Raw genomic sequence first — 52,616 nt, 5'->3', positions numbered from 1 at the left:
CTTCTTCTTGGCCTTCATGATGTTGGGCAGGCTGGCGTAGCGCGGCTCGTTGAGGCGCAGGTCGGCGGTGATCACCGCCGGCAGGTCGACCTCGATGGTCTGCAGGCCGCCATCCACCTCGCGGGTGACCTTGGCCTTCTGGCCGGCGACCTCAATCGCCGAAGCGAAGGTCGCCTGCGGCCAGCCGAGCAAGGCCGCCAGCATCTGGCCGGTGGCGTTGTTGTCGCCGTCGATGGCCTGCTTGCCCATGACCACCAGGTCGGGGCTTTCCTTGCCGATCACCGCCTGCAGCACCTTGGCGACCGCCAGCGGCTCCAGGTCCTCGGCCGTCTGCACCAGGATGGCGCGGTCGGCGCCCATGGCCAGCGCCGTGCGCAGGGTTTCCTGCGCCTGGGCCGGGCCGATGGAGACCGCGACGACTTCCGTGGCCACGCCCTTTTCCTTGAGACGCACGGCCTCTTCGACCGCGATCTCGCAGAACGGGTTCATGGACATCTTGACGTTGGCGAGGTCGACGCCCGTCTGATCGGGCTTCACCCGCGCCTTGACGTTGTAGTCGATCACCCGCTTGACCGGGACCAACACCTTCATGGGTTGCTAGCGCCTCAAATTGCTCAGGGAAAAAGGGATCGTGCGGGGCAATACAGGGTCCGGCGCGGTTTGCAAACCACTGCGAACCGGCGGATCGGGGCCTGACGCCGCGGCCGCCATCGCTTATGGAGGGATCATGAACAGAGCCTTCACCCGCCTGAAGTGGATCTTCATCGGCATCTTCGCCGTGGCGAACCTTGGAATCCTGGTCTGGACCGTGGGCTGGGCGCTGCCGGAACAGCACTGCGTCGAGGCGCACAAGTGGTGGGATCCCTATTCGCGGGTCTGCGCCCAGCCGATCCTGACGTCGGACATCACCGGGCGGATGATCACCGACAAGAAGGCCCGCGACGCGGCGCTGCACGCCATCGGCCGCGATCCGCCGCTGACCGGCGCGGTCCCGCCGCCGGCCGCCGCTGCGCCGAAGCCCTAGCGCGTCGCGCCCGAGACCCAGAAGACCTCGGCCGCGCCGCGGTCATTGGCGTGGCGGGCGGCCACGAACAACAGGTCCGACAGCCGGTTCAGGTAACGCAGGGCCGGCCCGCTCACCGGCTCGCCGGCCTCGGCCAGCCGCACGGCCTCGCGCTCGGCCCGGCGGCTGACCGTGCGCGCCAGGTGCAGGGCCGCCGCCGCCGGGGTCCCGCCCGGCAGGATGAAGGACTTGAGCTCCGGCAGGCCGGCGTTCAGCGCGTCGATCTCCGCCTCCAGCCGCGCGACCTGGCTGTCCAGGATGCGCAGGCGCGAGCCTGGCGCCTCGTCCGCCGCGGGCGGGGTGGCGAGGTCGGCGCCCAGGTCGAAGAGCTCGTTCTGCAGCCGCGCCAGCAGGGCGTCGAACGCCGCGTCGCCGGCGGTGTGGGTGCGCGCCAGGCCCAGGCATGCGTTGGTCTCGTCCACCGCGCCGTAGGCCTCCACGCGGGCGCTGGCCTTGCTGACCTCAGCGCCACTGGCCAGGCGCGTGGTCCCGGCGTCGCCAGTGCGGGTGTAGATGCGGTTCAGGGTCACCATGGCGGCGCGCGGCCTAGTGTTTCGATCGCCACCAGAACACGCCCACGATCACCGTGATGGCGATGGCCTGGGTGACGACCCGCAGGCGCATCAGCTTGTTGGAATAGGACCGGCCGAACTCGCCGCCGCGGAACAGGGCGTAGATTCCCATCGCGAGCACCGAGGCGACGACAGCGAGGGCGACGTAAACAACTGTGTTTAGGCTGAGCATTTTTCGATCTTAAGACAGAGCGGGCTTGCGAACCACAGCCAAGCAGGCTATGCGCCGCTTCCCCAGCCGTTGGTGAGCATGTTCAGCGAGCCCAATTCGTTGAAGGGGTCGAATTTTTGCCCCACTCCGGGTGCAGTCGGGAAGCGTACGTCCCCCCGCAGCCCCAGCCAACCTTTCCGTTGCCTCGATTCCGCAAATCAGCGATCAATCGGGTAACGAAGTATGTGAACGTGTTCACCGAACCGCGTCTGGACGCGCGGGGCGGCTAGAACAAACTGGAAAGGACGGCGTCGCCGTCATATCACCGCATGATGCATATCGCTCAAATCCAAGCTTCCGATGAAACCGGCGTGAAAGCGCCGACCCGGCGCGCGCTAGCCAAGCAACAGACCCGCGCCAAGGTGCTCGCCGCCGCCCGCCGACTGTTCAGCGAGCAAGGCTATGAAGGCGCCACCATCCGCGACATCGCCGCCGCCGCCGGCATGTCGACGGGCGCGGTGTTCGCCAACTTCGCCGACAAGTCCGACCTGTTCCGAGAGATCATGACCACGGACATGTTGGCGCTCGCCGAGGCGATGACCGAGGCCGCCGCCCAAGGCAACGGCGTGGAGGACTCCTTGCAGAAGGTGTTCGCCGCCGGCTACCGCTTCTACCAGACCCAGCTGCCGCTCGCCCGCGCCGCCTTCAGCGTGGGCTGGTCGCCGGAAGACGGCCCGGCGCTGCGCAACGCCCCGCCCGTGCAGACCATGCTGAACCTGATCTCGAGCCAGCTCGAGCGCGGCGTGCAGGGCGGCGAACTGGCCGACGGCGCGGCCTCGCCCCTGCGGACCCAGATGCTGTTCGACGCCTATCTGTCGAACTACGACCACGCCATCTTCCAGGGCTGGGCGCCGGAGGCGCTGCAAGAGCGCTCCCGCGACCAGATCCGCATCCTGCTGGCGGGCGTCCGGAGGAGCTAGGCCGTCGGCGCCGTCTGACGAGTGATGACTTCACCGCCCGATCTGACGCAAGCCGACGACCTGTTGACCGACAAGCTGTTGGCGAGCGGCGAACCTGCCGCCATCGCGCCCGTCCCCGTGACGGGCGTGATCGCCGGCGTGCGCCAGGCGCAGAAGGAAAACACCCGCAACCGGGTGATCGAGGCGGCCCGCGAGCTCTTCGACACCCAGGGCTACCAGGGCACGACGATCCGTGAGATCGCCCGCCACGCCCAGGTCTCCGTCGGCAGCGTCTTCACCACCTTCGCCTCGAAGTACGAGATCCTCAGCCAGGTGATGCGCGACCGCCTGGACGGGCTGTACGCCGAGCTCGACCGGGTGATGCCGCACCTGCGGGGCGCGACGGTCGACCGTTTGCGGACCATGTTCGCGGTGCATTTCGCCTTCGAGGTGCGCCACAAGAAGCTGTTCCTGGCCTACATCTCGGCGACCTACGACTGGACCCTGCCGTCCACCGCCACGCCCATGGGACGCAACCTTCGGCTGCAGGACATCATGCGCGAGAGCCTGTGCAAGGGCGTGGCCGAAGGCGACGTCGATCCCTCCGTTGACCAGCAGGAGATCATCGACCTGCTGATGGCGGCCTATGTCTGGGTCTATCGCCTGGCCGCCTGGCACGACGCCGACGCCGAGGAGATGACCCGGGTCATGGACCGCCAGATCGGCCTGATCGCGGCGGGGTTCTCGCCGAAGTGCTGACAATCCTCCTCTCCCCCGCGAAGCGAGAGGGAGAGGAACTCAATTGGCGCCGTCCAGCAGCCGGCGCGCGATCACCTGCGCCTGGATCTCGCCGGCGCCTTCGAAGATGTTGAGGATGCGGGCGTCGGCCAGCACGCGGCTGACCGGCTGCTCCACGGCAAAGCCCGTCCCGCCGTGGATCTGCACGGCGTTGTCCGCCGCGGCCCAGGCGATGCGCGCGGCGACCAGCTTGGCCATGCCGGCCTCCAGGTCGCAGCGGCGGCCCGCGTCCTTGGCCTCCGCCGCGAACCAGGTCAGCCGCCGCGCGCCCAGCAGTTCGGCGGCCATCATGGCGAGCTTGTTGGCCACGCGGGGGAAGGCGCTGAGCGGTTCGCCGAACTGCCGGCGTTGCAGGGCGTAGTCGAGGGCCAGGTCGAGGGCGTTCTGACCGACGCCGATGGCCCGCGCGGCGGTCTGGATGCGGGCGCTCTCGAAGGTGGCCATCAGCTGGGGGAACCCCTGGCCTTCCTGGCCGCCCAGCAGGTTGGCGTGGGCGACCTCGAAGCCGTCGAAGGCGATCTCGTACTCCTTCATGCCGCGGTAGCCGATCACCGCGATCTCGCCGCCGCCCATGCCGGGCGCGGGGAAGGGATCGGCGCCCGCGCCGCGAGGCTTCTCCGCCAGGAACATGGAAAGGCCCCGGTGGTCCTTCGACGCCGGGTCGGTGCGCACCAGCAGCGTCATCAGGTCGGCGCGGGCGGCGTGGGTGATCCAGGTCTTGGCGCCGGTGACCCGCCAGACCTCGCCGTCGCGCACCGCCCGGGTGCGCAAGGATCCCAGGTCCGAACCCGCCTCCGGCTCGGTGAAGACGGCGGTGGGGATGATCGCGCCGGAGACGATGCCCGGCAGGAAGCGGGCCTTCTGATCGTCCGTGCCGTGGGCGATCAACAGTTCTGCGGCGATCTCCGAGCGGGTGCCGAGCGAGCCCGTCCCGATGAAGCCGCGCGACAGGGCCTCGGTCACCACGCACATGGCGACCTTGCCCAGGCCCGAGCCGCCCCAGGCCTCCGGCGCGGTCAGGCCGAAGACGCCGAGCGCGCCCATCTCCTCGATCAGCGTCAGCGGGATCAGCTCATCGCGCAGGTGCCAGCCGTGGGCGAAGGGCGCGATCTTCTCGGCGGCGAAGGCCGCGAACTGGTCGCGGATCGCCTCCAAGGTCTCATCGAGGCCGCTGGTTTCCAGGGCGGACCGCCCGCGCGCCTGGTCCAGCAGCTCGACGATCCGCGCCTTCACCGCCGGCGAGGCCCCCGGCGCGAGCCGCTCCGCCAGCGGCGCCAGGCGCTGCGCCGAGACGCCCGCTTCCCGGGCGCGGAAGGTCTCGGCCTGGTTCATCGGCAGGCCGCCCAGGAGCTGGCTGACGTACTCGTAGGCGAGCAGCTGCGCGGGCAGGGCCTCGGCCTCGCCGAGCCGCCCCTCGGCGTCCAGCGCGCGGGCCCAAGCGGCGGTCTGGCGCAGGGTCTCGGCGTAGGCCGCCGTCCAGGCGAGGCCGTGGGCTGCGTGCTGCTCGGCGTCCAGGGCGGCGCGGTCGACCCGCCCGTCCGGCGCGACCCGCGCGGCCACCGCGCTCCGCAGCTCGGCGACCAGGGCGGAGGCTTCGCCGGCGGCCTGGTCGAGAAGGTCGGTGAGGTCGGGCAGGATCATGGCCCCAGACTATAGGGGAAGCTTGCCTTGCGCCGCACGGCCCTGCTTACGTCGAGGGAAACATAGGGAAGCCCGCCATGCTCGTCGTCCACCACCTCAACAACTCCCGCTCGCAGCGCATCCTGTGGCTGCTGGAGGAGCTGGGCGCGCCCTACGAGATCAAGTTCTACCAGCGCGACGCGACGACCAACCTGGCGCCGCCGGAGCTGGAGGCGGTGCATCCGCTCGGCAAGTCGCCGGTGATCACCGACCAGACAAGTGGCGGCGACGACATCACCATCGCCGAGTCCGGCGCCATCGTGGACTACATCCAGCGCACCTATGGCGGGGGCAAGCTGCCCGTCCCGGCCGCCGGCCCCGATTTCGAGAAATACAACGAATGGCTGCATTACGCCGAGGGCTCGGCCATGCTGCCGCTGATGGTCAACCTCTACGTCATGCGCCTGGGCGAGGCCGGCGCCCCGCTGCACCCGCGCATCCAGAGCGAGATGGCCAACCACCTTGGCTATGTGGAGGCGTCCCTCGCCGGCCGCGACTGGCTGATGGGCGAGTTCACCGCCGCCGACGCGCAGATGAGCTTCGTGGGCGAGGTCGCCCGCGCCTTCGGCCAGGCGCCGACCTATCCCAACATCGCCAACTGGGTGGCACGCTTCCAGGCGCGGCCGGCCTATGTCCGGGCTCTGGAAAAGGGCGGGGCGTATAATCTGGGGCCGCAGAAGTAGGGGCGCCCACCCCTTCACCTCACTCGAACGGCGGGAACTCGTCCTCGTCCATCAGGCCGTAGAGGAAGTCGAAGACGGCGGCCTTGGTGAGTGCGTGCGGGATGGCCGAGAAGTGGTCGCAGCCCGGGATGATCTTGGCCTGCCCGTGCGGGAAGATCCGCGCCAGCGCCTCCGGGTCGCCGGCGGTCTCGTCGCCGGAGCCCGCCACCACCAGCGTCGGGACGGGCATGTCCCGCAGCGCGGCGGGGTTGAACGGCATGTTCTTCACGCGGGTGACCGCGGCTAGCGCCTTGCGGTCCTCACCCTGCTCGTCGGCGAACTGGCGGAAGGATCGCAGCATCGGCTGGGTGATGGCCGACGGGTCCTCGGCCAGCAGCGCGTCGGCCATGGGCTCGCCCGCCACGTCCGGGGCCTTTTCCAGGAGCTTGCCGCCGACCCCGCCCAGGATCAGGTGCGTGAGGCGGCCGGGCTGGGCGATGGCCAGTTCGAGGGCGGTGCGCGTGCCCATGGAGTAGCCGAACATGTCGGCCCGCTCGATCCCAAGCTCGTCCATCAGGTTGAGCACGTCGGCGGCCAGCCGCTCGCGCTCATAGGCCTGCGGCTCGTAGAGCTTGGCGCTCTCGCCGTGGCCGCGCTGATCGAGCGCGACCACCCGGGTGCGGCGCCGCTCGAACGCGGCGTACCAGCCGGTGCGTTTCCAGCCTTCGATGCGGTTGGAGGCGAAGCCGTGGATCAGGACGATCGTACGGTCCGCGCCGCCCGGCGGGGTGATGTCGTCATAGGCGATCTGGACGCCGTCGGAGAGGAAGCTGGCCATGGGACGCGAGCCTAGGGTCGGTTCACGCGGGCCTCAAGGCGCTTCGCCGGTCCACTCCCAGTGCCAGGGCTCGAAGGGATAGGGGACGAAGCCGAAGCGGTCGGCGTTGGCGACCAGCCAACGGTAGGCCGCCGTGCGGCTCATGAAGAGGCGGTTGGCGTCGGCGCTGGAGTCCGGCGGGAAGCCGGGCGCCTGGCCCACGTAGACGTCCATCGTCAGGCCGGTGCGGTGCGCCGAGCAGGTCGCCCGCTGCACGTTGTTGCAGTTGCCCTCGTGGGCGCAGCGGGCGGCGTCGGCCGCGGGCGCGCGGAAGCCGGAGAACAGGGTCAGGTTGCGTGGGTCGGCGGCGATGGCCGGGTCCTCGCGCCGGGCCGCAGCGGCCATCTGGCGATAGGCGGCCAGCGCTGCGGGCCGCAGCTGGACGAGCTTGCCGCCATAGCCCTCCGCCGCGGTCGCCCAGGCAAGCGCCGAGGCCGGGGGCGGGTTCGGACAGACGCCCTGGGCGCTCAAGCGCACGAACGGCCGCCGCATCTGCATGACCGACTTCAGCCGGGCGAAGACGGCGGGTGTCATGACGCCGTCGGCCGGCAGGCCCTGGCCGCCTTCCCAGGCGGCGAGGGCGGCGGCGAAGGCGGGCGTGTCCGGGGCGCAGGCGGCGCGGATTTCGCGGCCGATCAACGGCGCATAGGTCGCCCAGCCGATCTCGGCGCGGCCGAAGGGCGTCCAGGCCAGGGCGGCGAGGGAGGCCGCGTTGGCCCGGGCGGCGTCCGCCGGTCCGGCGTCGCAGGCCGGGCGCGCGGGATAGGGGATGGACGCGGGCAGCGGCGGCGGCGCAGGCTGCTGCGAAGGCGTCACCGCTTTCGGGCCGGGGGCGGCGTGCGGCGCGGAAATCGGCGCGGGCGGCTTGGGAATCGGCGCGCAACTGGTGACGCGCAGCACCACGGCCCCCAGGATCAGCGCCGCCAGGACCAGGCCGCCCAGGAACCGTAGCGGTGTTGAGGACTTGAAGTTCACGCGCCTGACAACGCGCGGCGCGACGCGAGGTCCCCGATGACGTCTTTCAAGGCCGCGCTCTGCGCCGGCCTCCCCTTGCTGTTGCTGGCCGCGGCCTGCTCCGATTCCAAGTCCACGGCCCAGACCACCCCGCCGCCGGCCGCCCCGGCGTCCGCCGGCACGCCCATGGCGACGGCGACGGTCGCCGACGCGCCGCCCCAGGTGCAGACCGCGCCGACGCAGGACCTGAACGTGGCGCTGATCGACATGTCGCCGATCGCGGGTTCCGCCGCCCAGGCCGCGCAGCCGATCCTCACCGCCGACTGGAGCACCGTCGGCGCGACGCCGCAGGCCCGGCGCAACGCCCTGATCCGCGCCGAGGTCCTGCTTTCCCGCGCCCACTTCTCGCCCGGCGTCATCGACGGCCAGGACGGCGGCAACCTGAAGAACGCCATCGCCGCCTACGAGACCGCCAACCAGCTGCCGGCCGACGGCAAGATGAACGCGGAGGTCTGGAGCGCGCTCGGCAAGGACCCACGGCCGGCGCTCACCGACTACGTCATCACCGCCGACGACGTGAAGGGGCCTTTCCTGCCGACCGTCCCCAAGGACATGGCCGAGATGGCCAAGCTGCCGGCGCTCAGCTTCACCGGCCCCGTCCAGGAGCTGGCTCAGCGGTTCCACATGGACGAGGGCCTTCTGAAGGCCCTGAACCCCGGCGCCGATTTCAGCGCGGCGGGGACGAGCATCGTGGTGGCCGCCGTCGGGCCGGAGAAGCTGGCCATGCCGGTGACCCGGATCGAGGTGGACAAGACCCAGCATCAGGTCCGGGCCTATGGCGCCGCCGACCTCCTGCTGGCGGTCTATCCGGCGACGGTGGGTTCGGCCGAGCGGCCGGCGCCGAGCGGCGACTGGGCGGTGCGCACCGTGGCCTCCAACCCGACCTACACCTTCGACCCGTCGCGGCTGACCTTCGGCAAGGCGTCGGAGGGCAAGCTCACCATCCAGCCCGGCCCGAACAATCCGGTCGGCTCGACCTGGATTGACCTGACCAAGGACACCTATGGCATCCACGGCACCCCGGACCCCCGAATGGTCGGCAAGGCCGCCAGCCACGGCTGCGTGCGCCTGACCAACTGGGACGTCCGCCAGCTCAGCCTGGCGGTGAAGAAGGGGACCACGGTGGACTTTGTCGGCGGCGAGACGGGCAAGGCGCCGAAGGCGGCCTGAGGCCGCCGCGGGCCAAGCCTAGGGGCCTCGCTCGCGGGCCTCCGCCTGCAACTCTTCCGGGGAACGATGCCGGAAGCCGGGGAAGTCCTCTGGCGTCGCCACACCGCTATGCCCGTAGGCCTGCTGATAGCCCTTCATCACGCCCTTGTGCTGCGCCTGGTCGGCGATATCGCCGCGTAGGGGCAACTTGGCCTGCGCCTCGGCGTGGGTGATGGGCCCGCCCCAGAGCGGGCACGGCGGGGCGATGCGGTTGGAGTGCTCGCTGGCCGGTTTGCAGTCGTCGCCGGCGGGCGGGCGGTTGCGGCTGAACAGCGGTCGCTTGGCGAGGTCGGCGAACACCTTGCCCATGTCCGGCCGCGGCCCGGCGCGGTTCAGGAGCTCCGTGTCGGCCATATGCTGGGTGTCGAGGACCTTGGGCGCGGCGGGAGCGGCCGGCGGCTGCGCAGCGGGCGGGGGCTGGGCGGGCGCCTCCGTCAGGACGGTCGCGGTTTGCGGCTTGCGGGGCGGCGGACTTATTTTTGGGCGCGGCGGGCGCTCTGGCCGCAACAGCTCGACGGCCATGGCCGGCGGTTCGACGAAGACCGGCGGCGCCCGGGTGGTCATCCAGGCGACGACCAGCGCCAGGTGCGCGAGCACCGACACGGCGATCACCGCAGCGCGATGGCGTCTCCGCAAGCCTCAAACCCCCGTTTGAGGCCCCCCCTTTGAGCCCGTAGGCTCTACAGCCAAGGTGGTCGATTTAAGGCCTAGCTTCGCCAGCGCAGGGTGGTGGGCTCGACGGGATTGGCGAAAGCGCGGCCCTCGCGGCGGCTGGCGGTCCATTCGCGCTTCAGCTGCTGGTACCACTTCGCCTGGCGGTCGGCGTCGTCGATCCACAGGAGCGACGGGTCGTACTTCAGCCCCTCGTTCTGCAGGTTCACCATGTCGCCGTCCTGGCGCAGGAACGCTCGCGCGCCGGCGGCGATGAAGGGCTTCAGGAACAGGAAGGCCGGGTGGTCGGACCAGACGATCTGGGTGATCCGGGTGGCCTTGTCGTTCACCGGCGTCAGGCAGGTCAGCGACAGCACCTGGCGCTTTCCGACCGTGACGTGCTCCCAGCGCAGGCCGGGGATGCGGAAGGTGATCTCGGTCAAGGGCTCGCCGCCCAGGACGGCGTAGGCGCGGGAGTTCTTCGACGGCTCGTGGCGCACCATGGCGAAGCCCTGCTCGCGGGGCTCGAAGCGCTTGGCCTTCTCGTGCTGGCTGGATTTCGAACGCCACCACCATTGCTGGTGGACGTAAGGGCCGTGCGCCGGGTCCATCAGGCCCACGACGGCGTGGTCGATGTGGGCGGCGAAGTCCATGCGGTCGACCAACTTGGGCCCGCCGCCGACCACGCCGGGGAAGACCGGCGGCGGCTCGGCGGGCTCGCCCGCGCCGCGCGGGTCGGATCCGGCCCAGACGAAGACCAGCCCCTGGCTCTCGGCCACCGGATAGCGGCGCACGCGGATGCGGCTGACGTCCATCGCCTGGTCGGCCACCAGCGAGGGGATGGCCGCGCAGCCGCCATCGGCCCCGAAGCGCCAGCCGTGATAGGGGCATTCGACGGTGGTTGCGCCCGAGGCCTCCTGGTGGAACCGTCCCGCCGACAGCGGCGCGGCGCGGTGCGGGCAGATGTCGCGAAGGGCGAAGAGCTCGCCCTTCGGCGAGCGGCCGAGCAGCACCGGTTCGCCCAGCAACTCGTAGCGGACAAGCTTGCCGCGCGGCAGGTCCGAGGCGAGCGCGGCGAAGTACCAGATGTCGGTCAGGAAGCCCTGACCGAACTTCGGGTCCGTACGTGCGGTCTTGGCGGCGTCATCGGCCATGAGCCGCTTCTACGGCGGGTCGCGGCATCGTGAAAGTGCGGGGCTCCCACGGCTTCAGCCTTGTTGAACTCACGGGCGCCGCGATTTCACTGAATCGGCGTCGAAGCCTACACTAGTCTTCTCGAGCGATCGGGAGGACCGTGCGTGTTCAAAACTGTCGCCGGCGTTTTCATCCTCGGCCTGCTGGCGCCGCCGGCCCTGGCCCAATCCGTTCCCGCCGCGGACGACGCCACCCTGATGCGCGAGTTCTTCGGCGCCACCCTGGAGATCGACCTGCCCGCCGTCGGGTGGAGCACCAAGCGCTACTTCGCGCCCGACCACACCTATCGCGAGACGGGTAACGACGGCGACGTCCGCGGAACCTGGCTGATCGACGACGGCAAGCTCTGCGTCGTGCCGGACAAGCAGCTGGCCGACCGCGCGGCGCGGTATTGCAGCCTGGGCCCCGGCAAGAAGGTCGGCGACAAGTGGTCCGGCGCCGACCCGGTCACCGGCAACCTCGTCCTGTTCTCCCTGGAGCCCGGGCGCTAGGCTGCGTCAGAGCCGCAGGAAGACCGCGGCGTATTCCGACAGGCCGATGGAGCCGCCGCGCAGTTCGGCGTCGCCGGCGCGCACCTCGAGCAGGCTCGCGCCCTCCAGGTCCGGCGCGTCGACGAACCGCGGCTCGGCGCTCATGTTGAACAGGCAGGCGATGGCCTCGGCGCCGTCGCGGCGCACGAAGCCCAGGACCGGATCGGGCAGGTCGAGGAAGGAGAGCTCGCCCATTGTCATGGCCGCGGATTCCCGGCGGAATTCGATCATCGCACGGGCGAAGTTCAGCGTGGAGTCGGGGTCCGCGTCCTGCGCCTCGACGGTCAGGCCGGCGTGCTCGGCGGCGGCGGGCAGCCAGGGCGTCCCGGCGGTGAAACCGAGGGCGTGGCCTGGCGACCACGGCATCGGCGTTCGGCAACCGTCGCGCCCGCCGGTGTAGGGCCAGTAGAGGTCGCCCACCGGGTCGCGCAGCTGGTCGCGGCGCAAGCTCGCCTGCGGCAGGCCCAGCTCCTCGCCCTGGTAGATCAGGGTCGTGCCCTTCAGGCTGAGCAGCAGGGCGAACAGCAGCCGGGCCAGCTCCGGTGAGGCGTCCTCGCCGCCGAACCGGCTGACGGTGCGCGGCGCGTCGTGATTGGAGAAGCTGATGGTCGGCCAGTGCGCCGGATGGGCGGCCAGCGTCGCGTAGTGGTCCTTGACGAACTGCGGCGAGAGCGTCCGGGCCAGCAGCAGGACGAAGGTGTAGGCCGAGTGCAGGCCTTCGCCGGGCGAGAGATAGGCGCCGCAGCGTTCCTCCTCCTCCGAGAACTCGCCGAACACGAAGCGCTCGCCCCCGTTCCGGCCATCGTGCGCCTCGACACGCCGGCGGATCACCTCCAGGGTCTCGACATTCTCCGGCAGGTTGGAATCGTGGAGGTGCCGCTGCAGGTTGCCGGCGTGGGACCAGTCGTACTTGGTGCGCTCGGCCATCGGCACGGGCGGGTTGGGCGTCAGGGCCGCGTCGTGCAGGAAGGTGCCGGCCACGTCGAGCCGGAAGCCGTCGACCCCCTTGGCCAGCCAATGATCGAGGACGCTGAGCGCGGCCTCCCGCGCCGCCTCGCTGCGCCAGTTCAGCTTCGGCTGCTGGCGCAGGAACTTGTGGTGGTAGTGCCGCCGCCGCGCCGGTTGGTAGGCCCAGGCCGGGCCGCCGAACACCGAGAGCCAGTTGTTGGGCGCGGTCCCGTCGGCCTGTGGGTCGGCCCAGACGTACCAGTCGGCCTTGGGCCCGTCGGCGCCGCCGGTCAGGCTTTCCACGAACCAGGGATGGACGTCGGAGGTATGGCTCAGCACCTCGTCGAGGACGACCTTCAGCCCGTGGGCGTGAGCGGCGTCCAGCAGGCGCTGGAAGTCCTCCGCCGTCCCATAGTCGGCCTGGACGCCCTCGTAGTCGGCGACGTCATAGCCCCAGTCGCGGTTCGGCGAGGGATGGATCGGCGACAACCAGATCCCGTCGACGCCCAGGCTGCGGATGTAGTCCAGCTTGGCCTCGACACCCGGCAGGTCGCCATGCCCATCGCCGTCCGAGTCGAAGAAGCTGCGGACGTAGACATGATAGAGGACCGCGCCCTTCCACCAGGGTCTGCCCATCGGATCAGCCTCCCAGATGCTCCCCCTCAGGGGGAGCTGTCAGCGAAGCTGACTGAGGGGGTTCACGCCCGCCGGCTCTGCGGCGGAAACCCCCTCCGTCTCGTCGCTTCGCGCCGATCCACCTCCCCCAAATTGGCCTTCGGCCAGGGGAGGATCTATTCGCTCAGACTTCCGACGTGTTGTTGATGATGCGCGAGACGATGCCGTAGTCGACGGCTTCCTCGGCGCTCATCCAAAAGTTCCGCTGGGTGTCCTTGACGATCCGCTCGACGGGCTGGCCGGTTTCCTTGGCGATCATCCGGTTCACGCGGTCGCGCATCTTGATGATCTGCTCGGCCTCGATCTGGATGTCGCTGGCCTGGCCGCGCATGCCGCCGGCCGGCTGGTGCAGCAGGAAGCGGGTGTTGGGCAGGCAGAGGCGGTTTTCCTTCTTGGCCCCCAGGAAGATGTGCGCGCCGGCGCTGGCGACCCAGCCGGTGCCGATCACCTTCACCTCGACGCCGCAGAAGCGGATCATGTCGTGGATGGTGTCGCCGCTTTCGACGTGGCCGCCGGGCGAGTTGATGATCATCCGGATCGGCTTGTCGTTCTCGGCGGCGAAGGCGGTGATCTGGGCGGTGACCCGCTCGGCCAGGCGCATGTCGATCTCGCCGAACACGAGGACGGTCCGCGACTTGAAGAGCGCGTTCTGCACCGGCCCGGAGGTCATCGGCATGTCGGGCTGGCGGCCCTTGTCCTCGTCGTCCTCGTCTTCGTCGTCGAGGTAGTCCCGGTAGATCTCGCGCATGTAGTCCTCGTGAATTCCAAGTGAGCGGAACGTGCGTCGCCGGAGCGGCCACCGCAAGGGGGCGTCTGCCGATTCCGACGCGCCGGGCCTGACGGGCCGAAGGGCGGCGTGGCAGTATCGGCGCCGAAACTCCCGGAGGATCTTCGATGGCGGCCTCACTCTACGCCCTCAGCGTGGGCAGCTTCCTGCAGACGGCGGAGGCGGTGGCCGGCTTCCTCGACCGCGCGGCCAGGCATTGCGCGGAGGCGGGCGGCGACCCGGACGACTTCGTGGACGCCCGGCTGATCGACGACATGGCGCCTTTCCATTTCCAGATCGAAGCCCTGTGCCACCACGCCGTATGCGGTGTGGAAGCGGTAACGACCGGAGTGTTCGACCCGCCGGGGCTGATCGGCTCGCAGCCCTTCGCCGACCTGCAGGCGATGGTGGCCCGCTCGGTCGCGGCGCTGAACGCGTTCGACCCCGAAGAGGTCAACGGCTGCGCCGGCAAGGACCTGGACCTGCAGATCGGCCCGCGGCGGTTGGCCTTCACGGCGGAGGACTTCTTCCTGTCCTTCTCGCTGCCCAACTTCCATTTCCACGCGGTGACCGCCTACGACATCCTGCGGTCGCGGGGCGCGCCGATCGGCAAGCGGGATTACGAGGGCCGGCTGCGGACGAAGACGCCCTAGCCCGCCGCCGTGGCGATGAGGCGCGCGTAGAACTGCACGCACTGCTGCAGGTTGGCCAGCGTCAGGTGCTCGTTGGTGCCGTGGATCATCTCCACGTCCGCGAGGCCGAACGCCATGGGCTGGAAGCGGTAGACGTCGCTCGCCACGCCCTGCAGGTAGCGGCTGTCGGTGCCGGCGGTGACCAGGCTGGGGGCCACGGCCGCGCCGGTCACCTGGCTGGCGACGGCGGAGATCACCTTCCAGCCGCCGGAGGCGGTGGACGAGACCGGCGAGGGCTCGGAAGGCGCATCGACCCAGGCGAGCGCCACCGGCAGGCCGCGCACCGCCGCCTTGGCCCGCGCCATGACGCTGGCCGAGGTGTCGCCGGGCGCGATGCGGTAGTTGATCCAGGCCGCGGCATCCTGCGGCAGGACGTTCTCCTTGGGGCTGCCCCGCAGCATGGTGGGCGCGATGGTGGTGTGCAGCAGGGCCGCGCCGGAGGCTGTGGCGCCGATCTGGCGGATCAGCATCGGCTTGAACAGCCACGGATTGGCCACCGCCATCCGCACGACGAACGGCGCCCTGGGGGCCACGCTCTGCAGCATGGCCGCGCCGGGTCCGCGGAAGTCCATGGGGAAGCCATGGTCGGCGATGGCCGCCACCGCCTTCGACAGCTCCACCACCCCGCCGCCGTCGCGCGGCGGCGCCGAGGAGTGGCCGCCCTCGGCCCTGGCGGTGACCTTCAGCGTCGCATAGCCCTTCTCCGCCGTACCGATCAGCGAGAGCTTGCCGCCGGTGACCGGGTTGTCGGTCAGTTCGACCAGGCCCTCGTCGAGCACGAACTGCGCCTTGATCCCCCGCGATTTCAAGAGCGCCGCAGCGGCGCGGGCGCCGGTCCCGTGGGTCTCCTCGTCCTCGCCGGAGACGATGATCACCGTGCGGCGCGGCTTGAAGCCGGTCCTGGCCAAGGCCTCGGCGCCCTCGAACAGGGTGATCAGCGAGCCCTTGTCGTCGATGGAGCCGCGGCCCCAGACCGCGCCGTCGGCGATGGCGCCGGAGAAGGGCGGGTGCTTCCAGTCGCCCTCGGTCCCCGCCGTCACCGGCACCACGTCCTGGTGGGCCATCAGCACGATGGGGGCGAGCGCGGGGTTCGAGCCCTTCCAGGTGTAGACCAGGGTGTTCTTGCCGACGATCTCGCGGGTCATGGCCGCGTGCGCCGCCGGATAGGTCGCGCTGAGGAAGTCGTGCAGCTTGCGCCATTCGTCGGGCTGGTCGTCGGCCAGGTCCTGATGGCTGACGGTCTGGATCTGCACGGCCTGCGACAGGTGTTGGGCGGCCTGGGCGACGTCGAAGGGGGCGGCGGGGACGACCCGCACATCGGCGGTCGAGACCTCGCCGGGCGGCCGGTAGGTCAGCGTACGCACCAACGCCACGGCGATCACGGCGAGCACCGCCAGGAAGACCGCCAGCGCGATCCGGCTCAACAGACGCATGCGGCCTCGACTCCCCGTTCGGCGGCGACCATAGGGCAATCGGCGCGGCGGCTGAACCGCCGTGGCTCGGCGTCCGTTCCGGGAGAGTGCGGGTCTCCAGTTTCTCCATCCCTCCGGCGTCCCCGGCGGCGCGCCTCCTGGCGGGGTTGGCCGCGGCTGGCCTGGACCTGATCCTGGCCGCCTGCGCGCTGGGGCTGATGGCCAACGCCTGGGCGCCGCCGCAGGACCTGCCCTGGACGCCGCTGCGCCTCGACCAGCCGGTGGGCCTGGCGACGGTGTGGAAGTACCGGCACATGCGGAACGATCCCGTCCTCTGCCGCCAGGTGCTGGCGGAAGGCGGCGTGGCCCTCCGCGACGAGCCCGACCGGCGGGCCGGCCGCTGCATGCCGTTCAACAGCGTGCGCCTGGAGGGCCCGGGCCTCACCCCGCTGAAGCCCGCCGCGCCCCAGATGTCCTGCCGCCTGGCGCTGGGCTACGCCCTCTGGGACCGCCACGTGCTGCAGCCCGCCGCCATCGGCCTCCTGGGCGGGCCGGTCAGCGAGGTGGCGCACCTGGGGACCTTCGCCTGCCGCAACCTCTACAACGAGGTCGATGGACGCCTCAGCGAGCACGCCTACGCCAACGCCATCGACGTGGCGGGCTTCCGCACGGCCTCGGGCGAGACGGTCACCGTGGCGAAGGACTTCCACGCCGACGACCCGGCCGGCCGGTTCCTGCGCGCGGTCCGCGACGGCGGCTGCCACTGGTTCGGGGCGGTGCTCAGCCCCGACTACAACCTCGAGCACCACGACCACCTGCACTTCGACGAGGGCCGCAACCACATCTGCCGCTAGGGCCCGGCGTCCGGCCTGGCCGCCTTGACGGGAAAGGCGCCCGCACCGCAAATGGCCGCCAATCAAACGGACGTTTTAGAGGAGCGCGCCATGAGCGATGTGATGGACAAGCCTGAGACCCTCACCGGCAAGCTGTTCGACCTGACCGGCAAGGTCGCGGTGATCACCGGCTCCTCGCGCGGCATCGGCAAGGCCATCGCCGAGCAGATGGCGGCCCATGGCGCCAAGGTGGTGATCTCCTCGCGCAAGGCCGGTCCCTGCGAGGAGGTGGCCGCCGCCATCAACGCCCGCAGCGCGGGCCACGCCATCGCCGTCCCGGCCAACATCTCCTCGAAGGACGACCTCCAGCGGCTGATGGACGAGACCCGAAAGGCGTTCGGCAAGATCGACATCCTGGTCTGCAACGCCGCCTCCAACCCCTACTACGGCAGCCAGCTCGACATCTCGGACGACGCTTTCAACAAGATCCTGTCGAACAACATCGTGGCCAACAACTGGATGATCCAGATGGTCGCGCCGGAGATGAAGGCGCGGAAGGACGGGGCGATCATCATCGTCTCCTCCATCGGCGGCCTGCGCGGCTCGGAGGTGATCGGCGCCTACTGCATTTCCAAGGCCGCCGACATGCAGTTGGCCCGCAACCTCGCCAAGGAGCTGGGGCCGCACAACATCCGGGTGAACTGCGTGGCCCCCGGCCTGGTGAAGACCGACTTCGCCAAGGCCCTGTGGGACACCCCGGCCGGCGAGGAGCGCGCCAGCTCCGGCACGCCGCTGCGCCGCCTGGGCGAGCCCGACGACCTGGCCGGGGCGGCCGTCTACCTGGCCAGCCGCGCGGGGGCCTGGACCACGGGTCAGACGATCGTGGTGGACGGCGGGAGCACCTGCTGAGGCGCGCGCCCTACTCCGCCATCGTCTCGCCGGAGCCGCCGAAGTCGTTGGGGAAGTCGCGCAGCTTGGGCAGGCCGTCCCTCATCGGCAGGACGGTCTCCTGGTAGTTCACGTGCAGGCCCGGCGCGAAGGCCAGCGTCGGGATGGTGGCGGCGAAGACGTCCACCAGGCCGAGCGGCGGGTGGTCGGTCATCAGGTGGCCGCCGCATTCGGTGCAGAACTTGCGGTAGCTGACCTCGGTGGCGTTGAAGGTCGCCACCTTGTCCGCGCCCTTGGTGACCGTCACGGCCTCCGGCTTCCACAGGCTGAAGGCGTTGACCGGCCCGCCCGACCAGGACCGGCACGAGGCGCAGTGGCAATAGCCCATGCCCTCCGGCTCGCCGCTGACCTCCACCTCCACCGCGCCGCAGAAACAGCGTCCGATGTAAGCCATGATCGCCCTCCATTGAGATCAACGTTCGATGAACCCTATGGAGGGACAGCCGGAAAGGGAACCAGGGCGGGCCGGCGATGTCCCAGCATTGGCGCGTTTCCGGCATAGATCGGCGTAATAACGCAAGCGCGCCACACCGGCCCGCGCGATGCTGCGAACCTCGTCAAAACCCCGGAGGTTCCGATGCCCGCCACCTTCCGCCATTTCGCGATCAACGCCGACGACATGCCGCGCGCCAAGCGGTTCTATGAGGAGGTCTTCGGCTGGCGGTTCACACCCTGGGGCCCGCCTGGCTTCTACCAGACCCGCGACGCGGGCGCGGGGATGTTGGGCGCCTTGCAGGGCCGCCGCGCGATCACGCCCGACCTGAAGCTGAACGCCCTGGAGACCAGCTTCGGCGTCGAGGATCTGGCCGCGACCATCGCCGCCGTCGAAGCCGGCGGCGGCCAGATCCTGATGCCGCGGGTGCGGATCGAGGGCGTCGGCGACCTGATCTACTTCCGGGACCCCGAAGGCAACGTCCTGGGCGCCATGCAGTACGACAAGGGTGTGTGGGACGCATGAGCGCGGCCGAGCTGGACGCCGGCGACGGCTTCCTCGTCCGCTCCCTGGCCTCGACCTATCCGGACGGGTTCCAGCTCGGCGACCACGACCACCCTTGGGGACAGCTGGTCTATGGCCGCACCGGCGCCATGCTGGTGACCGCGCAGGGCCGGCGCTGGCTGGCGCCGCCGACCCGGGCGATCTGGTTGCCGCCGATGCGGCCCCACGCGATCCGGATGCGCGGCCAGGTGGCCCTGCGGACCCTCTACATCTCGCCGCGGATCGCCGCGCCGCTGGGCGAGGCGCCCTGGGTGCTCGAGGTGGGACCGCTTCTGCGCGAGCTGATCCTGCACATCCTGGCGGCCGGCATGCTGGGGCCGCAGGAACCGCAGCAGGCGCGGATGGCCGCGGTGCTGGTCGACCTGATCGCCGCGGCCCCGCGGCAGGACATGGCCCTGCCGCTGCCGCTCGACCCGCGCGCCCTGGCGCTGGCGGAACGGCTGCAGGCCGCGCCGGACGACCGCGCCGGCCTGCCGGCGCTGGCCCGGGCCGCGGGCGCCTCGCTGCGCACCTTGCAGCGGATCTTCCCCCGCGAGACCGGCCTGTCCCTGGAAGCCTGGCGGCAGAAGGCGCGGATGATCCACGCGGCGGCGCGCCTGTCGTCCGGCGAGGCGGTGACCGCTGTGGCGCTGGATTGCGGCTACGACAGCGTCAGCGCCTTCATCAGCGCCTTCCATCGGCAGTTCGGCCAGACGCCGGGCCGCTACCGCGCCCGCTGAGCTTCGCCTATCCCGCGCGGAGCAGGTCGCGCGCCTTGGCCAGCCGTTCGATCCCGGCGTCCAGGGTTTCGTCGCGCTTGGCCAGGCACAGGCGCACGATGTGGGTGACCGGATCCTCCTCGTAGAGGGCCGAGACCGGGATGGCCGCGACGCCCGCCTCCTTCACCGCCCGCAGACAGAACTCGCGGTCGCTCAAGGGAATGCCGGACGCCGTGAGGTCGACGTTCAGGAAATAAGTCCCCTGGGTCGGCAGGGTCGCGAAGCCCTCGCGGCGCAGGCCCGCGGCCAGACGGTCGCGGGACCGCTCCAGGGCGCGCGGCATGGCGTGGAACCAGTCGCCGGCGTTGTCGAGCCCGAAGGCTACGGCGGCCTGCAGGTTGGGGGCGGTGGTGAAGGTCAGGAACTGGTGGGCGCGGGCCAGGGTGTGGGTCAGCCCCGGCGCGGCGCAGAGGAAGCCCACCTTCCAGCCCGTCAGGCCGAACATCTTGCCGGCCGAGCCGATCTTGACCGTCCGCTCGCGCATGCCAGGCAGGGCGATCAGCGGCCGGTGGCGGGCGTTTCCGAACACCACCTGCTCCCAGACCTCGTCGCAGATGGCGATTACGTCGTGGGCGACGCAGAGCTCGGCCAGCAGGGCGAGGTCCTCGTCCGGCAGGACGGTCCCCGCCGGATTGTTCGGATTGTTCAGCACCACGAAGCGGGTGCGTTCGCTGAAGGCGGCCTCCAGCATCGCCCGGTCGAACCGCCAGTGCGGCGGCTGCAGGCTGACGAGCTTGGGGACGCCTCCCGCCAGGCGGATCATCGGCAGATAGGAATCGTAGAGCGGCTGGAAGACGATCACCTCGTCGCCGGGCTCGATCAGGCCCAGGAAGGCCGCCGCCAGCGCCTCGGTGGCGCCGGAGGTGATCGTGACCTCGCTCATCGGGTCGAGGTCGAGGCCCTGGGCGCGGGCATAGTGGGCGGCGACCGCCGTGCGCAGCTCCGGCAGGCCGGCCATGGGCGGATATTGGTTGTAGCCGTTCAGCACCGCGTCGGCGGCCTTCTCGCGGATCGCCTGTGGCCCCGGATCGTCGGGGAAGCCCTGGCCGAGGTTGATGGCGCTTAAGGATCGGGCGAGGCCAGACATCTCCTCGAAGACGGTCATCGGCAGGCTTGAGAAGATCGGGTTGGGCATTAGATCATCGGTCATGAAGGCGGCGGTTCGCCTTCATGACCGCAGCGAGGGGCGTCCGTCCATGGAGATCGTCGCGTTCGAGCCCGGCCACGCCCAGGCCTTCAAGGTGCTGAACGAGGCCTGGATCTCGAAACACTTCGTGCTGGAGCCCAAGGACCGCGAGGTGCTGGAGGACCCGCAGGGCAAGATCCTCGCCAAGGGCGGGCGGATCTTCATGGCCTTGCAGGATGGCGAAGCGGTGGGTTGCGTGGCCCTCCTGAAGATGGCTGACGGCGGCTATGAGGTGGCCAAGATGACCGTGTCCGAGGCCGTGCGGGGATCCGGCCTTGGCCGGCTCTTGATGCAGCGTTGCATCGACGCGGGCGCCGAGGACGGCGTCCCGCGGCTCTATCTGGAGACCAATTCCAGCCTGGCGCCGGCGCTGGGCCTCTATCGCGCCATGGGGTTCGAGCACTTGGCGCCGGCTGAGACGGAGTACGCCCGGGCCGACGTCTTCATGGAGCGGCGGTACTAGGCTGTGGAAACGCCGCCGCGCATGGGCGGTCAGCCAGCCGGGTGTCGCAGACCTTGACGTTGCCCAGGTAGGTCATCGTCGGCAGGATCATCTCCTTGGTCAGCGGCAAGCGATAGGCGTACTGGACGGAGTAGAGCGCGTCGGTTCCGCTGATGAGCTTGGTGTACATATTCTCCGGCTTGCTCGTCTGCGGATTGTTCGGGCAGGTGAATTGCCAGACGGCGAACGGATAGCCGTTCTCCACGCCGTCCTTGATCTTGATGACCTCCGATCCTGGACAGGCGGACAGCCACCCTTTCTTGACGCCCTCCGCAAACCCGTTCGGATCGCCGTTCTTGATGTTCCGGAAGACCTGCACCGTGATCATCCGCGTCCACGACAGCACCGTCTCGCCCTGAGGGATGTATTCGGCGCCGATCATCGGGCCGTTCTCGCCCTGCTTTCCGACGATGAAGCCCTTGGGGATCTCGATGATCAGATTTTCGTCCTGAAGCCCGGCGGCGGATGCGGCCGACGGGGCGCCGAAGGCGACGAGCGCGACGAGGCCCGCGGCGGCCATGACGGGAAACGGCTTCTGCATCGCGCTCTTCCTCGGAGTGAAGGCCAAGGCCCGCACGGGCGCCGCCAGGACTAGGGCCCGCGAATGTCCGTGAGACTACAGGCGCGAAATGTCGGCTATGCGGCCATCCGCCGTTTCAGGCTGGGTTCGCCAGTCGGGTCGGAGCGCGCGCGCCTAGCGCGTCGCCAACACCACGCCCAGCAGGACGGCGGCCCAGTGGGTCGCGGCGGCGGCCACCACATGGCCGTGCCAGATGGCGCGGGCGAACTTCAGGCGCTTGTTCACATAGAAGACCACGCCGGTCGAATAGAGTACGCCGCCGGCCAGCAGCAGCAGCAGGGCGTACCAGGCGACGTGGTCGATCATCGGCTTCAGGGCCACGACCACCAGCCAGCCCAGAGCCAGGTAGACGGCGACCCACAGCCGGCGGTCGACCCGGGTCAGGAACAGCTTGCCGAGCGCGCCCACCGCGGCCAGCGACCAGACCGCGATGGTCATGCCCCACGCCCAGCCGCCGGTCAGGTTGTGGATGGTGAAGGGCGTGTAGGAGCCGGCGATCATCAGGAAGATGCCGGCGTGGTCCAGCCGGCGCAGCACCGGCCGGTAGCGCGCCTTGGCGAAGTTGTAGGCGGTGGAGAAGGCCAGCATGGCGAGCAGGCCCGCCGCGTAGATCGAGACGCCCACCACCGCGGTGATCGAGCGCGCCTTGACCGCCAGCAGCAGGAGGACGATCCCGCCCACCAGCGCCAGGGTCAGCCCCACCACATGGACCACCAGGTCGGCGCACTTGGCGGCCGGCGTCGGATAGTGCCGCGGCGGCTTGGCCGGCAGGCTGGTCAGGGCAGGCAGGGACGGCGGGCTCATGGGACGATCTCCCTTGCCTAAAGCCCTCTCACGGCTGGCGGTCCGCGGCTAGTCTTCCTTGACGCGCTTCTTGCGGAAGCTGGGATTCAGCACCTTCTTGCGCAGGCGGATCGACTTGGGCGTCACCTCCACCAGCTCGTCCTCCTCGATGTAGGCGATGGCCTGTTCGAGGGTCGGTCGGCGCGGCGGGGTCAGGCGCACAGCCTCGTCCTTGCCGGAGGCGCGCACGTTGGTCAGCTGCTTGGCCTTCATCGGATTGACGTCCAGGTCGTCGGACCGGGAGTTCTCGCCGATGATCATGCCCTGGTAGGTCTTCTCGCCGGCGCCCACGAACATGGTCCCGCGCTCTTCCAGGTTCCACAGGGCGTAGGCCGCCGTCTCGCCGTCGGAGTTGGAGACCAGCACGCCCTTGCGGCCGGCATCGATGGCGCCCTTGTAAGGCTCATAGTGGCTGAACACCCGGTTCAGCACGCCCGAGCCGCGGGTGTCGGTCAGGAACTCGCCCTGGTAGCCGATCAGCGAGCGCGAGGGGCTCATCAGGCTGATGCGGGTCTTGCCCGCGCCCGACGGGCCCATGTCCTTCAGCTCGGCCTTCCGGGCGGACAGCTTCTCGATGACGATGCCGGTGAACTCCTCGTCCACGTCGATCATCACGTCCTCGATGGGCTCCATCCGCTCGCCGGTCTCGGCGTCGGTCTGGAACACCACCCGCGGACGGGAGATGGAGAGCTCGAAGCCCTCGCGGCGCATGCTTTCGATCAGCACGCCGAGTTGGAGTTCGCCGCGGCCGGCGACCTCATAGGCGTCCTTCTCCGAGGTCTCGGTGACCCGGATGGCGACGTTGGACTCGGCTTCCTTCAAGAGGCGCGCGGCGATGACCCGGCTTTGCACCTTGTCGCCCTCGCGGCCGGCCAGCGGGCTGTCGTTGACGCTGACGGTCATGGAGATGGTCGGCGGGTCGATGGGCTGGGCCGGCAGCGCCTCCGCGACCTCCATGGCGCAGAGGGTGTCGGCCACGGTCGCCTTGGAGAGGCCCGCGATGGCCACGATGTCGCCGGCCTCGGCGTCCTCGATCGGCTGGCGCTTCAGGCCGCGGAAGGCCAGCACCTTGGTGATCCGGCCGCGCTCGACCTCCCGGCCGTCAATGCCCAGGGCATGGATGGCCAGGCCCGGCGTCGCCTTGCCGCTCTCGATCCGCCCGGTCAGCAGGCGGCCCAGGAACGGGTCGTTCTCGATCAGCACCGAGAGGATCTGGAAGGGTTCGTCCTTGCGCGCCACGGCCTTGGGCTCCGGCACGTGGCTGACGATCAGGTCGAACAGCGGGGCCAGGGTCTCCGACGGCTTGTTCATGTCCAGCGTCGCCCAGCCCTGCTTGCCGGAGGCGTAGAGGTGCGGGAAGTCGAGCTGGTCGTCGGTGGCGCCCATGGCCGCGAAGAGATCGAAGGCGTCGTTCAGCACCCGGTCCGGGTCGGCGTGCGGCCGGTCCACCTTGTTCAGGCAGACGATGGGCCGCAGGCCCATCTTCAGCGCCTTGCCCAGCACGAACTTGGTCTGCGGCATGACGCCTTCCTCGGCGTCGACCAGCAGGACGCAGCCGTCCACCATGCCGAGAATCCGCTCCACCTCGCCGCCGAAGTCGGCGTGGCCGGGGGTGTCGATGATGTTGATGCGCGTGTCGCCGGCCTCGCCGTGCCACAGCACCGAGGTGCATTTGGCCAGGATGGTGATGCCGCGCTCGCGCTCCTGGTCGTTGGAGTCCATGGCGCGTTCGGCATGGGCCTCGTTGGCGCGGAAGATGCCCGACTGAGCGAGCAATTGGTCGACGAGCGTGGTCTTGCCGTGGTCGACGTGGGCGATAATGGCGATGTTGCGGAGCGACATGGGGATTTCGGAAAGTCCGGGATTCGGGAGGGCGCGCAGGCGGCGACGACGGCGGGCTTGTAGGGGAGGACAGCGACAACCGCCAGCTTGGAGTTCGCCGCCGCGACCCTGCGTCCCCGCCCGTGTGGTAACGCTGTTGTGCGCTGCAACCTAAATGGGGATGACGCAGCGTCGCACAAGGCCTGGAAAAGGCTGGGTTTTCCTGTGCAACCGTCATGAAAATGCAGGTTTTTTGTCGCACCTGCTTGCGCCGTTGTGCATCGCACCGTACATTGCAGTTGTGAGGCGTCCCTGACGCCTCTGCCCTTCCTGGGCGTTTCCTCCCTATGAACTGCCGCGCCTTCGGGCGCGGCTTTTTTTTGGGCCTTAGCCCAGCGGCTAGGGCAGATGGTCCGGCGGCAGGCCGCGCAGACGGCGCTCGTGCATCCGGCGATATAGGCCTTCCAGGTCCCGGACATAGGCCGGGGTGTCGAACAGGGCCGAGGTCCTGGCGGCCGCCACCCGCGCGCGCACCTCGCCCAGACGTTCCGCATCGCGCGCCAAACCCAGGGCGAGCGCGCGGTAGTCCGCCAGGCTCTCGACGATCAGGTCCGGCAGGCCGGCCGCGGTCAGCAGGCTGGCGGCCACCCGGCCCGCGAAGGTCGCGCCCCGGCAGGTGATCAGCGGCAGGCCCGCCCAGAGCGCGTCGCTCGCGGTGGTGTGGGCGCCGCAGGGCAGGCTGTCGAGGAAGAGGTCGGCGCGGGCGATCCGCGCGCGATGCCGCGGCGCCGGCTGCGTGGGCGCGAAGACCAGCCGGGCGGGGTCGAGGCCCGCCTCGCCCGCCGCGCGCCGCAGATTGCCGGCCGCCGCGTCGCGCAACAGCCACAGCACGCTGCCCGGCGCCGCCTTCAGGAGGTCCATCCAGAGGGCGAACACCGTGGGCGTGATCTTGTAGGACCCGTTGAAGCTGGCGAACACGAAGGCGTCGGCCGACAGGCCGTGGTCGGCCCGGGTCGTCGGCTCGGCGGCCACGAGGCGCTTGCGGTCGTTCGGCTGATAGCTGTTGGGCAGCCACGCCACCTTTTCCGAATAGTCGCCTACGTCCTCAGGTCCGATCAGGACACGGTCGGCGATCAGATAGTCCCAGCACGCGGCGCCGGTGGTCATCGGATAGCCCAGGAAGCTCACCTGGACCGGCGCCGCGCCGACCGCGAAGATCTTGGCGCGGGAGTTCCCGGTGAGGCCCTTCAGGTCCACGGCGATGTCGAGGCCGCGCAGCGCCGCCAATCGGGCGATCGCCGCGGGATCGAGGTCGGCCACGTCGAGGAAATGCTCGCAGGCCGCCTTCAGCCGGGTGCGCATCGGCGTCTCGTCCGAGGGGCCGAACGAGAAGACGGTGACCTCGAAGGCCGACCGATCGTGCAGCTCCAGGGCCTCGGCGATCAGGAAGGCCGTCGCATGCTCATGGAAGTCGGCGGAGAAGTAGCCGAGGCGGATGCGCGGGCTGGGCGGCGGCGCGGCGGGCCGCGGCAGCACAGGAAGCGTCGCCGCGGCGTAGGTCCGGGCGCAGCGCAGCTGCTGGGCCGCCGTCAGGGGCATGGCCGCGACGGGGAACGGGATGGCTGCGAGCTCGCCGGCGTCGATCCGCGCGCCGAGCTCCGCCGCCAGGCGGTCGAAGTCCCGCCAGTCGCAGATCTTCATACGGGCGTGGAGGCGTTGGCCGGCCAGGTAGGGTTGGCCGGGGTCGAGGTCACAGGCGCGGTCGTAAGCCTCCGCCGCCCCGGCCCAGCGTTCGAGGCGCGCCAGAAGGTGGCCGCGCTCCGCATAGGCGCTGGCGACGTTCCGGCCGCTGGCGATGGCGGCGTCATAGACCGCCAGCGCCTGATCGGCGTCGCCCGCCGCGACCAGGACGGCGGCCAGGTTGAACCGGGCGCTGGCGTTGTCGGGGGACAGGCGAAGGCATTCCCGGAAGTCCGCGACGGCTTCCGGCCGGCGGCCCAGCCCAGCCAGGGCGTTGCCGCGGGCGAGGTGCGCGAGGGCATGGTCGGGGACGATCGCCAGCGCGCGGTCAGCGCTCGCAAACGCCTCGGCGAAGCGCTGCAGCTCGTTCAGCACATTGGCGTGGTTCACCAGGACAAACGCCTCGCCGGGCGCGATGGCCAGGGCTCGGTCCAAGGTCTCCAGGGCCTCCAGCGGCCTGCGCTGGGCGCGCAGGATGGCGCCCAGGTTGGCTAGGGCGGCGGTGTCGCGGGGCTCCAGACGCAGTGATGCGCGGGTCGCCGTCTCGGCCTCCGCCAACCGTCCGGCGCGATAGTGGTCAGCGCCGGCGCCGCGCCACTCGGCGGCGGTCTGCGGTGGGGTTTCTGGCAAGTCGCGGCGGTCCCGTGCGGCGTCAGGAAGCCTTTAGCCCACTCCAGTCGGCGGCCGCCAGCGCGCCGGCCAGCCGTTCCAGGTTGGCCTTCAGCCGCGCGAAGCCCGCCGTGGGCGTCAGCGTCGCCTCGTCGAGGTAGAGGCCGCGGTTGATCTCGATCTGCAAGGCGTGGGTGCGCCGGGCAGGGCGGCCGTAGTGCTCGGTGGTGTAGCCGCCGGCGTAGGGCGTGTTGCGCGCCACGCGGTAGCCCATGGCCTCCAGCTCGCGCTCCACCTTCTGGGTGAGCTGGCCCGAGCAGGCCGCGCCGAAGCGGTCGCCCAGCACCATGTCGCAGGGCCGGTCGCGCCCGCCGGCCTTGGCCGCGGCGGCCGGCATGGAGTGCCAGTCGATCAGGATCGCCACCCCGTGCGTGCGGTGCGCCTCGGCGATCAGCCGCTCCAGGGCCGCGTGATAGGGCCGGTGCGCGCCCTCGATCCGGCCGCGCGCCTCGGAGAAGGTCAGCTTGCGGGCGTAGATCTCCTGGCCCTCGGAGACCACGCGGGCGATGGCGCCCAGGCCCGCGGCCACCCGGGCGGTGCGGGCGCGGGCGAACTCCGGCAGCTCGTCCTCGAACATGCCGGGGTCGAGCTCGAAGGCCTCACGGTTCAGGTCGATGTAGGCGCGGGCGTAGCGGGCGGTGATGGTGGCCGCGCCCAGGCCGGGGGCGGCGGCGATCAGGTCGTCGACGAAGGCGTCCTCCGACCGGCGGATGGTCTGTGCGTCCAGCGCCGCGGCGGACATCATGTCCTCGGGGTAGTCGCGCCCCGAGTGCGGCGAGGCGAAGACCAGCGGAGTCGGCGGCGCCTGGCCCTCTGCGGCCGCGCGCCGCAGCCCAAACGCCCCGCGCGCAGGCGTATCCTCGGCGGCGATCGGCTCCCAAGCATTCATCGCGTGCATAGAACGCCCTGCCTCGGAAAGGGTCAAAGGGTTCATCGCGCCTTTACCGATCCGAAGCTATGTTCGGTGTTTCCTGCTCAACTCCCGATCTGGCTTTCCCTTAGGGACCCCATGCCCCGCATCCTCCTGGCCGAAGACGACGACAGCCTCCGGGGTTTCCTGGCCCGGGCCCTGGAGCGCGCGGGCTATGAGGTGACCGCCTGCGCCGACGGCGACGAGGCCGCCGCGGTGCTCGACCAGGAGTGGGACCTCCTGCTCACCGACATCGTCATGCCGGGCATGGACGGCATCGAGGTGGCCCGCCAGGCCGCCGCCCTGCACCCGGACCTGCGCATCATGTTCATCACCGGCTTCGCCGCCGTGGCCCTGGCCGCCGGCAGCCAGGCGCCGGCCGGCTCCAAGGTGCTCAGCAAGCCCATCCACCTGCGCGAGATCGTCTCCGAGGTGGAGCGGATGATCGCCGCCTAGGCGGTGCTTGCACGGCGGGGGCCTCGCCGGTATATCCCCGCCTTCCCGAGACCACCGGATACGGACGCGTAGCTCAGCGGGAGAGCACCTCGTTGACATCGAGGGGGTCGCTGGTTCGATCCCAGCCGCGTCCACCATCCTTCTCAACGGCTTAGGCGATCTGGTCTGCCGTTGCTTTCCAGCTTCTGTCCGGGCGTCCACGGCCGCGGCGCGCTGAGGCGCAGACGGCCGTAAGCTTGTTGGCTCGCGCCGATTGCTTGTCGCGATGTCCCACGGGCCTGACGGCGCGGCGGCGGGGCTTGTGTCCTGTGCGGCCTGCGGTTCAATCCGGATTCGATGGATCGGTCCCAACTCATCGAGACCCATAGCTTCGAGTCTGGCGTGCTGCCGGAGGATCAGCAGTTCGCCGCCTGGGCCGCCTTCACCGCCCATTCGGAGGTCGGCCGGCCGCATGGAGGGCCGTTTCACGCGAGCGCGCGTTTCTGGCGCCTCGACGGCCTGCTGGTCTCAGCCCAGACGGTCGATCCCTTCTCCATGGACCGCAGCGCCGCCTATCTCAGCGCCACGGCCGCCAGCCACTTCCTGGTGGTGGTCCCGCGCGACGGCCACAGCCGGTTCCGGGCCCCCGGCCTCGACCAGGACTGCCAAGCCGGCGACATCATCCTGGCCAACCTGCGGATGTTGGGGCGCTGCGACAACGCCGAGCGCCAGCAGACCATCGCCATCTCCATCGCCACCTCGTTTCTCGAGGCCGCCACTGGGCGCATCGAGGTCCACGGCCGCCTGCAACGTTCGCCGGAGACCCGGCTCTTCGTCTCGTTCATGGGCGCGCTGGTCCAGCAGTTGCCCTTTAGGCCGCTGACCGCCGCCGCGTCCCTGTCGCGGATCCTGCGGGACCTCCTGGCCAACGCCGTGCTGAGCGGGGCGCCGGAAGACCCCGCGCCGCAAGCCCGCCTGCCCAGCCTCTCGGCCCGGGCCCGCGCCTACATCGACGCCCAGCCGCCGGGCGAGCTGGACATGGCGCGCATGGTGCAGTCGCTGGCCACCACCCGTTCCAGCCTCTACCGGGCGTTCCGCGGCGATGGCGGGGTGGCGGCCTACGACCGCCTGCGGCGGCTGCGCCGCCTGCACCGCACGGTGGCCGATCCGCTGGACCGGCGCTCTCTCACCGAACTCGGCGCGGACCACGGCTTTCCGGACCCGCCGAACCTGGCCCGGCTGTTCCGGCGGACCTTCGGCTATTCGATGAGCGAACTCCGCACGCAGCTCGCCTTCGCCCCGATCCACAACGCCGCCCCGACCGCCAGCGCGGTCGAGCTCTACCGGAAGGCGGTCGGCGACCTGGTCTGAGCGCGCGGCCGCCCTCGCCGCTTGATCCTGGCGCCGGCGGATCTGGGACAATCCGACAAGCGATTGGCACGCCGCGCAAAGCCGCGGGCCGCCGGCGATCCGTATCCTTTGCGGCGGCGGCCTCGGGGTCCAGCGCGCCCTGGGGGGACCACAGCATGAGCGGCGCGGAAGGTGTTCTGGCGGTCAATATCGGCGCGGGAGCGCTGTTCGCCGCGGGCTATGCGGTCTTCGCGCTCACCAACCGGCAGCACCGTGCGGCGCTAGGGTTCAGCGTCAGCTATCTGATCGGCATCATGTCGCCGGCCAGCGACCTGATGGCGCCGATCGTCGGCGCGCCGGCGGTGACGGAGTGGGCGAGCTACGCCAGCTTCCTGCTCGCCACCCTGTCGAGCTCGATCACCTTCAGCCTGTTCCACGGCCGCCGCCCGTCATGGGGCGCGGCGGCCGCGATCTTCGTGCTGGGGCTGACGCTGCGGGCGACGATCGGAACGGATCCGCGCGACACCCTGGCCTATGGAATGGCCTATCAGCTGCCCTTCGCGCTGGCGGCCATCCAGGCCCTCAGCACCGTGCTGGCGGTCGACCGCCGGCCGCTGCACCTGGCGCTGGCCGGGGTGTTCGCGCTGCTGGCCATGAACTTCATGATCAAGCCGTTCCTGGCGGTGACCTTCGGCGCCGGACGGACCCTGGAAAGCTACTCGCGCACGACCTACGCCCTGCTGTCGCAGGCGAGCAGCGGCCTCCTGCTGCTCGCGGCGGGCCTCCTGATGCTCCTGATCGTCGCTCAGAAGGCGATCCTGGAATCGCAGATGGCGTCGGAGACGGATCCGCTGTCCGGCCTGCCCAACCGGCGGGGCTTCGACCGCCAGGCGCAGCAGGCGATCGCGCGCGCCTTGCCGGCGAGGCGGCCCGTCGCGGTGGCGGTGTTCGACCTCGATCACTTCAAGCGCATCAACGACACCTTCGGCCACGCGGTGGGCGACAGCGTCATCGTCGCCTTCGCAGCGCGGCTTCGGGCGCTGGCGCCGGCGGGCGCGGCGGTCGGGCGGCTGGGCGGCGAGGAGTTCGTCCTGCTGCTCGAGAACGCGGGCGCTGAGACCGTGTGGCGGTCCGCCGAAGCCATCCGCCGGCGCAGGCCGGGCGAGGACGACCTGCCGCCCTTTACGGTCAGCGGCGGGGTCGCTCAGCTTCGTCCGGGCGAAAGCCTCGCCGAGCTGATGCGCCGCGCCGACAAGGCGTCCTACCAGGCCAAGGGCGAAGGGCGCGATCGGGTTTGCTGCGCGCCCGGCGACCGCGACCTCGACCTCGACGCCGCGGGCGTTGTGGTGTCCCTGCGGCGGCCGCAACGGCTTGTTGATTCGGCGTCGGACGCCGGCTGATCTCACGCCAGGACCGCCCGCCGACGGCGCAGCGCAGCGCCGGTCGCGCCGAAGCCCGCGATGAGCAGGGCCCAGGACGCGGGTTCCGGCCCAGGGCCGGTGGTGACCACCATGGCCGTGCCGATCTGTTGCGGCGCAAGCGCGGCGGACGGCATCCGGATCGAGGGAACCACATGCGGCGGCGGCGTGAGCACGAAGACCGCGTAGGACCCCCAGGTCGGCGTCTGGACGGTCCCGTCGCTGCCGAGGTCGGCGCCGACAAACTCGAGTTTCGTCTGATCGCCGAACGACAGGGCGAAGCCATCCGGGTCGAACTCGACGGAGTCCAGGGTGACCGCCTGCGACACGCCGCCGAGCGTGTAGGCGCAGTCCGTGATCCCGGTGACGAACAGGTCGGCGCCCTGCTGCGTGGACGGCGTCACCGGACTTTGCAGGTCGAAGGAGAACGTGAAGCTCTCGTTTGGCGCGACGTGGGCGGTGCTCGGGGCTGTGGCCGAGAACAGGCCGAGCCCCTGGACCATCACCGTTCCGGCGCAGGTGGGAAAGGCCAGCAGGGCGCCGGCGGCGGCCGTGGCGAGGAGGGATAAAGCGCGGAACATCTGGAACTCCTAAAAATTCAGGGATCGAGACGATGCCTTCGGCGGCTGGCGCGAAGGTGGGGAGCCGCACTAGCCGCCCCGTTGAAGCGAGGAGGCAAATCGCGAATGCGCCGGTTCTTGCGCCCGCATCTGTAGAGTCCCCCCAAAAGCCGCCCGAAGACCGATGGGAGCTGCGTGTTCGGCGGCGCCCTCGGCAAGGCCGGACGATACCCGGGCGCCGGCGGAGGCGTTTTGGACGGCGTCTCAAACCGTTAGCCGTGGGTCTCAAACGCCCCGCGGGGCCGGCGCGCGGATAGCTCTATGGTCGGGTAGGGGTGACCCTCAATCGCCGCGGAGCGTGTCTCTGCGCGCGCGGCGTGGCATGTCCGCATAGGTTGTGATGTCGATACAATCTACGCAAGATGGCAATATTGCCGGCGATCCACTGAAGATCGGCGCCTCGGGATCAGAAATTCACAACTAATCCGAGCATATCGCCAAATTGCATCAATTCCGGATTATTTTAATACTTTGTGAAGGCTGGCGGAACCTTCGCCGTTCCCAGGGGTATTTGGTGCCCGCTGAGTGTAGAGCTCAGCAAACAGCAAAGATGAAACCGCATGTTCCGCGACGACTCCCGTTCGCGCGCGATTGAGAACCCGTGTCCGCGCCGCGCCGTGTCCAATCCGCCGCACCGCAGGCGCTGGGCGGCCCGCGCGTCGGTGGCGAGCCTCGTGGCGGTGCTGGGCGCGACGCCGGCGATGGCGCGCGAGCTGGACTGCTTCACGTGGGTGCGGCAGGCCGCGGCCCACATCGCGCCGCGCCACTCCCGTCCGCATGCGGCCCACGCGGTCCCGCACCGGGTGCGCCACATCGTCCGCGCGGCGCGGCCCCACCCGATCGCCACCCGTTATGTCCGCATGCCGATCGCCTGCCCGACCCGGGAGGCCATGGCCTCTCCCGTCCCGGGCGCGGTCCCGCCACAGACCGCCCAGGCCTTGCTGGACGATCTCGCAAGCCGTCCGGCGGCGGCCGAAGCCGTTGGGGTTCCCGCCGCGGCGACGACGCCGCGCGAGTTGGACAGCGCGCCATTTTCACCGCCGGGCGGCCTTGCCGACGGCTTGCCGTTGTCCGGCGTCCCCGGCGGCGTCGTCCTGGGCGGCGGCCCCGGTTCGCCGCCCGACACCATCCCGATCGTCGTGGGTGCGCCCGGCGGCCCCGGCGCCGTGCCGGAGCCCTCGGCCTGGCTGTTGATGCTGGTCGGCTTTGGCGCGGCGGGCGGCGCCTTGCGCCGCCGCCGGATCGCGGCCCCCTGAGGCTCCGGCGCGCCGGTCCCGGCTAGGGCTTCGCATGCTTCGGCAGGGCGGCGATCTCTTCCGGGGTCAGCTTGGTGAGCGTCTTCACCGGGCAGCGCTGGCGGCCGAGGCCGGTGGCGTGGCTGATGATCTCGGCGTCGAGCGGACCGCAGATGCTGCCACCGGCGCCGCGGCTCGATTGCAGCGCGACCGCTTGGTTGAACTGCACGTCGGGGCAGGAGATCATCAGGTCCAGGCGATAGACGTCGCGCTGGTTCACCTTGACGTAGACCGTGTGGTCGTCGGGCGCGGCGAAGCTCGTCACGTTGCGCGCCCAGAAGCAGGTGTCCTTGCTCGCCGGCTTGTCGGCGGCGCCCACGGCGGTGGCGCCCAGCGCCAGCAGGGCGGCGGCGAGGCCTGCGAGGCCGCGGGCGAGGCGAGTGTGGCGGATCTGGGCTGTCGGGGTCTTCATCGATCTTATCCTGTTCAGGCCGTCCCCCGAGGGCGAAGCTACATCGGCCAAGCTGGCTTGCCTAGGAACCGCGCCGCGCCGCCCTCCGTGCGAATCGGGCCGGATCCACGGCCTCGGACAAGGGGCGCGGCAGGGGCGAGGGCGCGCCCATGATCTCAGCCGCCAGATGCTCGGCCAGCAGCGGCGCGAGCGTGAAGCCCCGCGCGCCGAGGCCGCTCAGGACATAGAGGCCCGCCGCCGCGCCAGGCGCGGAGCCCGCCACCGGCAGATGGTCCGGCGTGGCGACCCGGATCGAGGCGCGGCCCTCCAGGGGCGCGTCCGCCAAGCGCCCGGCCAGGCGCGGCAGGCCGTCGGCCAGGAAGCCCAGGTTGCGCGTGTGGTCCTCGGCCCGCACGTCGCGCGCGGTGTCGCCACGGTCGTGGGTGGCGCCGAACAGCACGCCGCCGCGGGTCGGGATGGCGTAGCCGCCGAAGGCCGCGGCGGGCGGCGGATCGGCGAGGGGGGTGAAGCTCGCCTGGCCGCGTACGGGATGCAGCGGCAGGCCAGGGGCGAGCTCGGCCGTGGCTAGGCCGGCGGCCAGGATCACGGCGTCGGCGGTGGCCAGCACCGCGCCGGCAGCATCCAGCAACCGCCAGCCCGCGCCGTCCCGCTCGACCCGGGCGACGGCGCCGGCAGTGACCTCCGGCGTCCAGGCGGCCAGCAGGACCCGGGGCTCGATCACCAAGCCGTCGTCCAGGCTGAGCGCCTGGGGCTCGGCCTCGCCGAGGCGTTCGGAGGTCTCCGCCGGCGTCAGGGCCTTCAGCGTTCCCGGCTCGAACAGGCCGGACGCGGCCACCTTGGCGAAGCGGCCAGGATCGCGGTCCTGCGTCGCCACCTGCAGGGCGCCGCTGGCGATGATCAGGCCGGGCTCGGCCTCGTAGAGGGCGACGGCGCGGCGGAAGGCCTGGGCGAACAGCTGGGCGGGCGGTCCGAGGCCGGCGTCCAGGCGCGGCGTCACCAGGGCGGCGGGATTGCCCGAGGCGCCGGCGCCGCGGCCCTCGGCGTCGAACACCAGGGCCTCGCCGCCCAGGGCGCGGACGGCGCGGGCGGCGGAGGCGCCGGCGATCCCCGCGCCGACGATGGCGACCCGCCGCGGACGCTTCGCCGCCGGCGCGGCGCCCGGCCGCCGGGCGGCCAGCCGCTCGCGCTTGCGGCCGAAGCCGGGGGCCTTCTCGACCTCGAACCCGGCGGCGGCCAGGCCCCGGCGCACCTGGCCCGCGACGGTGAAGGTGGCGGCGACCGCGCCGGGCGCCGAGCGCGCGCCGACCAGTCCCAGCACCTCATCGGACCACATGGCGGGGTTGCGGGCCGGGGCGAAGCCGTCAAGGAACCAGGCGTCGGCCTGGCCCAGCCAGTCCCGCAGCGCCTGGGCGGCGTCGGCCGCGGCCACGTCGAGGATCACGCCCAGGTCGGGGAACTCGACCCGATGGCCGCCGCGCGCGCGGCCGGGCCATTGGGCCAGCAGGCGCTCGGCCAGGCCGCCCAGCTCCGGCCAGCGGGCGAGGGCGCGCCGCGCCTCGTCCGCGGCGATCGGATGGGCTTCGATGGAGAAGATGTGCAGCTGGGCGCCGGGCGGACGCGCGCGGCTCCAGAGTTCGATCAGGGCCAGGATGTTGAGGCCGGTCCCGAAGCCCAGCTCGCCCACCGTGAACCGTGACCGCCCGGCCCAGGCGTCCGGCAGGCCGCAGCCCGCCAGGAAGACCGCGCGGGCTTCGGCCAGGCCGTCCTCGGCGGAGAAGTAGACGTCGTCGTAGAGGCGCGAGCGCGGCTGGCCGTCGGCGGTCCAGTCGAGAGGGCTTTCGGAAGCAGCGGAAGGCATCGCCGCCAGCCTATAGCGCGCGGCGGCAAAAAGGGCCGCCCCTGACAGGACGGCCCCTTCAGGCCGCTCGAGAAAGCGACGGCTACTTCGGCGGCGTCGCCGGGGCGGCGGGCGGCGTCGTGGCGGGCGCGGCGGGGGCCGTCGCCGCATCGGCCTTGTTGGCGTCGGCCGCGGCGTCGGCGGCGGTGGCCGCGGCGCTCTGGGCGGCTGCGGCGGCGTCGGCGGCGCTGCCGCTCGAGGGGCTGGCGGCGGCCGGCGTGGCGGCGGCGTCGGCGGCCGGCTTCTTGCTGCAGGCGGCGACGGAGAGGGCGCAGATGGCGGCGGCGGCGATCAGCAGCTTGGCGGTGATGGAGCGGGTCATGAGCGTGTCCTTCGTCTCGGATCCACGCGCCCTAGGGGGCAGGCGCGAGGCGGACTATGCGCCGCTTCGCCGCCAGGGCAAGGTTTGACCTCACGCTTCCGTGATCGCGAATCCAGCGGCGTTCAGGCCGCAATCGGGCGCTAGGCCGCGCCCTCGGCCGGGATGGCGTTCAGCGCTTCTTCCAGCTCCAGGAAGCTCGGCTGGCTGCCGCTCGGCACGCTGCCGCGGCCGATCTCGACGGAGATCTGGGCGGCGTTGCCATGCAGGTGGGCGACCAGGACGGCCTGGATGATCTTGTAGAAGGAGGCGTCCTCGTCGATCACCGCGGCCATGCGGTTGGCCATCGGGCCGACCAGGCCATAGGCCAGGAACACGCCCAGGAACGTCCCCACCAGGGCCGAGCCGATCATCTCGCCCAGCACGGCGGGCGGCTCGGTGATGGCGCCCATGGTCTTGATGACGCCCAGCACGGCGGCGACGATGCCCAGGGCGGGCAGGCCGTCGGCGAGGCTGGTGAGGGCGTGGGCCCCGCCGTGCGCTTCGTGGTGGTGCTTTTCGAGCTGCTTCTCCATCGCATCCTCGACCTGGTGCGGATCCTCCAGGTTCATGGTCATCATCCGCAGGGTGTCGCAGATGAAGTCGATGGCGAAGTGGTCCTTCATGATCTTCGGATAGCGGGAGAAGATCGAGCTCTGCTTGGGCGTCTCGATGTGGCTTTCCAGCGCGATGACGCCCTTGGACTTCATGGTCTTGGTCAGGGTGAAGAGCAGGCTGAGCAGGTCGCGGTAGTCCGCCGCCTTCCAGGATGGGCCCTTGAAGACCTTGCCGAGGCCGGCCCCCAGGTTCTTCAGCACCGGGACGGAGTTGGCGATCAGCAGGCCGGCGACGCCGGCGCCCAGGATACACATCAGCTCGTGCGGAGCCGCCTCAATGACCACGCCGAGGTTGCCCCCGGTCATGATGAAGCTGCCGAAAACCAAGCCGAACAGCAGCACAATGCCAATGATAGGAAACAAGGGATTCTCCCACGACGCCGAGCCGGAACATCGCCGTTATTGCTTAATGGGCCGTGAGTGCTGGGCGAGGTTTGCGCTGCGGCGCACTCGCGCATAAGCCGGACCCATGGCTAACGCCCTGACCAGCGCCGCCAACGGCGCGCCCAAAGGCGCCCCCGGCGGCACGCTGCCCAGACGGGCCTTCGCGATCATCTTCTGGTCGTCGGTGGCGACGGCCATCGGCAACAACGGCCTGATCTCGGTCCTGCCGCTGATCGGACGCTCGCTGGCCATCCCCGACGAGATGGTGGTGGCGATCTTCTCGCTGTCGGCGGTCCTGTGGGCCTGCTCCTCGCCGTTCTGGGCCAAGGCCTCGGACCGCTATGGCCGCAAGCCGATGATGATGGTCGGCCTCTCCGGCTTCCTGGTGTCGATGGTGCTGTGCGGCGGCGTGGTCTCGGCGGGCCTGCGCCAGATGGCCGCGCCGATGATGATCTTCGTCTTCCTGCTGCTCGGCCGCTCGCTGTTCGGCCTGTTCGGGGCGGCCTCCAACCCGGCCTACCAGGCCTATATCGCCGACCACACGCCGCGGGCGGAACGCACCCAGTCGATGGCCATGCTGGCCGGCGCCATCGGCATCGGCACCCTCGTCGGACCCTGGCTCGCGCCCTACTTCATCTATCCGGTGGTGGGCCTGGCCGGGCCGCTGTTCACCTTCGCCGCCATCGCCGCGGCGATGCTGGTGGTGGTCTGGCGCTTCCTGCCGGAGAGCCGCGGGCGGACCGAAACGCCGGAGGAGGAAGCCGAGGACGAAGCTGAGCTGACGCTCGAGAAACAGCGCCCCCTGTGGCGCGACCCGCGGATCATGCCCTTCGCCCTCTACGGCTTCGTGGTCGCCACCTGCCAGACGGCCCAGCAGCAGACCCTGGGCTTCCTGGTGATCGACAAGCTGGGCGTCTCGCCCATGGCGGCCAAGGAGCAGATCGCCACGGCCATGGCCTTCGGCGCCCTGGCGGGTTTGCTGGCCCAGTGGGGCATCATCCGCATGTTCCAGATGACGCCTAAGCAGCTGCTGCGCTGGGGCGTGGTCTGCGGCGCGGCCGGCAACCTGCTGGTGGCGATCGCGCCGGACTACCACACGGTGGTGGCGGGCTATGCCCTGGCCAGCATGGGCTTCGGCTTCGCCCGGCCAGGGTTCACGGCGGGCTCCTCGCTGGCGGTCGGCTGGAAGGACCAGGCGCGGGTGGCCGGGGCCATCGCGGCGGTCAACGGCATCAACGCGGTCTTCGCGCCGGCCTTCATGGCCCTCTACCGGGCCAACCATTCCGCGCCCTTCTACCTGAACATGGTCCTGATGCTGGGCCTCCTGGTCTACGCCTTCGTCTCCAAGGCGCTGCGCAACGCCGACCCGGCGGCGGTGACCCGCGAGGAGGCCACCATGGCCACCATCGAGCGCAGCGACGAGGGCGGCGCCTAGGTCGGCGGGGCCTCGGCGGCGGCCGTCGCCGCGGAGGCTGGCAAGGGCGCGGGCGCGGCCGCCGGCGGTTCAAATGCGGGCGCGGCAGGCGGCGGAAGCGCGGAATCGCCGCCGCCGGCCGCCAGCTTCAACTGCTGCACCATGCCCGGCGACAGATAGCCGTCCGGCGTCAGGCCGTGGGCCTTCTGGAAGGCGCGCAAGGCCGTGCGGGTGCCGACGCCCACGATCCCGTCCGGCGTCCCGGGGCTGAAGCCCAGGGCCAGCAACGCCCGCTGGGCGGTCATCCGGTCGGCCAGGGACAACGGCGTCTCCGCCGGCCAGGGCGTCACCAGCGGCCCGGCGCCGGCGATCCGGTCGGCCAGCAGACCCACGGCCAGCGCATAGGCCACCGAGTTGTTGTACTTGCGGATCACGAAGTGGTTAGGAAACAAGAGGAAGAGCGGCCCCTGCGCGCCTGCCGGGGCGATCAGCTGGGCCTCCACGGCCTTGTCATTGTCGGTCCAGGGCAGGCCGTCGGCGCGCAGGACGCCCAGCGCCGTCCAGGCGTCCGGCGACAGCTTCGGCCCTTCGGTCAGGCTGAAGTCGAAATCGGCCGGCACGGTCACCTCCCGCGCCCAGCTCTCGCCCCTATGCCAGCCGCCCTTGGCCAAGAGGTTGGCCGCCGAGGCCAGCGCATCGGCCGGCGAATTCCAGATGTCGCGCCGCCCGTCGCCGTCGCCGTCCACGGCGGTGGAGAGATAGGCCGACGGGATGAACTGGGTCTGGCCCATGGCGCCGGCCCACGAGCCCCTGAGCTGTTCGCGGGTCGCCTGTCCGGTGGCGATGATCCGCAAGGCCGCGATCAGCTCGCCCTCCGCCCAGTCGCGGCGGCGGCCCTGGGCGGCCAGCGAGGCCATGGAGCGGATGACGTCGAAGTCGCCCTGGATGGCCCCGAACGCGCTCTCCCGCGCCCAGATGGCGATCAGGATCTCGCGCGGAACCCCGAAGCGCTGCTCGATATCCGGCAGCTGGGGCACCTCGACCCGCTCGTGCTCGCCGGTGGACGCCGCCCCCGGCGTCACCGCGCCTTTGACGTAGGTGGAGATCGGCTGGGAGAATTCGGGCTGGCGGCTGTCGCGGGCGGTGACCCGCGGATCGGGGGTCAGGCCGGCCATCTCGCGGTCCAGCACCTCACGCGGGATGCCGGCCTTCAGCGCCTTGCCGTAGAAGGACGAGGCCCAGGCGTCGAAGACCATGTCGCCGGACACCGCCGGCGGGGCGATCGGCCCGACCTGCGACGGCGCCGGCGGGGCGGCCTCGGGCGGCGTGACCGGCTGGCGCGCCGGCGGCGGCGCGGTGGGCAGGCGGGTCGGCAAGGGCGGCTTGGCCGTGGGACTCGCGCAGGCGGCCACGAGGGCCAACAGGATCAGCGAGAGATGACGCAACCGCATCGTCGGGAGTCTAGCGGGCGTCGAGTCATCCCTCAATCGGAACTGGCTGCCTGCGACATTGACTTGGCCGGGGCCTTTCCGTATATCCGCGCGCTCTTGTGAAAACCCCCGGACGCCATCGTCCGCGCCCGAGATAGGTCCCCGAGTAGTCCGATGAAGGTCAGAAGCTCGCTTAAGTCGCTCAAGACGCGTCACCGCGACTGCAAGCTCGTGCGCCGCAAGGGCCGGGTCTACATCATCAACAAGACCAACCCGCGCTTCAAAGCCAAGCAGGGCTGACGCACGCCCGATGTCCCGGCCGTCTCTGGTCGTTTGGCCAAAGATCGTGGTCTGGGACGTCGGCAACGTCATCGTGCGCTGGGATCCGCGCGCGCTCTATTCCAAGATCTTCCCCGATCCGGCCGAGCGCGACCGGTTCCTGGGCGAGGTCTGCACCCTGGCCTGGCATGGGCCCACCGACGGCGGCCTGAGCTTCGACGAAAACTGCGCTGCGCTGGCGGCGAAGCATCCGGAGCATCACGACGCCATCTGGGCGTGGAAACACCGCTTCTACGAGATGCTGTGCGGCGCGATCCCTGAGACCGAAACCGCCATCGCCGCCCTGCACGCGCGCGGCGTGAAGCAGTACGCCCTCACCAACATGAGCCATGAGACGGAGGACCAGACCTTCGCCATGAGCCCGGCGTTCGCCCTGCTGGACGGACGGGTCGTTTCCGGCCGCGAAGGCGTGATGAAGCCGGACCCGGCGATCTACCGCCTCATCTGCGAGCGCTTCGGCTTTAAGCCTGAGGCGGCGCTGTTCGTCGACGACAGCGCGGCGAACATCGACGCGGCCATGAAGCTAGGCTTCCACACGCTCCATTTCACCGATCCCGCGGCGCTGCGGCCGCCGCTCGAGGCGGCGGGATTGCTCTGATCAATGCCTCCCCTTCGGGGGAGGTGGCGCGAAGCGCCGGAGGGGGTCGCCCCCGGATTGTTGAGGACCCCCTCAGTCAGCCTCGCTGACAGCTCCCCCAAGAGGGGAGCAACTAGGACTCTAGTGCTCGCCGCGCACCAGGTCGAAGAACTCCTGGCGGGTGCGCGGGTCGTCGCGGACGCCGCCCAGGAGATGGCTGGTGGTGAGCCGCGCGCCCGGCGTGTTGACGCCGCGCATGGTCATGCAGCTGTGCTCGGAGATGATCACAACGCCCACGCCCTTGGGGCTCAGGATGTCCTGGATGGCCTCGGCGATCTGGGCGGTGAGCTTCTCCTGGATCTGCAGGCGCCGCGCGAAGCCGCGCACCACGCGGGCCAGCTTGGAGATGCCCACCACCCGGCTGGCCGGCAGGTAGCCCACGTGGGCGCGGCCGATGAACGGCAGCATGTGGTGCTCGCAGAAGCTGACCACGGGGATGTCCTTCAGGATCACCAGCTCGTCGTAGCCGGCCACCTCCTCGAAGGTCTTGGCCAGGTAGTCGCGCGGATCGGCCTCGTAGCCCGCGAACAGCTCGCGGTAGGCGCGCGCCACCCGCGCCGGGGTCTCCAAGAGGCCCTCGCGGTCGGGATCGTCGCCGGCCCATTCGATCAGGGTGCGGACGGCGGCCTCGGCGTCGGCCTGGGTCGGGCGGCTCTTCTCGGACATCAAGCTCTCCCGCGTCGCTGCGCCTCACCTCAAGGGCTTATCCACAGGCAAGGGACTTGGCCAGCATGACAGGGGCCGGGCGCGCCGATAGGGTCGCGCGCACTTCCCTTTCCTGCGGTGACGAGACTTCCCATGGCCGACGACGCTTCCGCCCATCCCGACGTCCTGAACCAGGCCGCCCAGGGCCAGCTCAAGAGCATCATCGAGCGCATCGAGCGGCTGGAGGTCGAGAAGGCCGAGGTGGCCGAGCAGATCAAGGAGGTCTTCGCCGAGGCCAAGGGCAACGGCTTCGACGTCAAGATCCTGCGCAAGGTGGTCCGCATCCGCAAACAGGACCGCGCCAAGCGGATGGAAGAGGACGCCATCCTCGACCTCTACCTCTCGGCGATCGGGGAGATTTGAACCGAAAGCCGCCAGACCCGAAGGCGGCGGCCAAGCGCGCGGCCCTCAACGCCCTGAAACGCGCCCAGCGCCAGGCCGACCGGGCTGGCGTCAAGCTCTCCGAGTGGGAGGGTGAATTCATCGGCTCGGTGACCGACCGGCTGAAGACCTACGGCCGCGCCTTCGGCGACCCGGAAAAGGGCGCGCCCGGCCAGGCGCTCTCGGCCCTGCAGACCGTCAAGCTGAAGGAGATCGCGGCCAAGGCGAAGGGCGAGAAGAAGGAGCTGAAGCGGCGGCCCTTCCGGCGGAAGGGGAAGGCTGAGTAGCCAACCCAGATTCCGTCATCCTCCGGTCGCCCGAAGAGGCGATCCGGGGGACCTAGACGGCCTCGCCCAATTCCGCATCTAAGCCTGGGTCCCCCGGATCAGCCTGCGGCTGACCGGAGGATGACGGCCGCGGTTGGCTATTTCCACGCCCCGTAGGGATCGACGAAGGGTTTGCCGAGGGCCTCGGCGACGGCCGGGTGGGTGAGCTGGCCCTTGAGCACGTTCAGGCCCTTGGCCAGGTGCTTGTTGGTCTTCAGCGCGTCCAGCCCCTTGTCGGCCAGCTGCAGGCCGAAGGACAGCGTCGCGTGCACCAGGGCCTCGGAGGAGGTGCGGGGGGCCGCGCCCGGCATGTTGGCCACGCAGTAGTGGACGACGCCGTCGACGGTGTAGGTCGGGTTGGCGTGGGTCGTGGGCCTGGAGGTCTCGAAGCAGCCGCCCTGGTCGATGGAGACGTCCACCAGCACCGAGCCCGGCTTCATCCGCTTCAGGTCGTCCTTGCGGATCATCTTGGGCGCGCTGGCGCCCGCGGTCAGCACCGCGCCCACCACCACGTCGGCCTTGAGGATCTCTTCCTCCACCGCGTCCTGGGTGGAGTAGCGGGTGAGGATGCGGCCCTGGAACATGTTGTCGAGCTCGCGCATGCGCGGGATCGAGCGCTCGACGATCACCACCTCGGCGCCCAGGCCCGCGGCCATGCGCGCGGCGTTCATGCCGACCACGCCGCCGCCCAGCACCACGATGCGCGCCGGCGGCACGCCGGGCACGCCGGAGAGCAGGAGGCCCATGCCGCCATTGTGCTTCAGGAGGGTCTCGCCGGCGGAGAACACCGCGATGCGGCCGGCGACCTCGGACATCGGCGCCAGCAGCGGCAAGCCGCCTTGCGCGTCGGTCACCGTCTCATAGGCGATGGCCGCACAGCCGGAGGCCAGCAGGCCGTCGGCCTGGGCCGGATCGGGCGCCAGGTGCAGGTAGGTGAAGAGGATGTGGTTCTCGGTCAGGCGCGCCCATTCGACGGGCTGCGGCTCCTTCACCTTAACGATCAGCTGGGCGCCGGAGAACACCGCGTCCGCGTCGGGGACAATCTTGGCGCCCGCCCGGGTGTAGGCCTCATCGGGGTAGCCGGCGCCCGCGCCCGCGCCTTTTTCCACGATCACCTCGTGGCCGTGGCTGACGTATTCCCGCACGGCGGTCGGGGTGAGGCCGACGCGGTATTCGTCAGCCTTGATTTCGCGGGGCACGCCAACGCGCATGAAAGCCTCCATCGGGGCGGGTTTTTGCGGGACGGCGGTGGTTTGAGGGGCGGGGCTTGCGGAGTCAACACGAAGCTTCCGGCGCCCGCTTGGGCCAGCCGCCGACGCCCTCTAGGCTTCGTCGGGACTTGGGGGGATTTTACGTGGATCGCGAGACCTTGGCGAATGCGGCGCTCGCCGCGGCGGTGCTGGGCGGGGTGAGCTACATCGCCTCCTGGAGCCTGCCGCTCACGCCGGCGGCGTCGCTGGCCTGGAAGGGAACCGGCGTCGGCTTCCTGGCGGTCTACGCCGCGCTTCGGGCGCGGAGCCTGGACGGCTGGCTGCTGACGGCGGTGATGGCGCTGGGCGCGGCGGGCGACGTCCTCCTGGGGGCGGCCGGGCAGACCGTGGGCGGAGCGGTTTTCCTGGCCGGGCACCTGGTCGCCATCGGCCTCTATCTGAAGAACCGCCAGGCCGGCCTGGGCGCGGCGGGCTGGGGCTTCGCGGCGTTGCTGACGGCGGTGGCCGTCTGGGCGGCCTTCGTCCTGCCGACCGACCGCGCCGCCGCGCCGGGGATCGCGGTCTACGCCTGCGGCGGAGCGCTGGCGGCGGCCTGCGCGGGCCTCAGCCGCTTTCCGCGCCAGGTGGCGCTGGGCGCCTTCATCTTCCTGGTCTCCGACGAGCTGATCTTCGCGCGCATGGGGCCGTTGGCCGGCCAGGCCTGGGTGGGCTTCGCGGTCTGGGGCCTCTATTTCGCCGGTCAGGCGCTGGTCGCCACCGGCGTCGCGCAGGCCTTGTCCGCCGAGGCCTGAGGGCGATTCCCCTATAAGGCGAATTTGTACGCAGATTCCGTCATTTAAGTCCCTAACGGCGGTCGATTAGTGCGGATGCATTATGGACCGGACGGGGATCGTTCACACAAATCACCAACGGCAATTCTAACCCGATTGACCGTTGGAGAACATGTGATGAAGCGCGAATTCTTGGCCGCCAGCGCGGCCGCGGCTTTGCTGGCGGGGGCTGGCATGGCGGGACAGGCGGCGGCGCAAACCGCCTATGACACGGCGGTGGAGAACACCGCTGGCCTGCTCGGATACTATCCCTTCACCCAGGCCAGCCAGGCCAATGACGTGGCCAACGGCCACACTGGGACCCTGCAGGGGTCGGCCTCGATCGGCGGCGCGGGGACCGGCTTCGGAACCGATCCGAACCAATCCTCCCTGGTGCTGCCGAACACGCCGAACACCGGGTCCTACGCCACCGCCGGCGGGGCCAATCCGCTCCAGGGCGGGGTTTCCAGCACCGGCACGGTGGCCGCCTGGATCAACCTCGCCTCGCTGCCCAGCACGGCCGGTCGGATCTTCTCGATCGCGGGGGAATCGCAAGGCGGCGACGACCTCGATCTGCAGATCGACAACAGCGACAACCAGCTCCGCTTCTACACCAATGGCGGCGGCTACGTGGGCGCCGCCACCGACTTCGACTCCAGCAGCCTGAACCAGTGGATCTTCGTGGTCGGCACGTTCAGCGACACCGGGACGACCGACCTCTACGTCGACGGCGTGCTCGCCGGCACGGGCGGTCCGGGGGGCCATGGTGCGGAGAACGAACCCTTCTACGTCGGCCAGAGCAATGCGTTCGGCAACCGGGAATTCGACGGCAGCCTGGGCGGGGTCGCGCTCTTCGACACCCAACTGACCGGGGACCAGGTCGAGGGGCTCTACAAGGCGGCCGAGGGAACCAACACGGGCGGCGGCGTTCCTGAACCCGCGGCCTGGGCCCTGATGCTGGTCGGCTTCGGCGGCCTGGGGGCGCAACTGCGCTGGGCCCGCCAGCACCGGACCGTGGCCATCGCCTGAAGCCGTTGGGCGCCGCCCGCCGGGATCCTCGCGGGGTTGCGGCGGGGCGCAGCCTGGAAACGAAAAACGCCGCCGGGCGGGGCCCCGGCGGCGTTTCACTGTGCGGGGCTGGAGAAAGTCCCCGCGGGCAAACTCGAGAGATCAGGCCGCGGCGAGGACTCCGCGCCGGCGGCGGCTGCGCAGCAGGGCGCCCAGGCCGCCGAAGCCGACCAGCATCAGGGCCCAGCTCGTGGGCTCCGGCACGGCCACGCCCGTCAGGCTCATGTCGTCCAGGGCGAAGTCGTTGCCGCTGGGCTGCAGGTTGAGGTTGCTGAGCGAGATGCTCTGCAGGCCCGTGGAGCCGGTGACGCCGCTGTAGGTGAATTCCTGCCAGTTACCGACGCCGGCCGGGCCGCCCTCGGCCTGGAAGGAAGCGCCGTTCACCACCTGGCCGTTGATCCACAGCTGCAGGTCCGCGGGGCTGTCCGGATAGACCGAGGCGACCCAGAAGGAGAAGGTGTAGGCGGTGTTCGACGCCCCGACGAGGGGCGCGCCGTTGCTGCCTTCCGACCAGACGATGGTGTTGGGCGCCGACGCGCCGTTGACCACCATCATCTCGCCCAGCGACGGGGCCGGGGTGTGGTCGCCGAAGGATGCGAACAGCGGATGGTCGAGGTTCGGGTTGGTGGTGACGTCGTAGGTGCCTTCCGGCCACAGGTTGGCGCCCGTGCCGTTCGGCGGCGAATAGACGTACTGGCTGGTGAAGCCGGTGTTCCCGGCGTCGAAGTTCCCGTTGGCCAGGAGCTGGGTGGCGGACGCCGAACCGGCGGCGATCAGGCCGGCGGCGAGCGCGGCGAAGGCGATTTGGGTCTTCATGGGGCAAGCCTCGGTCACAGGGTGGATGGCCTTGCCGTGCCAATTCTGGACAGCGCCGCCGGTTAACCTGAAGCTTTGCAATAGGGAGGCCAGCGCCCGGCCTGGCCTAGGCGGGGCCGGCGGCTAGCGCAGCACGCAGTCAGCCAGGCCGTCGCGGCGGATGGCGCCGGCGGCGGCGGCGATGTGGCCGCCGCGTTTCTGGATATAGGGGCCGGGCTTGGAGGCCTTCCAGGCCAGCGGCTTGGGGATGATCGCCGCCAGCCGCGCGGCCTGCGCCGGGTTCAGCTGGGCGGCGCTCTCATGGAAGTTGACCTGGGCGGCGGCCTCGGCGCCGTAGACGCCGGGACCCCATTCGATGGAGTTCAGATAGACCTCCAGGATCCTGGGCTTGCCCCAGATCGCCTCGATCAGCACGGTGAACCAGGCTTCCAGGCCCTTGCGGACATAGTCGCGGTGCGGCCAGAGGAAGACGTTCTTGGCGGTCTGCTGGCTGATGGTCGAGCCGCCGCGGATCTTGCCGGGCCGTTCCTCATTGTGCGCCATGGCCTTCTGCATGGCGCCCCAGTCGAAGCCGTGGTGCTCGCAGAAGCGCGCGTCCTCAGCGCCGATCACGCTGCGCACCAGCTGCGGGGAGATGCGGTTGAGCGGGACCCAGCGGCGGTCGAAGCCGTGGCCCTGGACCATCCGCTCGATCATCAGCCAGGTCATCGGCGGCGGCACGAAGCGGTAGACGGCGACGATGGCCACCGGCCCGACCAGGCCGAACACCAGGACGAGGATCATCGCCCAGCGAACGATCCGGCCCCCCAGGCCTCTATGGGGACCGCCGCGCGCGCGGACCGGCCGCTGGGGCTTTGAGCGTCGGGCCAAGCGGGCGTCCTTGCCTTGATCTTGCGCTGTGGCGATAGCTGGCGTGCGCCGCATGAGCGCGTCAAGCCGGAGCGCCCTTCATGGATGTCAGCGAAGCCGTCGCGCGGCGCATTTCGATCCGCGCCTTCCGGCCAGATCCGGTGGCGGGCGAGATTGTGGCGGAGATTCTCGCCCGCGCCGCCCAGGCGCCCAGCGGCGGCAATCTGCAGCCCTGGCGTGTCTACGGCCTGGCCGGCGAGGCGCTGGCGGCGTTCAAGGCGCAGGTCGCCGCCAACCCGTTCGGCGAGGCGCCGGAGTACGAGGTCTATCCGCCCAACCTGTGGGAGCCTTTCCGCAGCCGGCGCTATCAGAACGGCGAAGACCTCTACGCCACCATCGGGATTCCGCGGGACGACAAGCCGGCGCGGCTCCGCCAGCTCGCCAGGAACGGCGACTTTTTCGGGGCGCCGGTCGGCCTGTTCTTCTGCCTGGACCGCAAGCTTGGCCCCCCACAATGGGCAGATCTGGGCATGTTCATGCAGAATGTCATGCTGCTGGCGGTGGAGCGGGGCCTCGACACTTGCCCTCAGGAATACTGGGCGCGTTACCCGAAGACCGTGGCTGAGTTCCTGGGATTACCTGACGATCACATGCTGTTCGCCGGCATGGCCTTGGGGTATCGTGAGGAAGATCACCCGATCAACACCCTTAAGGCCAGCCGTGACGCCTTCGAGGTTTGGGGTGAACTCCGGGGTTTCGGATAACGGCGTATGTGACAACTTTGAATTGCACTTACATAGTTTCGATATAATGGCGGCATAAAAATCAGCTCTGGTCAGCCTGGGTTCTGGCGCTGGGGCTATTCATGCGTGACGCGTACCGTCTGCCGTTGCTCGCCGCCGACGTGCGTGACGATCTCTCGCGCTTCCACCTGCTGCACTACGCCGACCGCGTGGACGGCTTCCTGATCAGCGGCCACAATTCCGGCACCCACTGGCTGCGCTTCATGCTGAGCCATGCGGTCGCCCACCATCTGCAGCTGCCGCCGCCGGCGTATTCCAGCGGGCCGCAGAGCGATGTCTACATCGGCCACGCCCGCCACAAGCGGACCTTCCCGCAGGCGCCGAAGATCGGCAGCTCGCACCACATGCCCTCGCGGCTGGTGGCGCTGCTCGGCGCGATGCGCATCATCCGCCTGCCGCCGGTGGTGCTGCTGGTGCGGCGAATCCCCGATTCGCTGTTGTCCTATTTCTTCAAGTGGCGCGAGGCCAAGGCGCTGGGCCCCTTGAGCGACTATGTGGCCCGCCAGCCCTCGGCCCAGGGCGTCGACCTCTGGTGGTTCATCCGCTTCTTCAACCGCTGGGGCCTCCTGAAGCGGGTCTTCCCGCAGTCGGTGATGGTGGTGCGCTACGAGGACGTGGAGCGCGATCCGGAAATCTGGATCCGGCGCATCTGGGCGCATTGGGGCGTGGAACTGGACGACGCGGACCTGGCGGCGGCCATGGCGGTCGCCTCGCGCGCCGTGGTCCAGGCGAAGCTCGATCCGGCCTACGGCGAGGACATCGCCCCCGACCGCGCCGCGCGGATGGCCTGCCAGTACGGCCCGACCGAGATCGCCGTGCTGGAGCGGCGGCTGGAGCAGAGCCTCCGCCACGCCTTCGGCTACGGGACCGCGGTCGAGGCGCCCGAGACGAGCAGCCGCGGATCTTCGCGCGAACCCGTGCCCATGGTGGCCTGAGGCGCAATCCCCGCTAGGCTCAAGGGCTTCGCAAGCGCCCGGAGCCGCGCATGGCCGCCGATCCAGCCGACGCCTACGCCCACGGCCACGCGGAGCTGGCCCGCGCCTTCCTGCGCATCGGGCTCCTGGGCTTCGGCGGGGTGGCCGCCTCGGCGCGCCGCGTGCTGGTGGAGGAGCGCGGCTGGTTTGGCGACGAGGACTACGCGGCCTTGCTGGGCTTGGCCCAGACCCTGCCGGGCGCCAACACCGTCAACCTGGCGGTGCTGATCGGCGACCGGGCGCGTGGGCTCTCCGGCGCGCTCACCGCCATGGCGGCCCTGATGGCGCCGCCGCTCGTCCTGCTGCTGGCCATCCTGGAGGTCTATGACCGGGTCGAAGGCGCGCCCCTGGTCAAGGCCCTGCTGGCCGGCATGGCGTCGACCGGCGCCGGCCTGGTGTTCGGCACGGGCCTGCGGATGGCTTGGAGCCTGCGCCGGCGCTGGGACGGCCTCGTATTCGGCGCGGCGGCCTTCGCCCTGGTCGCCGTGGCCGGCGCGCCGCTGGTCTGGGTGGCCCTGGGCATTGGCGCGCTCAGCATGGCCTACGCCGCCTGGCGGCTGACGATAGAGACGGCCGTATGAACCGCCTGCCGCTTCTGGCGCTGGCGCTCGACTTCGCCATCCTGTCGCTGGCGGCCTTCGGCGGCGCGGCAACCATCGCGCCGGACCTCCGCAAGCTGGTGGTCTGGCGCCGCCAGTGGATGAGCGATCCGCAGTTCCTGCAGCTCTACGCCGTGGCCCGCGCCGCGCCCGGCCCCAACATCCTGATCGCCAGCGTCGTGGGCTGGAAGGTGGCCGGCGCCCTGGGCCTCCTGGTCTCCACCGCCGCGATCCTCGCGCCCTCCTCGGTGGTCTGCCTGGCGCTGGGGCGGCTCACCGTGAGGTTCGAGCGCACCCGCCTGGTGCAGGCCCTGAAGCTGGGCCTGGCCCCGGTGGCCGTGGGCCTGATCCTGGCCAGCGGCGTCGCCATCGGCCGCGCCGCCGATCCCACCTTGGTCGGCTGGGCGCTCACCGCGGCGGGCGCGGCCTGGGTGCTGTTCGCCAGGCGCAACCCGCTCTGGATTCTGGGTCTCGGCGGCGTCTTCTCGGTGCTGCTGGCGCTGGCGGGGCGTTAGCGGCCCTGGAAGTCGGCGGGGCGCTTTTCCAGGAAGGAGGTCATGCCTTCCCGGAAATCCTGGGTGCGCACCAGCTGCAGGAACTGCAGATAGACGTGGTGGACGTGGTCGTTGAAGGTCTCGTCCATCCCCATGCGCATCAGCCGCTTGGCCGACTGCACCGCCAGCGGGGCGTTGGCGGCGATCTCGGCGGCGACGGCGCGGGCGCGCGGCATCAGTTCGGCGTCGGGGACCACCTCGTTGGCCAGGCCCAGCGCCAGGCACTCGGGCGCCGACAGGGTGCGGCCGGTGAAGATCACCTCCGCGGCCTTCGCCCAGCCCAGCAGGCGCGGCAGGATCCAGGTGCCGCCGCTTTCCGGCACCACGCCGCGCTTGACGAAGGCGGCCGCCAGCTTGGAGCTCTCGCCCATGATGCGGAGGTCGCAGCCGAGCGCGGTGTCCATGCCGTAGCCGGCGGCGGCCCCGTTCAGGGCGCAGATGGTGGGCTTGTCCATGGCGAACAGCACCGTGGGCGGCGCGGTGCGCAGGTCGAGGTTGACGCTTGGCGCGGCGGCCTGGGCGGACGAGCCGATCCCGGAGCCTTGGGTGGCGTCCACCAGGTCGAGGCCGACGCAGAAGGCGCGGCCGGCGCCGGTCAGGATCACCACGCGCACCTTGGGATCGGCGTTGGCCTTCAACAGAAGCTCGCTCAGCCGGGCCAGCATCGGGCCGGAGATGGCGTTCATCCGCTCGGGGCGGTTGAGCGTGATGGTGGCGATTCCGTCCGCCGCCTCGTAGAGCACCTCCGCCGACATCTCCGCCGCGGGCCGTTCCAGGGTCTCGCTCATGGGGTCCTCCGCCCGGTTTTGGCCGAAACTAAGCGCCCCGCCGTCGGGGCAGGCAAGCCGCCAGGGCCGCCGTGTCTGAAAATGAACGAAGGCCTGCCCGGGGCGTTCACCCTGGCGTCGGGGGACAAGGCGCAGAGCTGCGCGCCTCATCCACAGGGAGATTCCATATGAAACGCACCTTCACCGCCGCTGCGGCGGCCGTCATCGCGCTGACCGCCGCCGGCGCCGCCTTCGCCCAGCCGGGCGGCTATGTCCGGCACGACGAATGGAAGAAGGGCTACCACATGAAGCAGGAGGACTGGGGCCGCGGCGAGAAGGTCGACTGGCACGCCCATCACCTGCACAGCCCGCCGCGCGGCTACGAATGGCGCCAGGTCGACGGCAACTACGTCCTGGGCGCCGTGGCCACCGGCGTGATCGCCTCGGTGATCGCCAACAGCCGCTAAGGCTTCAGAGCCGCCCTCTTCCGCTTCGCCGGAAGAGGGCGCGCGCTCTACCCGACCTCCGCCACCCCCGCCGCGCCGTCCTCGCAGCCCCAGGCCACGCGCCGGGCGTCTCGGGCGATGGCCAGGGCCGTGACGCTCGCCCCCTTCTCGGCTTTCAGCGGGACGATCCGCTGGCCGGTCAGGTCGCAGGCCCAGACGCGGCCGTCATCGAGGCCGGCGGCGACCCAGGGCAGGGCCGGCGCGCCCGCCACCGTCACCACCATGGCCGCCTCGTCGTAGCCGACCTCGGCCGCCTGCTTGCCCATCGGTCCGGTGGCGCCGGCGAAGGGCCAGACCACCACGCCGTTGGCGCCGGAGGTGGCCAGCATGCTCCCCTTCGACAGGAAGGTTAGGCTCTTCGGCTTGGCCGGATAGCCGCCCATGCGCATGTTCTTCTCGTCGGCCACGCGCCAGCCGTGCAGCTGGTTCTCCTGCATGGCGCTGACCAGGAACTTGCCGTCCGGGCTCCAGGCGCAGGCCACGTGGCTGCCGGCCCAGGCCAGCTTGCCGGGCTTCTGGGCCTCGATACGGGCGTACCACAGCCAGACTCCGCCGTAGGTCGCCGCGGCCAGCCGGCGGCCCTTGGGCTCGAAGGCGAGGTCGGCGACCGTCTTGTCGTGGGCGAAACTGCGCGAAAAGTCAGCGTCGGCTGCATCTCGCACGTGCGCCTCGCGGCCGGCGGAAAAGGCGATCAGGCCGGACGCAGGGCTCGCGGCCACCGCGTCGATCCACTTGCCGGGCAGGGCGGCGATCTCCCGCGCGCCCGAGGCCTGCGACCAGACGAGGCGCCCGTCGTCGCCGCCGGTCAGGAGCCCCTGGCCCGAGGGGTGCGCCACGGCCGCCAGAATGGCCCCGTCGTGGGCGTCCACGGCCGCGCCGTCCTCGAAGCGGACGCTGCCGTCGCCGAGCGCGAAGACCGCCTTTCCGGCCGTGTCGAAAGAGACCGCCGTTACGTAGGCGTCGAAGGCGTACTGCATGGCTTCCACTAGATCGCGGCTTCGGGCTTTACAACGCCGCGGCGGCTTGCCAATGGTCGCTGGACTCTTAAGGGCCGGGCGGAAAACGCCCCAGGGAAGGAATTTACGCATGGGTGCAAAGCTGGGCGGCGGAGGCGGCGGACGTTTCGACCTCGGCCAGAACAGCGACATCAACGTCACGCCCTTCGTGGACGTGATGCTGGTGCTCCTCATCATCTTCATGGTGGCGATTCCGGCCGCCACGGTGTCGATCAAGCTCGACCTGCCGCCGGCTCAGCCGCCGCCGCCGGGGACGAAGATCAAGGAACCGATCGTCATCAACATCCAGAACGGCGGCGCGGTGTTCATCGACACGGCGGCCACCTCGCTGGCGACGCTCACGGGCGACCTCTCGCGCCGTCTGGCGCAGGACGACCCGGCGACGCCGCCGACCCAGCAGCGCGTCTACATCCGCGCCGACAAGACGGTCCGCTACGGCGACTTCATGGCGGTGATGAACACCCTGCAGGGCAATGGCTTCTACCAGGTCGCCCTGATCAACGAAGAACTCTGATCCGGACGGATCGAGTTCGCGAAGACAAGAGCCCGCCGGCGCAATCCGGCGGGCTTTTTCTTTGGGCCCGTTTCCGCTCCAACGTCCTGAAATTCGATTCAGCATTAAGCGCGGCGTAACCTCGTTCGGCCGAACATGGGCCCAAGACGCGGCCAGAACGGCCGCCGATAACAGCGCGAGGCGCGACATGTGGAATTCGGTGCAGGTGTCCCTAGGCTCGGCGGTCCATCGCGGCCGCTACCGGATGGAAGGCGACCAGCTGGTCCTCGAATGGCGCAACGGCCGGGTGGCCGAACGCTGCGGCCTCTTGAAGCCTGAGTATCTCGCGGCGGCCCGCCTGAAGCAGCTCGTCTCCAGCCAGCCGCTCGCGGCCTAGGTGTCGAAGCTACGAAGGTTGTTCACCCGGGATCGGGTTGAGAGAGTGGGGTTGCGAAGCTCCAACCTCTAACCGGGAGACCCCGGATGAACGTCC

At 70.4% G+C, this 52,616-nt stretch carries 60 protein-coding genes and 1 tRNA gene; 31 read left to right on the top strand and 30 right to left on the bottom strand.

The genetic code is table 11. The features are described 5' to 3' along the window. A partial coding sequence (locus tag E8A49_RS08985; protein ID WP_293379311.1) for an electron transfer flavoprotein subunit beta/FixA family protein occupies positions 1-591 on the bottom strand: 591 nt, incomplete at its 3' end. Positions 592-727: 136 nt separating this feature from the next. Here E8A49_RS08985 and E8A49_RS08980 point away from each other — a divergent pair. Next, positions 728-1,024, top strand: a complete 297-nt coding sequence (locus E8A49_RS08980) for a hypothetical protein (RefSeq protein WP_293379308.1) — start codon at positions 728-730, stop codon at positions 1,022-1,024. Here the strand turns inward: E8A49_RS08980 and E8A49_RS08975 are convergent. Further along, on the bottom strand, positions 1,021-1,596 hold the full coding sequence (locus tag E8A49_RS08975) for a cob(I)yrinic acid a,c-diamide adenosyltransferase (protein ID WP_293379304.1): 576 nt from the start codon (positions 1,594-1,596) through the stop codon (positions 1,021-1,023). The genes E8A49_RS08980 and E8A49_RS08975 overlap by 4 nt on opposite strands. Positions 1,597-1,609: 13 nt before the next feature. Further along, positions 1,610-1,807: a twin transmembrane helix small protein gene (locus tag E8A49_RS08970; RefSeq protein ID WP_293379301.1), complete on the bottom strand. Its 198-nt coding sequence runs from the start codon at positions 1,805-1,807 to the stop codon at positions 1,610-1,612. A gap of 350 nt (positions 1,808-2,157) precedes the next feature. Between E8A49_RS08970 and E8A49_RS08965 the strand changes: the two genes are divergently transcribed. Then, complete coding sequence (locus E8A49_RS08965; RefSeq protein WP_293379298.1) at positions 2,158-2,766, top strand: TetR/AcrR family transcriptional regulator; 609 nt, start codon at positions 2,158-2,160, stop codon at positions 2,764-2,766. A 24-nt stretch (positions 2,767-2,790) separates the two neighbouring features. Further along, the gene (locus tag E8A49_RS08960; protein WP_366928804.1) at positions 2,791-3,504 is read left to right on the top strand and encodes a TetR/AcrR family transcriptional regulator; all 714 of its coding nucleotides are present in this window, start codon (positions 2,791-2,793) and stop codon (positions 3,502-3,504) included. Between the two features lie 39 nt (positions 3,505-3,543). Here E8A49_RS08960 and E8A49_RS08955 read toward each other — a convergent pair whose 3' ends face one another. Beyond that, positions 3,544-5,184 carry an acyl-CoA dehydrogenase family protein gene (locus E8A49_RS08955; RefSeq protein WP_293379295.1) on the bottom strand — a complete coding sequence of 547 codons (1,641 nt, stop codon included), beginning with the start codon at positions 5,182-5,184 and terminating at the stop codon, positions 3,544-3,546. A 77-nt stretch (positions 5,185-5,261) separates the two neighbouring features. Here E8A49_RS08955 and E8A49_RS08950 point away from each other — a divergent pair, with 77 nt between their 5' ends. After that, positions 5,262-5,906 carry a glutathione S-transferase family protein gene (locus E8A49_RS08950; protein WP_293379292.1) on the top strand — a complete coding sequence of 215 codons (645 nt, stop codon included), beginning with the start codon at positions 5,262-5,264 and terminating at the stop codon, positions 5,904-5,906. A gap of 19 nt (positions 5,907-5,925) precedes the next feature. On the opposite strand, the gene E8A49_RS08945 is transcribed toward E8A49_RS08950, so the two are convergent. Beyond that, positions 5,926-6,723 carry an alpha/beta hydrolase gene (locus E8A49_RS08945; protein ID WP_293379289.1) on the bottom strand — a complete coding sequence of 266 codons (798 nt, stop codon included), beginning with the start codon at positions 6,721-6,723 and terminating at the stop codon, positions 5,926-5,928. 33 nt (positions 6,724-6,756) lie between these two features. After that, positions 6,757-7,737 (bottom strand): D-alanyl-D-alanine carboxypeptidase family protein, encoded by a 981-nt coding sequence (locus E8A49_RS08940; RefSeq protein WP_293379286.1) that lies wholly within the window; start codon positions 7,735-7,737, stop codon positions 6,757-6,759. 36 nt (positions 7,738-7,773) lie between these two features. Here E8A49_RS08940 and E8A49_RS08935 point away from each other — a divergent pair, with 36 nt between their 5' ends. Further along, the gene (locus E8A49_RS08935) at positions 7,774-8,946 is read left to right on the top strand and encodes a L,D-transpeptidase (RefSeq protein ID WP_293379283.1); all 1,173 of its coding nucleotides are present in this window, start codon (positions 7,774-7,776) and stop codon (positions 8,944-8,946) included. Between the two features lie 18 nt (positions 8,947-8,964). Here E8A49_RS08935 and E8A49_RS08930 read toward each other — a convergent pair whose 3' ends face one another. Both E8A49_RS08930 and E8A49_RS08925 read right to left on the bottom strand, forming a co-directional pair. Then, complete coding sequence (locus tag E8A49_RS08930; protein WP_293379280.1) at positions 8,965-9,621, bottom strand: hypothetical protein; 657 nt, start codon at positions 9,619-9,621, stop codon at positions 8,965-8,967. A 71-nt stretch (positions 9,622-9,692) separates the two neighbouring features. Next, positions 9,693-10,790 (bottom strand): aromatic ring-hydroxylating dioxygenase subunit alpha, encoded by a 1,098-nt coding sequence (locus E8A49_RS08925; protein ID WP_293379277.1) that lies wholly within the window; start codon positions 10,788-10,790, stop codon positions 9,693-9,695. Positions 10,791-10,934: 144 nt separating this feature from the next. On the opposite strand from E8A49_RS08925, the gene E8A49_RS08920 reads away from it, so the two are divergent. Next, positions 10,935-11,321, top strand: coding sequence for a hypothetical protein (locus tag E8A49_RS08920; protein ID WP_293379274.1), 387 nt, complete (start codon positions 10,935-10,937; stop codon positions 11,319-11,321). 6 nt (positions 11,322-11,327) lie between these two features. Here E8A49_RS08920 and E8A49_RS08915 read toward each other — a convergent pair whose 3' ends face one another. Continuing rightward, entirely contained in the window at positions 11,328-12,944 is a 1,617-nt protein-coding gene (locus E8A49_RS08915) for an alpha-amylase family glycosyl hydrolase (protein WP_293379272.1), read from the bottom strand. A 163-nt stretch (positions 12,945-13,107) separates the two neighbouring features. After that, positions 13,108-13,731: an ATP-dependent Clp protease proteolytic subunit gene (locus tag E8A49_RS08910; protein WP_293379269.1), complete on the bottom strand. Its 624-nt coding sequence runs from the start codon at positions 13,729-13,731 to the stop codon at positions 13,108-13,110. Between the two features lie 146 nt (positions 13,732-13,877). Between E8A49_RS08910 and E8A49_RS08905 the strand changes: the two genes are divergently transcribed. Then, entirely contained in the window at positions 13,878-14,402 is a 525-nt protein-coding gene (locus E8A49_RS08905) for a DUF1993 family protein (protein WP_293379266.1), read from the top strand. Here E8A49_RS08905 and E8A49_RS08900 read toward each other — a convergent pair. Continuing rightward, positions 14,399-15,874, bottom strand: coding sequence for a M20 family peptidase (locus E8A49_RS08900; protein ID WP_293379264.1), 1,476 nt, complete (start codon positions 15,872-15,874; stop codon positions 14,399-14,401). The two genes, E8A49_RS08905 and E8A49_RS08900, sit on opposite strands and share 4 nt — an antisense overlap. Positions 15,875-15,960: 86 nt before the next feature. Between E8A49_RS08900 and E8A49_RS08895 the strand changes: the two genes are divergently transcribed. After that, complete coding sequence (locus tag E8A49_RS08895; RefSeq protein WP_293379260.1) at positions 15,961-16,707, top strand: extensin family protein; 747 nt, start codon at positions 15,961-15,963, stop codon at positions 16,705-16,707. A gap of 102 nt (positions 16,708-16,809) precedes the next feature. Further along, positions 16,810-17,595 (top strand): SDR family oxidoreductase, encoded by a 786-nt coding sequence (locus E8A49_RS08890; RefSeq protein ID WP_293379320.1) that lies wholly within the window; start codon positions 16,810-16,812, stop codon positions 17,593-17,595. A gap of 10 nt (positions 17,596-17,605) precedes the next feature. Here the strand turns inward: E8A49_RS08890 and E8A49_RS08885 are convergent, their stop codons facing one another. Then, a complete protein-coding gene (locus E8A49_RS08885; protein ID WP_293379257.1) occupies positions 17,606-18,028 on the bottom strand; it encodes a GFA family protein in 423 nt (140 codons plus the stop codon). A gap of 183 nt (positions 18,029-18,211) precedes the next feature. On the opposite strand from E8A49_RS08885, the gene E8A49_RS08880 reads away from it, so the two are divergent. After that, entirely contained in the window at positions 18,212-18,592 is a 381-nt protein-coding gene (locus tag E8A49_RS08880) for a VOC family protein (protein ID WP_293379254.1), read from the top strand. Continuing rightward, a complete protein-coding gene (locus E8A49_RS08875) occupies positions 18,589-19,350 on the top strand; it encodes a helix-turn-helix transcriptional regulator (protein WP_293379251.1) in 762 nt (253 codons plus the stop codon). Before E8A49_RS08880 ends, E8A49_RS08875 begins: the two co-directional genes overlap by 4 nt. Before the next feature lie 7 nt (positions 19,351-19,357). On the opposite strand, the gene E8A49_RS08870 is transcribed toward E8A49_RS08875, so the two are convergent. Further along, the gene (locus E8A49_RS08870) at positions 19,358-20,524 is read right to left on the bottom strand and encodes an aminotransferase (RefSeq protein ID WP_293379317.1); all 1,167 of its coding nucleotides are present in this window, start codon (positions 20,522-20,524) and stop codon (positions 19,358-19,360) included. Between the two features lie 61 nt (positions 20,525-20,585). On the opposite strand from E8A49_RS08870, the gene E8A49_RS08865 reads away from it, so the two are divergent. Continuing rightward, a complete protein-coding gene (locus E8A49_RS08865; protein ID WP_293379248.1) occupies positions 20,586-21,038 on the top strand; it encodes a GNAT family N-acetyltransferase in 453 nt (150 codons plus the stop codon). On the opposite strand, the gene E8A49_RS08860 is transcribed toward E8A49_RS08865, so the two are convergent. The 5 genes from E8A49_RS08860 to E8A49_RS08840 all read right to left on the bottom strand — a co-directional run bounded on the left by E8A49_RS08860 (position 21,019) and on the right by E8A49_RS08840 (position 27,619). Further along, a complete protein-coding gene (locus E8A49_RS08860) occupies positions 21,019-21,597 on the bottom strand; it encodes a hypothetical protein (RefSeq protein WP_293379245.1) in 579 nt (192 codons plus the stop codon). The two genes, E8A49_RS08865 and E8A49_RS08860, sit on opposite strands and share 20 nt — an antisense overlap. A 174-nt stretch (positions 21,598-21,771) precedes the next feature. Beyond that, the gene (locus tag E8A49_RS08855) at positions 21,772-22,461 is read right to left on the bottom strand and encodes a hemolysin III family protein (RefSeq protein WP_293379242.1); all 690 of its coding nucleotides are present in this window, start codon (positions 22,459-22,461) and stop codon (positions 21,772-21,774) included. Between the two features lie 48 nt (positions 22,462-22,509). Continuing rightward, positions 22,510-24,342, bottom strand: a complete 1,833-nt coding sequence (gene typA / locus E8A49_RS08850; RefSeq protein ID WP_293379239.1) for a translational GTPase TypA — start codon at positions 24,340-24,342, stop codon at positions 22,510-22,512. Positions 24,343-24,720: 378 nt separating this feature from the next. After that, complete coding sequence (locus E8A49_RS08845; RefSeq protein WP_293379236.1) at positions 24,721-26,691, bottom strand: tetratricopeptide repeat protein; 1,971 nt, start codon at positions 26,689-26,691, stop codon at positions 24,721-24,723. Between the two features lie 22 nt (positions 26,692-26,713). Then, positions 26,714-27,619, bottom strand: coding sequence for an N-formylglutamate amidohydrolase (locus E8A49_RS08840; RefSeq protein WP_293379314.1), 906 nt, complete (start codon positions 27,617-27,619; stop codon positions 26,714-26,716). A gap of 120 nt (positions 27,620-27,739) precedes the next feature. Between E8A49_RS08840 and cpdR the strand changes: the two genes are divergently transcribed. The 4 genes from cpdR to E8A49_RS08820 all read left to right on the top strand — a co-directional run bounded on the left by cpdR (position 27,740) and on the right by E8A49_RS08820 (position 30,825). Next, on the top strand, positions 27,740-28,096 hold the full coding sequence (cpdR, locus tag E8A49_RS08835) for a cell cycle two-component system response regulator CpdR (protein WP_293379233.1): 357 nt from the start codon (positions 27,740-27,742) through the stop codon (positions 28,094-28,096). Positions 28,097-28,158: 62 nt separating this feature from the next. After that, positions 28,159-28,233 (top strand) — tRNA-Val (locus tag E8A49_RS08830). Between the two features lie 199 nt (positions 28,234-28,432). After that, a complete protein-coding gene (locus E8A49_RS08825; protein ID WP_293379230.1) occupies positions 28,433-29,446 on the top strand; it encodes a helix-turn-helix domain-containing protein in 1,014 nt (337 codons plus the stop codon). Positions 29,447-29,601: 155 nt separating this feature from the next. Next, the gene (locus E8A49_RS08820) at positions 29,602-30,825 is read left to right on the top strand and encodes a diguanylate cyclase (RefSeq protein ID WP_293379205.1); all 1,224 of its coding nucleotides are present in this window, start codon (positions 29,602-29,604) and stop codon (positions 30,823-30,825) included. Between the two features lie 2 nt (positions 30,826-30,827). On the opposite strand, the gene E8A49_RS08815 is transcribed toward E8A49_RS08820, so the two are convergent. Continuing rightward, positions 30,828-31,424, bottom strand: coding sequence for a PEPxxWA-CTERM sorting domain-containing protein (locus E8A49_RS08815; protein ID WP_293379203.1), 597 nt, complete (start codon positions 31,422-31,424; stop codon positions 30,828-30,830). A 656-nt stretch (positions 31,425-32,080) separates the two neighbouring features. Between E8A49_RS08815 and E8A49_RS08810 the strand changes: the two genes are divergently transcribed. Then, entirely contained in the window at positions 32,081-32,719 is a 639-nt protein-coding gene (locus tag E8A49_RS08810) for a PEPxxWA-CTERM sorting domain-containing protein (protein WP_293379200.1), read from the top strand. Between the two features lie 22 nt (positions 32,720-32,741). Here E8A49_RS08810 and E8A49_RS08805 read toward each other — a convergent pair whose 3' ends face one another. The 4 genes from E8A49_RS08805 to motA all read right to left on the bottom strand — a co-directional run bounded on the left by E8A49_RS08805 (position 32,742) and on the right by motA (position 36,405). Further along, positions 32,742-33,170, bottom strand: coding sequence for a DUF6491 family protein (locus E8A49_RS08805; protein WP_293379197.1), 429 nt, complete (start codon positions 33,168-33,170; stop codon positions 32,742-32,744). Between the two features lie 61 nt (positions 33,171-33,231). Beyond that, a complete protein-coding gene (gene mnmC, locus E8A49_RS08800; RefSeq protein WP_293379194.1) occupies positions 33,232-35,028 on the bottom strand; it encodes an FAD-dependent 5-carboxymethylaminomethyl-2-thiouridine(34) oxidoreductase MnmC in 1,797 nt (598 codons plus the stop codon). 82 nt (positions 35,029-35,110) lie between these two features. After that, positions 35,111-35,389 (bottom strand): hypothetical protein, encoded by a 279-nt coding sequence (locus tag E8A49_RS08795; protein ID WP_293379191.1) that lies wholly within the window; start codon positions 35,387-35,389, stop codon positions 35,111-35,113. 140 nt (positions 35,390-35,529) lie between these two features. Further along, positions 35,530-36,405, bottom strand: a complete 876-nt coding sequence (gene motA, locus E8A49_RS08790) for a flagellar motor stator protein MotA (RefSeq protein WP_293379188.1) — start codon at positions 36,403-36,405, stop codon at positions 35,530-35,532. Between the two features lie 106 nt (positions 36,406-36,511). Between motA and E8A49_RS08785 the strand changes: the two genes are divergently transcribed. Further along, positions 36,512-37,861, top strand: a complete 1,350-nt coding sequence (locus E8A49_RS08785) for an MFS transporter (RefSeq protein ID WP_293379185.1) — start codon at positions 36,512-36,514, stop codon at positions 37,859-37,861. On the opposite strand, the gene E8A49_RS08780 is transcribed toward E8A49_RS08785, so the two are convergent. After that, positions 37,858-39,291, bottom strand: coding sequence for a lytic murein transglycosylase (locus E8A49_RS08780; RefSeq protein WP_293379182.1), 1,434 nt, complete (start codon positions 39,289-39,291; stop codon positions 37,858-37,860). The two genes, E8A49_RS08785 and E8A49_RS08780, sit on opposite strands and share 4 nt — an antisense overlap. 153 nt (positions 39,292-39,444) lie before the next feature. Here E8A49_RS08780 and ykgO point away from each other — a divergent pair, with 153 nt between their 5' ends. Together ykgO and E8A49_RS08770 are read left to right on the top strand one after the other, a co-directional pair. Continuing rightward, positions 39,445-39,570 carry a type B 50S ribosomal protein L36 gene (gene ykgO / locus E8A49_RS08775; RefSeq protein WP_293379178.1) on the top strand — a complete coding sequence of 42 codons (126 nt, stop codon included), beginning with the start codon at positions 39,445-39,447 and terminating at the stop codon, positions 39,568-39,570. 10 nt (positions 39,571-39,580) lie between these two features. Next, complete coding sequence (locus E8A49_RS08770) at positions 39,581-40,207, top strand: HAD family phosphatase (RefSeq protein WP_293379175.1); 627 nt, start codon at positions 39,581-39,583, stop codon at positions 40,205-40,207. Positions 40,208-40,327: 120 nt separating this feature from the next. On the opposite strand, the gene folE is transcribed toward E8A49_RS08770, so the two are convergent. Further along, positions 40,328-40,912: a GTP cyclohydrolase I FolE gene (gene folE / locus E8A49_RS08765; RefSeq protein ID WP_293379173.1), complete on the bottom strand. Its 585-nt coding sequence runs from the start codon at positions 40,910-40,912 to the stop codon at positions 40,328-40,330. Between the two features lie 132 nt (positions 40,913-41,044). Here folE and E8A49_RS08760 point away from each other — a divergent pair, with 132 nt between their 5' ends. Both E8A49_RS08760 and E8A49_RS08755 read left to right on the top strand, forming a co-directional pair. Beyond that, the gene (locus E8A49_RS08760; protein ID WP_293379170.1) at positions 41,045-41,314 is read left to right on the top strand and encodes a DUF2312 domain-containing protein; all 270 of its coding nucleotides are present in this window, start codon (positions 41,045-41,047) and stop codon (positions 41,312-41,314) included. After that, positions 41,311-41,619, top strand: a complete 309-nt coding sequence (locus E8A49_RS08755) for a hypothetical protein (RefSeq protein WP_293379167.1) — start codon at positions 41,311-41,313, stop codon at positions 41,617-41,619. Before E8A49_RS08760 ends, E8A49_RS08755 begins: the two co-directional genes overlap by 4 nt. 137 nt (positions 41,620-41,756) lie before the next feature. Here E8A49_RS08755 and ald read toward each other — a convergent pair whose 3' ends face one another. Continuing rightward, positions 41,757-42,869 (bottom strand): alanine dehydrogenase, encoded by a 1,113-nt coding sequence (gene ald / locus E8A49_RS08750; protein ID WP_293379164.1) that lies wholly within the window; start codon positions 42,867-42,869, stop codon positions 41,757-41,759. A 143-nt stretch (positions 42,870-43,012) separates the two neighbouring features. Between ald and E8A49_RS08745 the strand changes: the two genes are divergently transcribed. Together E8A49_RS08745 and E8A49_RS08740 are read left to right on the top strand one after the other, a co-directional pair. Next, entirely contained in the window at positions 43,013-43,660 is a 648-nt protein-coding gene (locus E8A49_RS08745; protein WP_293379162.1) for a lysoplasmalogenase family protein, read from the top strand. 156 nt (positions 43,661-43,816) lie between these two features. Next, positions 43,817-44,707: a LamG-like jellyroll fold domain-containing protein gene (locus E8A49_RS08740; protein WP_293379160.1), complete on the top strand. Its 891-nt coding sequence runs from the start codon at positions 43,817-43,819 to the stop codon at positions 44,705-44,707. A 141-nt stretch (positions 44,708-44,848) separates the two neighbouring features. Here the strand turns inward: E8A49_RS08740 and E8A49_RS08735 are convergent, their stop codons facing one another. Both E8A49_RS08735 and mtgA read right to left on the bottom strand, forming a co-directional pair. After that, positions 44,849-45,562, bottom strand: a complete 714-nt coding sequence (locus E8A49_RS08735; protein WP_293379158.1) for a PEPxxWA-CTERM sorting domain-containing protein — start codon at positions 45,560-45,562, stop codon at positions 44,849-44,851. A gap of 123 nt (positions 45,563-45,685) precedes the next feature. Then, positions 45,686-46,345 carry a monofunctional biosynthetic peptidoglycan transglycosylase gene (gene mtgA / locus E8A49_RS08730; protein ID WP_293379155.1) on the bottom strand — a complete coding sequence of 220 codons (660 nt, stop codon included), beginning with the start codon at positions 46,343-46,345 and terminating at the stop codon, positions 45,686-45,688. Between the two features lie 167 nt (positions 46,346-46,512). Here mtgA and E8A49_RS08725 point away from each other — a divergent pair, with 167 nt between their 5' ends. The 4 genes from E8A49_RS08725 to E8A49_RS08710 all read left to right on the top strand — a co-directional run bounded on the left by E8A49_RS08725 (position 46,513) and on the right by E8A49_RS08710 (position 49,302). Beyond that, positions 46,513-47,175 (top strand): nitroreductase, encoded by a 663-nt coding sequence (locus E8A49_RS08725; RefSeq protein WP_293379152.1) that lies wholly within the window; start codon positions 46,513-46,515, stop codon positions 47,173-47,175. Positions 47,176-47,276: 101 nt separating this feature from the next. Then, complete coding sequence (locus tag E8A49_RS08720) at positions 47,277-48,149, top strand: sulfotransferase (RefSeq protein WP_293379149.1); 873 nt, start codon at positions 47,277-47,279, stop codon at positions 48,147-48,149. 50 nt (positions 48,150-48,199) lie between these two features. Beyond that, the gene (locus E8A49_RS08715; RefSeq protein WP_293379146.1) at positions 48,200-48,769 is read left to right on the top strand and encodes a chromate transporter; all 570 of its coding nucleotides are present in this window, start codon (positions 48,200-48,202) and stop codon (positions 48,767-48,769) included. After that, positions 48,766-49,302, top strand: a complete 537-nt coding sequence (locus E8A49_RS08710) for a chromate transporter (RefSeq protein ID WP_293379143.1) — start codon at positions 48,766-48,768, stop codon at positions 49,300-49,302. The genes E8A49_RS08715 and E8A49_RS08710 overlap by 4 nt, the downstream gene beginning before the upstream one ends. Here E8A49_RS08710 and E8A49_RS08705 read toward each other — a convergent pair. Further along, on the bottom strand, positions 49,299-50,129 hold the full coding sequence (locus E8A49_RS08705) for an enoyl-CoA hydratase-related protein (RefSeq protein ID WP_293379140.1): 831 nt from the start codon (positions 50,127-50,129) through the stop codon (positions 49,299-49,301). The two genes, E8A49_RS08710 and E8A49_RS08705, sit on opposite strands and share 4 nt — an antisense overlap. A 167-nt stretch (positions 50,130-50,296) precedes the next feature. On the opposite strand from E8A49_RS08705, the gene E8A49_RS08700 reads away from it, so the two are divergent. Then, the gene (locus tag E8A49_RS08700; RefSeq protein WP_293379137.1) at positions 50,297-50,575 is read left to right on the top strand and encodes an RcnB family protein; all 279 of its coding nucleotides are present in this window, start codon (positions 50,297-50,299) and stop codon (positions 50,573-50,575) included. 47 nt (positions 50,576-50,622) lie between these two features. Here E8A49_RS08700 and E8A49_RS08695 read toward each other — a convergent pair whose 3' ends face one another. After that, positions 50,623-51,591, bottom strand: coding sequence for a WD40 repeat domain-containing protein (locus E8A49_RS08695; RefSeq protein ID WP_293379134.1), 969 nt, complete (start codon positions 51,589-51,591; stop codon positions 50,623-50,625). A 109-nt stretch (positions 51,592-51,700) separates the two neighbouring features. On the opposite strand from E8A49_RS08695, the gene E8A49_RS08690 reads away from it, so the two are divergent. Both E8A49_RS08690 and E8A49_RS08685 read left to right on the top strand, forming a co-directional pair. After that, positions 51,701-52,144, top strand: a complete 444-nt coding sequence (locus tag E8A49_RS08690) for a biopolymer transporter ExbD (RefSeq protein ID WP_293379131.1) — start codon at positions 51,701-51,703, stop codon at positions 52,142-52,144. A gap of 187 nt (positions 52,145-52,331) precedes the next feature. Continuing rightward, the gene (locus E8A49_RS08685; RefSeq protein WP_293379128.1) at positions 52,332-52,520 is read left to right on the top strand and encodes a hypothetical protein; all 189 of its coding nucleotides are present in this window, start codon (positions 52,332-52,334) and stop codon (positions 52,518-52,520) included. The last annotated feature ends 96 nt before the right edge of the window (positions 52,521-52,616 follow it).

Source organism: Phenylobacterium sp. (genome assembly GCF_004799515.1).
Lineage (GTDB): Bacteria > Pseudomonadota > Alphaproteobacteria > Caulobacterales > Caulobacteraceae > Phenylobacterium.
Note: the sequence above shows the minus strand (reverse complement) of the source record. Positions and strands in the feature narration are given on the sequence as shown.

Excerpts from the sequence above, each read along its gene's own strand:
- E8A49_RS08980 (WP_293379308.1), top strand. The coding sequence starts at position 728 with ATGAACAGAGCCTTCACCCGCCTGAAGTGGATCTTCATCGGCATCTTC.
- E8A49_RS08975 (WP_293379304.1), bottom strand. The coding sequence starts at position 1,596 with ATGGTGACCCTGAACCGCATCTACACCCGCACTGGCGACGCCGGGACC.
- E8A49_RS08970 (WP_293379301.1), bottom strand. The coding sequence starts at position 1,807 with ATGCTCAGCCTAAACACAGTTGTTTACGTCGCCCTCGCTGTCGTCGCC.
- E8A49_RS08960 (WP_366928804.1), top strand. The coding sequence starts at position 2,791 with ATGACTTCACCGCCCGATCTGACGCAAGCCGACGACCTGTTGACCGAC.
- E8A49_RS08955 (WP_293379295.1), bottom strand. The coding sequence starts at position 5,184 with ATGATCCTGCCCGACCTCACCGACCTTCTCGACCAGGCCGCCGGCGAA.
- E8A49_RS08950 (WP_293379292.1), top strand. The coding sequence starts at position 5,262 with ATGCTCGTCGTCCACCACCTCAACAACTCCCGCTCGCAGCGCATCCTG.
- E8A49_RS08945 (WP_293379289.1), bottom strand. The coding sequence starts at position 6,723 with ATGGCCAGCTTCCTCTCCGACGGCGTCCAGATCGCCTATGACGACATC.
- E8A49_RS08935 (WP_293379283.1), top strand. The coding sequence starts at position 7,774 with ATGACGTCTTTCAAGGCCGCGCTCTGCGCCGGCCTCCCCTTGCTGTTG.
- E8A49_RS08925 (WP_293379277.1), bottom strand. The coding sequence starts at position 10,790 with ATGGCCGATGACGCCGCCAAGACCGCACGTACGGACCCGAAGTTCGGT.
- E8A49_RS08915 (WP_293379272.1), bottom strand. The coding sequence starts at position 12,944 with ATGGGCAGACCCTGGTGGAAGGGCGCGGTCCTCTATCATGTCTACGTC.
- E8A49_RS08910 (WP_293379269.1), bottom strand. The coding sequence starts at position 13,731 with ATGCGCGAGATCTACCGGGACTACCTCGACGACGAAGACGAGGACGAC.
- E8A49_RS08905 (WP_293379266.1), top strand. The coding sequence starts at position 13,878 with ATGGCGGCCTCACTCTACGCCCTCAGCGTGGGCAGCTTCCTGCAGACG.
- E8A49_RS08900 (WP_293379264.1), bottom strand. The coding sequence starts at position 15,874 with ATGCGTCTGTTGAGCCGGATCGCGCTGGCGGTCTTCCTGGCGGTGCTC.
- E8A49_RS08890 (WP_293379320.1), top strand. The coding sequence starts at position 16,810 with ATGGACAAGCCTGAGACCCTCACCGGCAAGCTGTTCGACCTGACCGGC.
- E8A49_RS08885 (WP_293379257.1), bottom strand. The coding sequence starts at position 18,028 with ATGGCTTACATCGGACGCTGTTTCTGCGGCGCGGTGGAGGTGGAGGTC.
- E8A49_RS08880 (WP_293379254.1), top strand. The coding sequence starts at position 18,212 with ATGCCCGCCACCTTCCGCCATTTCGCGATCAACGCCGACGACATGCCG.
- E8A49_RS08875 (WP_293379251.1), top strand. The coding sequence starts at position 18,589 with ATGAGCGCGGCCGAGCTGGACGCCGGCGACGGCTTCCTCGTCCGCTCC.
- E8A49_RS08870 (WP_293379317.1), bottom strand. The coding sequence starts at position 20,524 with ATGCCCAACCCGATCTTCTCAAGCCTGCCGATGACCGTCTTCGAGGAG.
- E8A49_RS08865 (WP_293379248.1), top strand. The coding sequence starts at position 20,586 with ATGGAGATCGTCGCGTTCGAGCCCGGCCACGCCCAGGCCTTCAAGGTG.
- E8A49_RS08860 (WP_293379245.1), bottom strand. The coding sequence starts at position 21,597 with ATGGCCGCCGCGGGCCTCGTCGCGCTCGTCGCCTTCGGCGCCCCGTCG.
- E8A49_RS08855 (WP_293379242.1), bottom strand. The coding sequence starts at position 22,461 with ATGAGCCCGCCGTCCCTGCCTGCCCTGACCAGCCTGCCGGCCAAGCCG.
- typA (WP_293379239.1), bottom strand. The coding sequence starts at position 24,342 with ATGTCGCTCCGCAACATCGCCATTATCGCCCACGTCGACCACGGCAAG.
- E8A49_RS08840 (WP_293379314.1), bottom strand. The coding sequence starts at position 27,619 with ATGAATGCTTGGGAGCCGATCGCCGCCGAGGATACGCCTGCGCGCGGG.
- cpdR (WP_293379233.1), top strand. The coding sequence starts at position 27,740 with ATGCCCCGCATCCTCCTGGCCGAAGACGACGACAGCCTCCGGGGTTTC.
- E8A49_RS08825 (WP_293379230.1), top strand. The coding sequence starts at position 28,433 with ATGGATCGGTCCCAACTCATCGAGACCCATAGCTTCGAGTCTGGCGTG.
- E8A49_RS08820 (WP_293379205.1), top strand. The coding sequence starts at position 29,602 with ATGAGCGGCGCGGAAGGTGTTCTGGCGGTCAATATCGGCGCGGGAGCG.
- E8A49_RS08815 (WP_293379203.1), bottom strand. The coding sequence starts at position 31,424 with ATGTTCCGCGCTTTATCCCTCCTCGCCACGGCCGCCGCCGGCGCCCTG.
- E8A49_RS08805 (WP_293379197.1), bottom strand. The coding sequence starts at position 33,170 with ATGAAGACCCCGACAGCCCAGATCCGCCACACTCGCCTCGCCCGCGGC.
- mnmC (WP_293379194.1), bottom strand. The coding sequence starts at position 35,028 with ATGCCTTCCGCTGCTTCCGAAAGCCCTCTCGACTGGACCGCCGACGGC.
- E8A49_RS08795 (WP_293379191.1), bottom strand. The coding sequence starts at position 35,389 with ATGACCCGCTCCATCACCGCCAAGCTGCTGATCGCCGCCGCCGCCATC.
- E8A49_RS08785 (WP_293379185.1), top strand. The coding sequence starts at position 36,512 with ATGGCTAACGCCCTGACCAGCGCCGCCAACGGCGCGCCCAAAGGCGCC.
- E8A49_RS08780 (WP_293379182.1), bottom strand. The coding sequence starts at position 39,291 with ATGCGGTTGCGTCATCTCTCGCTGATCCTGTTGGCCCTCGTGGCCGCC.
- ykgO (WP_293379178.1), top strand. The coding sequence starts at position 39,445 with ATGAAGGTCAGAAGCTCGCTTAAGTCGCTCAAGACGCGTCACCGCGAC.
- E8A49_RS08770 (WP_293379175.1), top strand. The coding sequence starts at position 39,581 with ATGTCCCGGCCGTCTCTGGTCGTTTGGCCAAAGATCGTGGTCTGGGAC.
- folE (WP_293379173.1), bottom strand. The coding sequence starts at position 40,912 with ATGTCCGAGAAGAGCCGCCCGACCCAGGCCGACGCCGAGGCCGCCGTC.
- E8A49_RS08760 (WP_293379170.1), top strand. The coding sequence starts at position 41,045 with ATGGCCGACGACGCTTCCGCCCATCCCGACGTCCTGAACCAGGCCGCC.
- ald (WP_293379164.1), bottom strand. The coding sequence starts at position 42,869 with ATGCGCGTTGGCGTGCCCCGCGAAATCAAGGCTGACGAATACCGCGTC.
- E8A49_RS08740 (WP_293379160.1), top strand. The coding sequence starts at position 43,817 with ATGAAGCGCGAATTCTTGGCCGCCAGCGCGGCCGCGGCTTTGCTGGCG.
- E8A49_RS08735 (WP_293379158.1), bottom strand. The coding sequence starts at position 45,562 with ATGAAGACCCAAATCGCCTTCGCCGCGCTCGCCGCCGGCCTGATCGCC.
- mtgA (WP_293379155.1), bottom strand. The coding sequence starts at position 46,345 with ATGATCCTCGTCCTGGTGTTCGGCCTGGTCGGGCCGGTGGCCATCGTC.
- E8A49_RS08725 (WP_293379152.1), top strand. The coding sequence starts at position 46,513 with ATGGATGTCAGCGAAGCCGTCGCGCGGCGCATTTCGATCCGCGCCTTC.
- E8A49_RS08720 (WP_293379149.1), top strand. The coding sequence starts at position 47,277 with ATGCGTGACGCGTACCGTCTGCCGTTGCTCGCCGCCGACGTGCGTGAC.
- E8A49_RS08715 (WP_293379146.1), top strand. The coding sequence starts at position 48,200 with ATGGCCGCCGATCCAGCCGACGCCTACGCCCACGGCCACGCGGAGCTG.
- E8A49_RS08710 (WP_293379143.1), top strand. The coding sequence starts at position 48,766 with ATGAACCGCCTGCCGCTTCTGGCGCTGGCGCTCGACTTCGCCATCCTG.
- E8A49_RS08705 (WP_293379140.1), bottom strand. The coding sequence starts at position 50,129 with ATGAGCGAGACCCTGGAACGGCCCGCGGCGGAGATGTCGGCGGAGGTG.
- E8A49_RS08700 (WP_293379137.1), top strand. The coding sequence starts at position 50,297 with ATGAAACGCACCTTCACCGCCGCTGCGGCGGCCGTCATCGCGCTGACC.
- E8A49_RS08695 (WP_293379134.1), bottom strand. The coding sequence starts at position 51,591 with ATGCAGTACGCCTTCGACGCCTACGTAACGGCGGTCTCTTTCGACACG.
- E8A49_RS08690 (WP_293379131.1), top strand. The coding sequence starts at position 51,701 with ATGGGTGCAAAGCTGGGCGGCGGAGGCGGCGGACGTTTCGACCTCGGC.
- E8A49_RS08685 (WP_293379128.1), top strand. The coding sequence starts at position 52,332 with ATGTGGAATTCGGTGCAGGTGTCCCTAGGCTCGGCGGTCCATCGCGGC.